Raw genomic sequence first — 55773 nt, forward strand, 5'->3', positions numbered from 1 at the left:
TCTCATTATATAGATAAACGTTATGAACAAGAGGATCCATTTTATAATCCGTGTGGGGTATGGAAGTTAGAGAGTGCTTCGGCAAAGAAATCTATCTTTCAAAAATTGGGGAGTGTGCTAAAAGGATGGAAAAATACATAAAAGAACAGAGGAGTATATGTGATAAATATAAAGCGGAGTATGTAGAATCTCCGAATGACTTGAAATTAGGAATAGCGCAAAATGTGAAAGATGGTATCGCTCCGATTAATGGGTTACGAATGCCTATAGAAAACGGAACGACAGGTTGGTACATTTGGGCTGGTGAAGAAATGGGGACAGAAGAAGATTTCTTTCTTCCTTTACACGTTCAACATATTGATGAATGGGCACCTGAAATAAAGAAGTATTTAGGGTTACCACCTGGTTGGAGATTTTTAATTGCTGGAGATTACGAGGACGTGTGGTATGATCCGAATTTGTTTGATGAAGATTTAGAAGAGGATGCAGATGAATGGGAAGAAAATATGCTACAAGAGTATGGATGGTACATGCATAGCATATTAGCAGAAGATATTGATGGCATCCATGCTAATTATCATACACATGGTCTAAGAGATAACTTTAATCATCAAGATTTACAAATAGCATTAAATATGGATCCTGAAGTCGCGCATAGTGTTTTTTGTACCATAATAGAAGAAATAAAGAGCGGAAAAAAGTTTGAACAAGGGATTGAGTATACGAATATTATTGAAGGATATCCCATTATTATGAAGTCTTTCGTAGAGATGGATCGAGAAGTTTTGAGGGTTTTATTACCTGATGAAAGAGGGATTCTTCCTACGGGGCCAGAGTGTGATGAATGTTATAAGACTCAATTGGATGATATTGAGGAGAGTTGATAAAAAAGAGCTTGAAACTATTCAAGCTCTTTTTTTATGACTATTTATGTCCTAAAATATGCTCAATCTCATGCAAACTTAATTTACTTGCCTTAGCAATCGTTTCAAGTGGTATACCAAGATCATACATATTTTTAATCATTTGAATTTTCCCCTGTTGAATGCCTTTTTCAATGCCTTTTTCAATGCCTTTTTCAATACCTTTTTTAATTCCTTGTTCCATTCCTCTTTTAATTCCTTCTGTCTCTGCATGGGCGAATTTTGCTGCTTCATCCATTAAAACTTTCTCCCTTGCGTCATAGGCTTGTCGGAAAGAAGAATCCTGACTCATACGTTCCCATTTATTTATTGCTTTTTGTAAAATAGGGTCTTGGTTCATAGCAATATCCTCCAATAGTTTAGTTAAGTGCTCATCCTCATTTGCTGAAAGCAATAAAAGCCAACGAACAAATGGATCTTTCCACGGATTTACTTTTTCTTCATGCCATTGTTCAGTTAACTTTGGAATTTCTATAATGTGGATTTCTATGTCTTCACTCAGGATTTTTTTTTGTTGTGTATTCCATAATACGCTCGTTGTATGGAAGGCTGGGTGTTCCGAAAACATTGCGAAGTTTAGTAAGTTTATGGTGATGGTTTTGTGAAGTGCACTGTAGGGCATCCCTTTTTGTAGTTGAGATGTGTATAGCCTTCCCCAATAATATAAACTGCGTTTAACCATATCGTGATTATTATTGAGTTGTATTTCTACATTAACTTTTGTTCCTGTGTCTAATGTCGCTGAAATGTCTAAAATAGATAACTTATCCTCTTCATATTCTCTGTGTAAATGTGGATCTTCTAGTTGTAGAGAAGCAATGGGCGACTCTAAAGACTCTTGTAACATAGCATTTAAAAATGCAATTAGAATATCTTCGCTACCATTCGTACCAAACAATTGTTTAAATGCAAAATCAATGCGTAAATTAACTAACTGTTGGTTGAACAAAGTTTGTCCTCTCCCTTATATGAAGGTACTTCTTTCCTTCATTGTACATAAAAAGAACTAGAGTATGCAAACAAGCCATTCTTCTATTTTTTAGTAGTTTTATTAGAATGTCACAGGTAAGTATGGTTATGTTATACTCTAGTGAAATTAAAAAAATATTTTTGTTTATATCGGGGTGAAGATGATACATATGCAAAAAGATATTTTAAAACTATTAGATAAAAAGCAAAGTAACTATGAATTTCCTGCCTTTGATAATGAATATATGGATATTTCGCAAGTGAAATTCTCTCTTTTCTTTAAAGATACTAAGGATTGGTTAATGGTGTTTCAACTTGTTGGTGTAGGTTCATTAGGTGTATGTAATGATATTCAAGTATATGGAGATAGAATTACTCATTCAATGGGTGATGATTGCATTTTACAATTAAATGATGGCAATTATGAGTTATTTAATGATGAAGGTGAATTTATGCCGAATATTTATAACGGCAGTTTAAAAATTCGTGAGCAGCATTTTGAATATGAATTTACAGAAGAGGATTATATAAATAATGGAATAGAAGTACAAACGACAGAGCATTATCCAACATACTTTATGCGTATGCTTGCTACTAATGAAGAAGTTAGAACATTATTATGGTGGAGTAAAGAAGAGATTTTAGAAGAGTTCGGTTTAGAAGGTAATTGGGAACTAGCGTATGAAACGGAAGAATGGAAACATGTTGAAGACGAAAAAGTAAGTGAAAATGAATTCTTCCAATCAGTAGCCGCTGCAATAGAGAAGAAAGATCCACGTATTATTGTGAAGAAGGATTCTAACACGCATTGGAGAAATTGGGTAGCGTTTGATTGTGACTGAAAAGGATAGGAGAAAGAATAATAAATGAAAAGAAGAAGAAAATCCGGAGAAAAAGTACAAATGCATCGTTTTGCACTACCTCTATGCTACGGAAGTGAAGCACCATATTATTATTACGAGGTAGCGCCCCATGAAAGAGAGGAACGCTTCCATTTAACATCAGAACTTTGCGTAATGGACGATGAGCATTACTTTATTAGAGGTTGTTTAGAGATTCCTATCATTGACTACCACGAAAACTTCATATGGACTGTTTGGGTATCACTTAGTAAAGAAAGTTATGATGAAGTATTAGAAAAGTGGGATGAGAGAGGCCGAGAAAATAGTGATCCTTATTTTGGGTGGTTATCTGTAGAAATGCCAGTTTATCCAGAAACATTAAATTTAAAAACAAATGTACATATAAGAGAAGTTGGAACGGCACCGTATGTTGAATTAGAGCCAACCGAGCATCCTTTAGCAATCGAACAAAGAAATGGAATTACTTTAGAGAGAGTTAAAGAAATACAAGAAATGATTCAAAGACATAGCTAGATTAGAAGAGAAAAAACGAGTGCTAGCACTCGTTTTTTTCTTTACACAACCGCAGGATTATAAATCATCGTAAAGTGTCCTGGTAATAATTCAATGTGACAAGGTGTATGAAGCGAACTTTCTCCATCTGTATCTACTTCTTTTTCTTCTTTCGTTTCAATATGAATGGATTTTGCTTTTACGTGGAAGATGTCATTTTCATTTGAATCCTCGAATAGTTTCTTTCCGATGTAATCTTTAAATGCTTGAATACCTGTTGATTTGACTACGAAAATATCAAGTGTTCCGTCATCACATTTTACGTTCGGAATAAAGGATGGAATACCACCAAGATATTCACCATTTCCAACCATGACAAGGACAGCTTCGTCTTCATATACTTGTCCGTCATAAGTAATTTTTACTGGGAATGTTTCAGCATTTTTTACAGTTCGAATTGTGCTTAAATAGTAACCGATTTTACCAAGCTTTGCTTTTTCATCTGCATCGATATTGTTTGATACTTCAGATACGAGACCAATCCCCCAGAAGTTTAAGAAATGTTGTCCATTTGCTTTTGCAACGTCAACTGGTTTTATATGTTCTTCTGTAATAAGTTTTGCCGCTTCTGCAATGTTTTGCGGAACGCCAAGTGTGCGAGAGAAGTCGTTGCAAGTTCCGCCTGGAATGATTGCAAGTGTAGGTCTAGTTTCAAGAGGTGCTAAGCCATTTGTGCATTCAAATACAGTGCCGTCACCACCAAAGACGATAATTAAATCTACTTTACTAGCAAACTCTTGGCAATATTTTGTTGCATCACCTTGTTTTTTCGTATGAAGGATATGTAGATCAGGAAAAGCTGCGGCAAGAGGTGGTACGATTTTCGTTAAATTTGTATGTAAGTCACCTTGACCAGCTTTCGGATTTACGATGAGGAGTACTTTTTCAAATTTTGTCTTTGTCATTTTTTTCTCTCCCTTTGTCTTTTACGAATTGTGATAGAAAATAAACTTCCACCAGTAATTGATGAAAGTTTATTTTATTATATTATTCCGTTACAACTGAAGCGATAAATGGTAAGTTACGATATTTTTCCGCACAGTCGATACCGTATCCAACGATAAATTCGTCTGGAATTTGGAAGCCAACATATTCAGCTTTTAAGTCCACTTTACGACGCTCAGGTTTATCAAGTAGCGTACAGAATTTTAACGCTTTTGGTTTATGCATAAAGAAGTGATCTTTTAAGAAGTGAAGTGTTAAACCAGAATCGATAATGTCTTCTACGACAATTACGTTTTTGCCAGTAATGTTTACGTCGATATCTTTTAATAGTTTTACTTTTCCAGTTGTTTCTGTTTGATTTCCATAGCTAGATGCAGAAATAAAGTCGATTGTTACATCGTTTTTAATGTGACGAATTAAATCAGCAGCGAATACGAAAGATCCTTTTAGTACAGCGATGACTACGATTTCTTCTCCTTCAAAGTCACGTTCGATTTGAAGTGCTAGTTCTTTTACTTTTTCTTGTAATTGTTCTTCAGAAATTAAAGTGTCTTTTATTTCAATATTCATTGTAATCCTCCTACAGTGTAAAACTTATGAACATTTCGACTGTAAAGGATAGAATAGAAAAAGTCAAAGGAGATAGTAATTTTTTACAAAGATAACGACAAAATCATCTGATGATATGATATACTAAGTATATTAAGAAAACGCTTCCATAAAGGGTGAATATGATGAAGAAGAAACAGTACACAAGTGTAACATTTATAAAAGCATTACTTTTAACAATTGTTCTTGGCCTGTTGGCTTACGTAATTGATGTACCTGCGATTCGTATTTCATTAATTGGAATGACTTTAGTGTTAGGAGCAATTTCGCACGGTATGATGTCGCAGCTAAAAGAAGCTGGACTTGATGATATGAGAGATCATATAGATAAAAAGTAAGAAACCTTCATTATATAGAGTGAAGGTTTTTTTGTTTCTTACAAAAATGTAAGGTAGTTGTAAGGCAAATCGATAGTTGCATAATAGCATTTTGGATAAACTATAGGTGTAAGGTAAAAGGCAAGCATATTTTAGGTAAATTAAGTTTTAGGCACTCTATATGTGAAAAAGGAGTAGGAGGGCATGGAGAAACGTTGGACGACCTTTTCTTTTTTAGCGACTAGTAACACCGTAATGCTAGATGGAAAAATGGATTTTTTGCACTTGTTTGATCGTGAAGATGATCATTCTTCTTCTAAATTTACAATGAAATGGAATAAATGGAGCGAGAGTTGTAGGTTTGAAGAAGAGGCCCCTAACGAAGAGCAAAAGATTATTTTAACAAACCCTATTAAAGCGTGGGTTGTTCAACGTCGTAAGTGTAACGTCAAAAATCACTTCAAGAAAACTGAGCCGAGACAATTAGTTATCGCTCCAGCCCGTTCTACTTCCAAATCACGCGAAAGTAACATGTAAATAATTGAGACACACACCCGAAAAAAACATCGTATATATTGCGATGTTTTTTTCTTTTTCTACAATGAAATCTTTAAATGAAATATATTTCATCTGCATCTTATATTTATATCTCTTGCTTATTCTAGTAATACATCCGGTGCGAGTTGATGAGAATAAAATATAAGGAGAGAATGAAAATGAAAAAGAGACTATTACCAATTTGTGCAATGGCACTTTTAGCAGTAGGATATTCTTCAGTAGCGAGTGCAGATACTGGAACAGTAACAAAGGAAGAAGCACAAGTGCAACAAGATAAAGCTAAAAAAGAAGAAGCAATAAAAGCTGAGAAAAAAAGTGAAGAAGAGAAAAAGAGAATAGCGCAAGAACAGTTAAAAAAAGATATGGCAAAAAAAGAAGCAGCGATAAAAGCCGAGCAAAAGAATGAAGTAGCTAAAAAAGAAGTAGCAAAGCCAGTTGTACAAGGTGAAAAATTACCAAATACAGCATCAAATAATGTAGCAATGATGGGATTAAGTGCATGTCTTGTAGCGGTAGGTACATTATTTGGTTTGAATCGTCGCAATAAGATTAAAGCGTAAATAAAATATTTTCCTATAAAGAATGGGATAATTTCATATATTAAAAATGGTAGGTTACTCCTACCATTTTTGGCATGGAGGAATGAAGAATGAAGTTACTCAATTATATCGGTATCATATTGATGGCTATAGGGCTATTCATGGGATCCTATTATGCTGTGGAATGGTATAAAGGAAGAAGCTCTGCCGGGCAATTAACTGCAGAAGAAATAAAGAGTCTTAAAAATATACAAGATACTCAACTTTCTCGTGAAACACCTGTAACTTCTCAAGTGCCTTCTTCTCAAACAGAACATAAAGAAGGAGAAAAGGTAGCGATGTTAAACATACCAAAAATAAAGAAGAAGTTTTCTATATATTGGGGAGCGGATGATACGACTTTGAAAAAAGGAGTGGGTATGTTCGTTAGTGATTTAACGACAACTCCATCTGGAGGGGGACATACTGTACTAAGTGGACATCGAGATACTGTATTTACAGATTTAGGAGAGTTGAAAGAAAAGGATACCCTTGTCTTAGAGTATGATAATAAAACGTACACATATGAAATTCAAAAGACATGGATTACTCATGCGGATGATCGTACTGTTATTATAAAAAAAGAAGAACCGATATTAACACTGACAACTTGTTACCCATTTAATTATATAGGGAATGCACCAGATAGATATATTATCGAGGCGAAGTTAACTGGCAGTTATTCAAAGTGAAATTATAGTTTCTGAAAGCGGGAGGGGGATATATAAATTATGTCAAAAAATATTTTAATTGTTGAAGATGAAGACATATTACGTGAAATATTAAAAGATTATTTTTTAAGTGAGCAATATGTAGTGTTTGAAGCGAGGGACGGGAAAGAGGCTTTAGTTGTATTTGAAGAAGAAGAGGTTGATTTAGTTATTTTAGATATTATGTTGCCAGAACTCGATGGATGGTCTGTTTGCCGAAGAATTCGAAAGACGTCCGAGGTGCCTATTATTATGCTGACGGCGCGCGTAGATGAAGACGATACGTTACTCGGTTTTGAACTTGGGGCAGATGACTATGTGACGAAGCCGTATAGTCCGCCAATTTTATTAGCAAGAGCGAAAAGGTTATTAGAAAGCAGAAAAGTGACAAAGCAACTTTTAGAGAATGAAGATGATACATTATCAATCCACGGTATTCACGTTCATTTTCCGTCTCGCACTGTTACGGTAGATAGAACCGATATTAATTTAACGCATACAGAATTTGAAATATTAGCGTATTTCATGAAAAATCAAGGAATTGTTTTAACGCGAGAGCAACTCATTTCAAGAATTTGGGGATATGAATTTGCTGGCGATGATCGAACGGTGAATAGCCATATTCGTAATTTAAGAAATAAATTAGGAGAGAAAGCAAAGTATATTACAACTGTAGTACGAACTGGTTATAAATTTGAGGGGAATATATGAGAAAAGGGATTGTTCTAAAATTATTTACTCTTACAACAGCATTATGCATGTTAATTTTAGCGACGATATTTATTGGACAAACGATATTTTTTAAACAATATTATGCGAATCGAAAAGTGGAAGATATTAAAGTGAATTTAAATTCCTTTGAGAAGAACTATTTAAATCATGCAGGAAATGCAGAAGAAATTCAGAAACTAGAGCAAGACTTTTTAAGAGAAAATAATACGTGGATTACGACATTAGATAAGAACGGGAATTTAAAACATGCAGATGATTTTTATTTTGAGGTAACGATAGATCGTAGGCAACAAAAGAGCTTTGGACAACAAATATTTAAAATTCCTTTAGGCAATCTCGTCAATATAGAGGAGATTGATAATAAATTATCGGAGCATTTTTTAGGGCAAGAAATTTATTTTTCTGGAGTGAGAAAAGAAGATAGTTTTATTCCATTCTCTTTTTCTTTATCTAAGCAGAATTTAAGCGGATCTAATAAACCGTTAGAAAAAGCATTTAATGAGAAAATGAGTAAATTAAATGAGGAGAAAAAGAAAGCAGCTGTGGAACAAGTTGGTAAGGAAAAGAAGCCGGCTGTTCGGGAGCAAGCTGCTCAAGAACCAGATGTTTACATAGGAGGGCGTGTTACGAAAGTACAGTTTCCAGATGTAAAAGGCCCCGTAAATCCAATTTATAAAAACACTTTATTTTTGGATAGTATAAAAGAATTTCAAACGGATGTGTTACTAAAAGAGAGTAATCAAATAGAGTATTCAACAAAGACAATGGACTACGAAAAGAATGATATAAAATATAAATTATTAATGAAACCAATAAAAGAAAAAGACGGATCGGTAACATATATTTATGCGATGGCTTCTTTACAGCCGGTAGATGAAGCTGTACAAATGGTGCAAGATTATTATATCTATATCATTGCATTTGTAGTCGTTCTTATTTTTTTAGCTTCGTTCTATTACTCAAAACAAATTGCAAAGCCATTATTGAAAATAAATGATACAACAAAGAAAATAGCGCATTTAGACTTCACAGAAAAAATACCGATTACTTCGAAAGATGAAATTGGAGATTTATCGAAAAATATTAATGTGCTATCAAATAAACTCCATTCGCATATTGGACAGTTAGAAGAAGATATTGAAAAGGAAAGAAAGTTAGAAAAGACGCGAAAAGAATTCATTTCTGGTGTTTCACATGAATTAAAAACACCGCTAAGTATTATGAAAAGCTGTATTTCTATTTTAAAAGACGGGGTAGCTGAACATAAAAAAGAGTATTATTTTCAGGCAATGGAGAGAGAAGTAGACAAAATGGATACGTTAATTTTGGATATGCTTGAGTTAGCTAAATTTGAATCTGGTACATATAAAATGAAAAAAGATTCGTTTTATATTGATACAGTAATTGAAGGTATATGTGAACATCTATCTGTGGAAATAGAGAAAAAAGAACTTCATATTCATAAAAATATAAGTTCATTTGAAGTGATTGCAAATCAAGGCCGGATTGAACAAGTCATCGTGAACTTCATTACGAATGCTATACGATATACACCAAATAAAGAGGATATTATTATTTCTACAATAGATGAGAAGAATCGTATAAAAGTGTGCATTGAAAATAAAGGTACTCATATTGAAGAAGAGCAATTAGATAAAATTTGGGATCGTTTTTATCGCGTGGATACAGCTCGTCAGCGTTCACAAGGTGGGACGGGGCTTGGGCTTGCTATTTCAAAGAATATTTTAGAACTACATGATGCTGAATATGGGGTAGAAAATACAGAAGATGGTGTATTATTTTATTTCTATTTACCGAAAAAAGCGTAGACAATATGATCTATGCTTTTTTAATTTATTTTCATATTATCTTTACCTAATCTTTATTTTTAATCAGTATAATTTGTTTAGAAAATGAGGTTATGTAAGGAGTCGATGAACCGTGCATAGCAATTGGCTAAGTATAATGGTATTTATTTTCTTTTGCGCATTTATTGTATTTTTAATTGATATTACGATATGAAAAAAGAGCGCTCATTAAGCGCCCTTTTTTTGTGTATTCATTTGATAAGCACTGATGCTCTTGAATAAGCGTGGTGAAGTAATAAATAAAAATATAAGTAAAACGGTACATAAAATAAAAGAACCAAGCATTGTACTTCCATTTACGATTAATGAATATAACACAGCTGATTGACCTTTCGGCGCATATTGTCCCCAGAAAATAATGCCGGCAATAAAGTGGCAGAAATAGCGAGCAAAGCTACCGATAAATGTAGCAAGGATAATATAAGCAAGGACTTTCTTACCCTGATTTTGTTTTGATGAAGGTTTGTCTTTACGGTTACCTAAATTTGATTGTTCTAAGCTATTTTCATTGGATGTTAAAAGTGCTTTTTGAATTGGACGATAGAATAAGCCAGCAAATCCGATAAAAGCAAAGGCAATGAAGTACTCAATGAATGCTTGAACAGGTGTTAAAATATAAGCATCTCCCACGACAATTTGTAATAGTCCCCAAACTAAACCGCCTAAGAAAGCTGATTTAAAGCCCCAGCGGTAAGCAATAATAAAAATAGGAATCATAGCGAATGAGATAGAACCGCCTGTTGGAAGTTTAAGTGATAATGGTAAAATATCGATAATCATGGCGAAGGCTGCAAGAATAGCAGATTCGATCATCGCTTGTAAATTGGTGTTACGCATGTTGTCTCCCCCTAAATCCAAGTTGTACAAAAAAGAATAGATATCATAGGAGGATACGAAATACGTAAATAAAAATGAGGTATGTATTTCGGACGTTTGCACAATCCCTGCGTTAGCATTAACTAACAGGTTCGAAGGGTCGGAACGAAGTGTTCCCTCTCAGCGGCATGGCTCCCCCAGCGATAACGAAATTCTTTATTTGTTATTGTTTATTGTAAGCGAAATGGATGAGAATGGCAAACGAATACAGTATGACAATAATTGAAATAGAATTGTAGCGAAATGTTAATAAATATGAAGCAAAAGGGTATAGTACAAGAGAAATTGGGTGTGGTATAATTTTTTTGAAAATAATTATCATTCTCTTCTGAGGGGGAAGGTTATGAGCTTAGTAGATATTAAAATTGGAGAGAAAGTGTTAGTAAAAAGTATTCAGTCTTTAGATCAGCTATTAAAGCGTAGACTAGCTGCTTTCGGTCTTGCTGAAGGAAGCGAACTTCGCCTGAAACAGAAAGCGATGTTCAAAGGTCCTTGTACATTGGAGTGTCGTGGACAGTTAATTAGTATTCGTCATTGTGACGCGAAAATGATAAAGGTGGAATTAGCGTGAATAAGGTAGCTTTGCTAGGGAATCCGAATACAGGGAAGACATCATTATTTAATGCACTTACTGGTTCTTATGAATACGTAGGAAACTGGAGCGGTGTAACAGTAGAAAAAAAGGTTGGTAAATTAAAAGATAGACAAGGAACATTAATTGATTTACCAGGTGTTTATGATTTAAATCCAGTTTCACGTGATGAAGGTGTTGTAACAAACTTTCTATTAACAGAAGAATTTAATCATATGTTAAATATCGTAGATTCCTCGCAGTTTGAAAGAAATATGCATTTAACGTTGCAGTTACTTGAATTTGGTAAGCCAGTCTCAATTGGTTTAAACATGGTTGATGTGGCGAAGCAAAGAGGAATTGTCATTGATGTAAAACGATTATCAGAGCTATTAGGTGTAACAGTCGTTCCTGTTGTTGCAAGAAGTGGAAAAGGCTGTGAAGAACTGCTTACGACTCTTAAAGAAAATGACAAAAAAGAGAAAAAGCCATTCCTTATTTCATATGGTGTACAAATGGATGAAGGAATTGGAGAAGTAATTGCTCTTTTAGAGACAGCGAATTACGAGCATCCGAGATGGTTAGCACTTCAATTTTTAAGCAATAACGAAGTAGTAGAAAAAGAAATGAAAGCATTACCAATTTATAAGGAACTCATAGCCATTCGATCTCGCTTAGAAGGAAGACTTGATTGTACGTTAGAAGAGCACATTTACAAAACTCGTGAAGCGTATATTGAAAAGTTAAAAACAAATGTTATGAAGCATGAGAAAGAAGGAAAAATTCCTTTTTCAGAAAAAATTGATAGATTAATTACACATAAAATTTTAGGACTTCCAATCTTTTTAGCAGTTATGTTTTTTATTTTTCAGGTTACGTTTACGTGGATTGGTACACCTTTATCGGATATGTTAGATGAGTTTTTTGGTGGCCAGCTTACGGATTGGGTGACGGCTGGACTTACAAGTATTGGAGCTTCTGATTTTATTCAAGCACTCGTTACAGAAGGTATTATTGCCGGTGTTGGTGCTGTATTAGTATTCGTTCCACAAATCTTTGCACTATTCTTTTTCATTTCATTATTAGAAGACTCAGGATATATGGCGCGAATTGCAGTTGTTATGGATAGAATTATGGAGTTCTTCGGTTTAAACGGAAAAGCGTTCATTCCGATGATCATCGGTTTTGGATGTAATGTTCCAGGTATTATGGCAGCGAGAACGATTGAACAAGAAAAAGAACGTTTACTTACAGTTCTTGTAACACCATTTATGTCTTGTTCGGCACGTTTACCTGTATACGCATTATTTGCGGGAGTATTCTTCCCTCATAGTCAGGCAACTGTTGTGTTTTCTTTATATGTTGCAGGTATTGTTCTTGCGTTATTAGTTACAAAGATTATGTCTCTTACCATTTTAAAAGCTGAAAAATCTATTTTCGTCATTGAATTACCGCCTTACCGCGTGCCACAAGCGAAAACGTTATGGCTAAGTACGTGGGAGAAAGGGAAAGGATTTGTTCGTAAAGCAGGTACATTCATCTTCGGTGGTTCTGTTGTCATTTGGCTATTAAATTATGCAGGTCCATCAGGATTTGGTGTTGATATGGGAGACAGTTTCTTAGCAATGATTGGTGGATTTATCGCACCACTATTTGCACCGCTCGGCTTTGGAACGTGGCAAGCTGCAGCATCCCTTTTAACAGGATTTTTAGCAAAAGAAGTTGTCGTTTCTACAATGGCAATTATTTATGCAGTTAAAGAAGAGGTGCTTGGAAACGTAATGGGAGCACATTATACAGCATTATCAGCATATGCATTTATGTTCTTTATTTTATTATATGTTCCGTGTTTAGCGACAGTAGCCGTTATTAAACGTGAAACAGGATCAGCGAAATGGACGATTTTCTCAGTCGTTTATCCACTCGTAGTTGCTTATGTATTAACGCTCATTATATATCAAGTTGGATCCTTACTCGGATTCTAGAAGGAGATGTATTACGATGATGGTCAATATTATAATTGGAGCTATCATTTTTGGTTATGCAGCATACACGTTAGTTCATTTTGTAAAGAGAAGTAAAAAAGGAAAATGCGCGGCATGTTCTTTAAATAAGTCATGTCAGTCACAAACTTGTAGTCCGGATATGGAGCAAGTTGCTCATAAATAGAAGAAAGCTTTGCGAATGTCGCAAAGCTTTTTTTATTACTTCTTAATTTTTACAAGTTGTGATGATTCTACACCATTTTTTCCAGGGAATTCTTTACTTGGATCTTTATCGAATTTTAATACCCCAACAGATTTTTCATCGCCTTTTACATTTCCGTATGTTGCATCATCAACAACCGCGAACATGTCGGCATATGCACGGCCACTACCGATAATTGTGTTGCCTTCATATTTTAATTTTGCCCCATCAAGTGTAGCATTTTCTACTTTCTCTTTTGCAAATAATACACCTTGTTCTGTTGTTACAGCCGGTAATTTATCAAGTGGTTTCGTATCGTCTTTTTCATCAACTTTACTAAGTAACTCTTTCTTCACGAGTTCTTCACCAGTTTTCTTATCCATGACAAGAACTTTTTTACCTTCTAATGTTGTCATTTTCATTTTATAGAAGTCTTTTTCTTTCACTTCTTTTTTGTTTTTATCTGCAATTTGTGTTACTTGATCTTCTGTTCCGTACAGTACAAAGCCGTTCGCTTTTTCTCCTAATAAAGAACAACCTGATAATGCTCCGAATGAAATTGCTGCTGCTAATCCGATTCCTACTAATTTTTTCATGATGATTTCTCCTTTTATCTGTTTTATAGTAAATACATTTTTGTATTAGTTCTGAAATGATGAGAAGCTTGTTTGCTGCTTCTTGTATTAGTGTATAAGAAATATGGAAACGTAACTATCGAGTTAGCTTACAGTAACATTACACTTATGTAATTTAGTGAAAGTGCGCAAAAGTAAGTTAATTTCAAAGAGAAATAATGAGAATATATTAGAAATGCAATATTGTATCTAGAATGTCATATTATATTGGATGTATTTTGGAAATAACATGTAAGGACATCTTCATTTTGTTATAATAAGCACGTAGGCTGTAAAAATGACTATTCTTTACTGTTAAGGGAGATTTTTATTTTTCCCAGTAGTGAATTTAAAATATGAGGTATATCATAGGAGGAATTTGAATGTCTGTATTTAAACGATTACGAGATTTAACAATGTCAAATGTGTATTCATTAATTGAAAAAGCGGAAGATCCAGTTAAGATGACGGATCAATATTTACGTGATATGCAAGCGGATGTACAAGAAGCAGAGAAAAGTGTAGCGGCTCAAATCGCGCTTGAGAAGAAATTCAAAATATTATTTGAAGAGCAAGAAGCACTTGTGAAAAAACGTGAAGAGCAAGCTCATATGGCTGTTCAAGCTAATAACTTAGATCTTGCGCGTCGTGCTCTTGAAGAAAAACAAAATGCAGAGCAAAAGATGAATGAGTATAAAGCAAGCTATGAGCAAAACAAAGCTGCTGCTGACAATCTTCGCCTGAAGCTAGAAGAAATGCGTAAGCAATTAACAGAGCTGAAAAATAAACGTGAAACACTTGTAGCACGTGTAAATGCGGCGAAAGCACAAAAAAATATTAATCAGGCGATGTCTGGATTTGATTCAAACTCAGCGAAAGCTGGCTTAAGCCGTATGGAAGAGAAAGCTCTTCAATTAGAGGCTGAAGCGGAAGCAAGTGGTGAAGTTTATAAGAAAGAAAAATCATTAGATGATGAATTCGCAAGCTTAAACAAAAATTCTGCTGTTGACGATGAATTAGCTCGTATTATGAAGCAGTATGAGAAATAATATAGAATAAAGACAAATGAACCGACATGTCTAAACAAATTCATGTCGGTTTTCTATTACTTTTTAGAGGAGGTTTTGCAATGACATGGATGAATGTAGTTGCCATGCTTGTATGGACTGGAGCGAGTGCAGTACTTTTATTTGCAATTATGTGGGTTGATTCAATTTTTACAAAATACAATGACTTAAAAGAAATAAAAAATGGAAATACAGCTGTAACAACTCGTTTTATTATGAAATTATTTGCACAAGGGTACATTTTATCCCAATCAATAACGAAAGCAAATGATTTATGGCAAGCACTTCTTGCATCAGCAGTTTCTTTCGTTATTTTATTAGTGGTAGAAATGTTTATCGAATTCGTATTAAAGAAAATGTCTGGTCTTGATTTAGAAGAAGGTACGAAAGAAGGTAGCGTTGCACATGCGATGTTAGCCGGATCATTACATATTGTTGGTGCACTAATTTTAGGTGCTTGTTTATAAAGAGAAAAGGAGGGGTAGATCATGAGTTTATTTAAACGAATTAAAAATATAATGAAAAGCCCAGAGCCACCGAAGCCGGAAAAGAGTCTTTTAACGTTAGCTCCTGGCGATATGATTGAAGTTTCATTAGTTATGTATGAATTAATTGGGAAAACGAGTATGCATTCGCGTAAGGAAATTGTTTTGACATTGCAAGATGGAAAAGATATTCGTTATTTAAAAATTGAAGACCGAGAAAATACGTATTACAAATTATATACTCCAATTGATGGTCGCTTAGATTCAATTGATGAAATTCCGACGACAATTGAAATGGATGATACCGAGTATCATATGGAAGAACAATATAACGGACGTGTTGTTGTGATGGGAAAAACTCCATTCTCAGCTTCAGAAGAACAGTATATATGGGAATTCCAATCAGATAATCGAAAATTATTGCGTATTGAATGGCAAAATGGTCGCACAATGATGTATGAGGGAGAAGCAATCATTCCTGCTGATGTACAAATTATAAGAGCAACGTAAGGGGGCGTAATCATGTCAAACCGATTGTTTACCATGATTAAATCGTTTGTGATCCCTATACTTGCTATCGTTATATTACTTGTTGTTGCTGGTTATGCCTTATCAGGTTGTCAAGGCGGGCAGACAAAGTCGATTCAAGACCGTTATCCACTTGAATCTGTTGCCAAGGAAGGTAAACAAGAATCTTACGTGTATAGGGCCGCCAATCGGTCAGTTCCTGAAGTCGCAAAGGAACTCATTAATGAAAGAGAACCGCAGCAAGCATCTAAAGAAGACGAAAATCAAATGTTCCTCGTTTATTCTGATAAGATTTATAACCTGCAAAAGGATAAAGAGAAACCATCTGATACGTTAATTGAAATAAGTAATAAAGAATTTGTCCGTCAAAATTACCAACCGTCCTTCTTGCAAGGATATATTATGGGTAGCATATTAAACGATATATTTGGTTCACGAAAATCATCATACGGTGATTATCGAGGATATAACGATAGACAAAATCATAAACCAGTTATTCCAGAGAGACCACCTACAAAAGAAGAAAAGAAAACCCCACCTCCAATTACGAAGGAAGGGAAAGGGTCTATCATTAAGCGAGGCGATAATGTAGATTCGAAACCATCAGTAGGTGATAAGGGAAGTATTACTGAAAAAGGAAGTAATACGACGCCCCCACCTTCTACTGGAAGCAAGGGTAAAATTACAAAAACACCAGGCGGTTCAAGCGGATCAGATGTGAAGCCAAAATCATCTATTAAAACGCCGCCAAGGAATACATCTCCTCCGAAAACGAGGGTCGGTGGTTCAGGAAAGATTACGAAGAGAAGATAGTGTAGAGACCGAAAAGTGTAAATTGCTTTTTGGTCTTTTTTCTTGTTATAAGAACTAATTCCTTTCAGTTGGTGCGATTTAGGCATAAGGGGGGAGAGTAAAAATATATCAGCGATTATTAGAATATATCGACCACAACTCAAAATATATCAGCGATTATTGAAATATATCGACTTACCGACAAAAACTGACAACGATAGCAACTTAATAATAAAAAGAGGGGGTGCCAAAATTTTGGCACCCCCTCTTTTACATAACAATTAATGAATATCACGTTTCTTGAAATTACCGCCTTTTACTTCTGCTACGTCATAAACTGTAATAAAGGCGTGTGGATCGATTTCATTAATAAGTTCTTTCATTTTACTTTCTTCTAAACGGTTAATTACGCAAGAAATTTCTTTGAATTTCTCTCTTGAATAACCACCGTATACTTCGTTATATGTTGCACTTCGGCCTAAACGGTCGCGAATTGTTTCTACCATTAATTCAGGCTCTTTTGTAATGATTTTAAATGCTTTTGAACCACTTAAACCAACTTCAACGATATGAATCACTTTCGAAGCGATAAAGTAAGCAATTGCCGAAAGGATAGCTCCTTGAAGGCCGAATACTGTTGATACGAAAATAAATACGAACATGTTTAAGAATAAAATAAGGTCACTCGTTCCAAATGGTAACTTACGAGAAAGCAATACAGCTAGCATATCGATTCCATCTAATGCTCCGCCGTTACGTAATGCTAGTCCCATACCAAAACCGATGATAATACCACCAACAACTGTAACTAATAATGTATCGCCTTCAATAATAGCTGGTATTCCGTGCATGACAACGGTACCTATTGCTAATGAAGCAATCCCGATAATAGAATAAATAGCGAAGCTTTTACCAATTTGCTTATATCCTAACCAAACGAAAGGAATGTTAATGACTGCGATTAGAGCTCCTAATGGCAATCCAAATAATCTTGAACTAACGATACTTAAACCAGTTACACCACCGTCTGATACGTTATTTGGAATTAATACCGCTTCTAATCCGTACGCTGTGATAAATGCCCCAATAATAATCATCAAAGCTTTTGAAGCAATTTTTAGCTTATTGGGCTTGTTTTTGATAATTTTCTCCATATAATTTCCTCGTTTCAAACTAGTTTCTTATTTGTTACCTCATTCACACCTAAATTTCATTTTAACATTTAATTTGAAAAAATTCTCCTTTAATGGATGTATGCAGGGAATATTATCACCATATTATGTTTAAAATATTTTTGAAATAAGTATAAGAAATCCCATCCTTTCAAAGGATGGGATGCTATTAAGAAAATATAAAACTAAGTACTGATATGAATAAAGCGAAACCTAAAATAGTTCCACATATTTTCATATGACGCTTACGTCCCATTACGACAATCGCAACATATTCACGAATCATTGCGTTAGGCCAGTAATAAAATGCAGTTTTTGACCCGATTCCTTGGCTATTAAGACCGGCTTGTCTTGCATATATACCAGCACGGAAAAGGTGGAAATTATTCGTTGTAAAAATACTTTTATATTTACCTTCTGGTTTTAAAGAATCCATAATTTCTTTAGAGAACAGCATATTTTGATATGTGTTTACAGAGCGATTTTCCTGGACTGTATGTTCAAGAGGAATTCCTTTTTCAACAGCATAATTTTGCATTGCTTCTGCTTCTGGAAGGCCTTCATCTGGACCTTGACCACCAGAGAAAATAATTGTTGGTGGTGTATTTACAGCTGCTTGTTTCCAATAGAAGTCGATAGCTTTATTAATGCGGCTTGCAAGTAATGGTGGTACTTTATCATTAATTAAGCCGCTACCAAGAACGATAATAAAATCTTGATTACGTCTCGGTCTGTTAAATTGGTATAAAAAATAAGCGCTTAAGAAGTTAGATAAGTGTATAAAGAAATAGAAGCTTATAAGAGAAATAGCTGCGAAAATAGGCTCTAAATGCGATGAGACCAAACTTGCTGGATTTATGATAGGGAGTAACATAAAGAATAACATCCCTAAAGCAGCAAGGAGTGTTAAACAGTTAGTGAACCGTCTTCCTTCTCGCTTCATTAAAATTCTAGCATTAAGAAATAGCCCAAACATTAAAGCAACAATACCGAAAGGAAGCATAATAAGAAGTGCTAAAATAGGTAAAATTATAATATAGCGTAGGACATCACTACTTGAATTCACAGATATAATTACACAAAAAAGAAGGAAAAAACAGACAAAGGAATTAAATAAAAAGCCGTTTATTATTTTCCGCGGATCTTTTAAATATGAGATAAGAAAAATAATAAACAATATAAGAGGAATAATTCCAAAATACAGCATAAATATAGTACACCTCAACTTGTATAAGAATTTGACATACCTTTTATATTACATGATTTTATAAGTGAAAATGAAAGAAAAAGGATTTTGAATTTTCTCAATAAAATATATAGATACGTATGTTACAATATATTCAAAGCGATATATTAAAAGTAAAATGGTTGAAAAAGCACTCAGTAGAGTGCTTTTTCTTTTTGTATGCAATTGTGCATATTATATTTTTTTTCAAGTGAAGAGGATTACAATATAAGTTGTAGACAGACTTTATAAAGCAGAATTTAATACAAACATTTCCCTCTACTTTTTGTATCTAACAATCGTATAACAATAAAAAATTCTGTTTTATAGTGTCTGTTTTTGAAAGGTGCCTTTTTTGAAGGCACCTTTTTTTTATAAGTATAGATAGTTTTCACTGTTAGCATAGTGTAAACTATCTATACTAAACATTAGCAATCTTCCGTATAAATATTATCAATTTACTATATATTCCAGTGATGTTAACCTACATATGAAAGGCTTTCTTTTTCAAAATATTACCCCTAATAAAATTTTGAAGAAGTCAACTGTCTCCAAACTTGTCTTTATGCTTAAAGAAAAAGCACTCAAATTGAGTGCTTTTTCTTATTGAAACATGCTATTTTTCTAGGCGATTTTCATAAAATAAAAGTAAAGAAATGAAAGTGGGTGACAAAATGCCGGCAGTTGTGGAAGGTGTTATTATTGAAAATTGCAATGGAACAATTAATGTAGGTGACAAATATAACGTACAGCCGATTGAAAAGACGAAAGCTTATAATGGATCGGGATCATCAAATACAGGAATGAAAGTACAGACATTTAGTGGGATTAGTACAGCTGATGTATGGGATAATGATGCGAATGATCAGGGAATACAGTTTACTTTATAGTGTGATATGCAAAGTTGCATAAAATGATGAACTTCTCCTGTGCTACAATCTAGCTGTGAGCTGTTAATGATTCTTCTGTAGTATAGTTGTTAGATTAGAAATATAACATCTTATCGAAAATCATACGTATAAAAAAGACACTTCATTTGAAGTGTCTTTTTTTACCTTAGTGATACCCTTTAGCAGAGTCTTTATGAATTTTATTTTTAAATATACTGTAGCTCCAAAGCTGATATCCAATAACGATTGGTACCATGACCATTGCAACGAAGAACATAATTTTTAAGTTTAATTGACTACCAGCTGCGTTGTATAACGTTGTACTGTATGCATCGTTAATACGAGATGGTAACATTCTTGGGAACATACCTGCAAAGCCAGTTGTCATAAACATTGCGATTGTTAGGCAAACGAATGTGAATGCAAGGCCGATTTTATGTTTGTACACCATAATAAGTGCGAGTACACTCATTAGCATTGCAAGTACTGGAAGAATGAATAGTACCGGATATTCCGTAAAGTTTTGGAATAAGTTTGTCCTATTAGCAGTTGCTACATAGAAGATAGCTAAAATGATAGCAGCTGCCATTGAAAACGGTCTTGCGATTTTATAAGCACGATCAGATACTTCACCAGTTGTTTTAATCATGACCCAAAGGGCACCGGATACGACAAATATAGCAGTGAAGAAAAGACCTCCTAATACACCATAATGGTTTAATAAGCTAAGTAAATTTCCTTCATAGCCATTTTTTCCGATTTGTAGTCCATAATACAAGTTAGCGAATGTAACACCGAATAAGAAGGCGATTAGGAAACTGCCAATTGCAAATGCCCATTTACAAGTTTTTTGCCAAATTGGTGAATCATCTTTATGCATGAATTCCAGTCCAGCGGCACGAGCAAATAGTGCAAGTAATACTAAGAATAACGGTGTATATAAATAACTAAACATATTAGCATACGTGACTGGGAAGGCAGCAAATGTTGCGCCACCAGCTGTAATTAACCATACTTCATTACCGCCCCAGAACGGGCCAATTGCTTCTTGTAATTGATTTCGTTCTTGTCGATCTTTCGTAACGAAGGGAAAAATCATTCCGTTACCAAGTGCATACCCGTCAAGAATGAAGTAAACTGTCCAAATCACGCCCCATAAACCGAACCAGATGATTGCAAGCATATCATGAGACATGAGCCACACCTCCCTCAGTAGCAGGTTCTTCTAATGCGGCAGGTCCTTTTTTCGCAAACTTCAGCATTAAATATACGTCTGCGATTAAAAGTAAAGTGTAGAACAAAATTAAACTAATTAATGAGAACCAAATTTGCGGAACGGATATAGGTGATACAGATTCTGCTGTACGCATTAGTTTATATACTGTCCATGGCTGGCGACCTACTTCAGCGACGATCCATCCTGCGTTAATCGCGATATAAGGAAGTAAGACAGACCATATTGTAATTTTTAAATAACGTTTTGAGTTTTCTAGTTTTCCTTTTCGGTTTAAATAGAAGCCATACCAAGTTAATGCCATAAAGAACATACCGAGTGCAACCATTAAGCGGAAGCTATAATACACGAGGTTAACATTTGGACGTTCATCTTTCGGAATATCTTTTAAACCAACGATTTCGCCATCAAATGAGTTTGTATAGAAGAAGCTTCCGAGCTTTGGAATCGTAAGGAATTCAAAGTTCTTTTCATTTTTCACATCAGGAATTTGAACAATTGAGAAGCCTTGTCCTTTTCCAGTTTCCCAAACTGCTTCCATCGCAGCTCCTTTTGCGGGTTGATATTTAGCTGCTGATACACCAGATTGATGTCCCATAAACGGTGTAATTGTTGCGGCGAATAAGCCTAACATTAAGCCAAACTTAAATGATTTTTTGAAGAATTCAACTTCATTTTTACGTAATAAGTGATAGGCACTAATTGCCATAACGAAGAAAGCACCAACAATATAGCAACCAACTACAGTATGGAAGAACATATTCCAAGCGTATGGATTCGTAACGAGTGCCCAGAAATCATTTAATTCAGCGCGGCCGTTACGTACTACGTAGCCAACAGGATTTTGCATAAAGCCGTTTGCTGTAATAATCCAAAGGGCGGAAATATTTGTTCCAAGTGCAACCATCCACATACAGAAGGCACGAAACTTTGGTGAAATTTTGTCTTTACCGAATAACCATATTCCCATGAAAGTAGATTCTAAGAAGAAGGCAACAAGTGCTTCGATTGCGAGAGGTGATCCGAAAATATCTCCCATATATTTGGAGTACTCAGACCAGTTTGTTCCAAATTGGAATTCCATCGTAATCCCGGTTATAATCCCCATTACGAAATTAATTGTAAATAATTTACCCCAGAAATTTGCCATTTTGCGATATGTTGGATTCAATGTGCGGGCGTATTGAGTTTCCATACATGCTACTAAAATGACAAGTCCGATTGTCAAAGGTACAAATAAAAAGTGATAAAAAATAGTAATTGCAAATTGAAAACGACTCAGTAACAGAACGTCGGACATAATAAACATTCACTCCTTTTTTACATTATCTACAATCAGTTTATAGTGAAAATACGTTTAAAGTATGTGAAACTTGTTACAAAGCTGTGTGTATATTTTGAAAGAATTATGTCGATTATCTGAAAATATCTTATTTTTACTATAAAACGATATCCTTTTTGAGTTTTTCATATTTTGGTACACTATTTATGTAGTGTAAACGAGAGAAAAGAGGGTTCTTTACTATGAAGTCATTAGAAGAGATTTTGCAGTACAATGAGAATTTTGTTGAAGAGAAAAAGTATGAAGAGTTTGTAGCGGGGAAATTTCCAAACAAAAAGATGGTAATTATTTCTTGTATGGATACACGACTTGTTGAACTATTACCGAAAGCGATGAATATGCGTAACGGCGATGTGAAAATTATTAAAGTAGCAGGCGCTGTTATTTCACATCCATTTGGAAGTATTATGCGTAGTATTTTAGTTGCTGTATACGAACTTGGTGCTGATGAAGTATGTGTAGTTGGTCATCATGATTGTGGTATGGCAAAAATTCAAGCAAGCAGTACAATTGAGAAAATGAAAGAACGCGGTATAACAGAAGAGAAATTAGATATGCTTCGTTATTCTGGAATCGATTTAGAACAATTCTTGCGCGGTTTCTCTAGTGTGGAAGAAAGTGTAGAACATAGCGTATCAGTACTTCGCAACCACCCATTACTTCCGGAAGAAGTACCTGTTCACGGTCTTGTTATCGATCCTGATACAGGAAAATTAGATTTAGTTGTGAATGGTTACGACAATTAAGAATTTACTTTGTCATCCTTTTTATCTGGGACAGGATCAAATCCTCCTGGGTGAAAAGGGTGACATTTTAATATACGCTTACAAGTAAGCCAAAAGCCTTTGAATGCACCATGTTTTTGAAACGCCTCTAATCCGTAATGAGAACAAGTCGGATAAAAACGGCATGTTGGTGGTGTCATCGGAGAAATGAATTTTTGATAAAAGCGTATAATCCCAATAAAAATCTGTTTCATAACGGTCTCCTTTTCAGCATATTCTTAAAGTATTATAGCACGACTGTACATAATACTTTACTAATGTGCATTTCCGTTATATCATATTGGATATAACGGAATTAAATTAAAAGCGGGAGAGATGTTGTATGCCATCAGTAGAAAGCTTTGAATTAGATCATACGATTGTAAAGGCACCATATGTAAGACATTGCGGAGTTCACAATGTAGGTAGTGACGGTATTGTAAATAAATTCGATATTCGTTTCTGCCAACCGAATAAACAAGCAATGAAACCAGATGTTATTCATACGTTAGAACATTTATTAGCATTTAATTTACGTAAATATATTGATCGTTATCCGCACTTTGATATTATCGATATTTCACCGATGGGCTGCCAAACAGGATATTATCTTGTAGTAAGCGGAACACCGACAGTACGAGAAATCATTGATTTATTAGAACTAACATTAAAAGATGCGGTTCAAATTACAGAAATTCCAGCTGCAAATGAAACACAATGTGGTCAAGCGAAGCTTCACGACTTAGAAGGAGCACAACGCTTAATGAACTTCTGGTTAAGCCAAGATAAAGATGAACTTGAGAAAGTGTTTGGATAAAAAGGAAAACTGCCTGTGAAAGGGCAGTTTTTTTATTGTACTAAGAGCGAACATACTCTTCTTTTTTATGAAAATATATTAGATACTCCAACATATAAAACAAAGGCAGAACCGAGAAAATAAACAAATGCTTTTGCTTTTTCCCGTTTCTTCATTTCATCAATTCCAAAAAGGATAAACATAATACTTAAAAGGATAAACACGTAAGGTAAAAGAATAGTGAAGTTTGCAAAGAAGCTAAATAGGGCGAGAGAAAGAGCGATAGTGGCGATTATAATTTGAATGTTTTTTAACATGGAATCCCCCTTAAGTAGAAAGAAATAGTTACTGAGAGAAAATAATTATAAATGCTAAATTGGTCAAAATTTCATTCTACATATAGCGAAAGTAGTTTGATATTAAAAAGAAGAATATGAGACTGGAAACGAAAAATACGGGATACTCATTGATTTTCGTCCGGATTTCAATTCATTAATTCCTAGAAGAATAAAGAAACAACTGAGAATAAATTGTACGTATGGGAGAAGTGAAAAATTATCGGTAACATCGATATAAGTGCTTAGAATGAGTAAGAGAAGCATGAGAAATGCTAAAAAACTCCGTAATATAGTTAGAGTTAGCATTGTATAGCCTCCTTTAGACCATTTATCGGAATATTTCTGTGAAACCAATAAATAAAGCAGCGGCTCCTGCTAGTAGAGCGAGCACACTACCTCCTGTTTGCCTTTTTAATATTTCCTCTAAACTTATGGTGAGGGCCATAACTCCTAAAGAGATAAACATATACGGCATTATTTCTCTATTACTAGTAAAAAATCCATAGATTGCTATACATAAAGCAATAAGTGATAAAGTAATCCGTACTCCTTTTAGCATGCATGTATCTCCTTTTATTTGATATAGCTAATGATGAGAACAATCCAAATGAAAGCACCGGCAATAATACAAATAAGTCCAGTTGCTGATTCCCTTTTCTTTATTTGTTCAAATGCGATGAGAAACATTAAAGCCCCTAATAGAAATTGTGAAAGAGGTAAAGAATTATTTTGACCTGTATATAATCCAATTGCCGACATAACAATCACAGTGAGTGCTACTATGATGCGAAGTATACGAAGCATATTAGGAATTCTCCTTATTCTTTTTTGTATAAGGATTGTCTTCTAGTTTATCGACGGAATGTTTATAAGCATAGCCTTTATTAATTGTCATGACGGAGAGTACGAGGATGATTAGGACGATGATAATACCGATAATTAATATTTTGAACATAAAATCCCTCCTTTTCTTTATTTTACATAATTTTGTAATTGATGAAAACAATAGAAAATAAAAGGATGAAAGAAGGGTGTTACATGGAGACGAAAAAAACATATTATATATCAATAGGAAACGGTCAAATTTCACAAGTGAAGACGGCGGATACGTATAATTTTGAGATTTCCGCAAATGATGAGGAAATTACAGAATTAAGAGAGCACTTTGATCAAGCATATGTAGAAGATTTAGGGTCATTTGTACGCTCCCACGTTCCATTTGTTGAGTATCATCACGATTCAAATAATGACCGATATGATGAACAACTACAAAAAGCATATAAAATGATTTACGATTTAGGAAATCATGAGACGAAAGAATTAGTCGCACAAATGGGAATAATCAATGGATTGTAATTGGATAATATTATGCAGAAAAGCGAGAATATGCTACAATTTGTGGTAGGAAAAACTTGTAACCATCAATAGGGGAGTAATGGCATGTACAAATTTAAAGATTATTACCACAACACTGTACAATTATCGTTTGAACGTTATCCATTTTCTCCTGAGCCAAAGCATGTTTGGGTTGTATGCCGGTACGGGGATCAATGGTTATTAACGCATCATTTACGTCGCGGTCTTGAATTTCCAGGTGGTAAAGTAGAACTAGGGGAAACACCGGAAGAAGCGGCAGTTCGAGAGGTTCATGAAGAAACCGGCGGCATAGTTTCTGATTTAACTTACTTAGGACAATACAAAGTATCTGGAAAAGACAAAATAATCATTAAAAACATTTATTTTGCAACAATTAGTGCGGTAGAAGAACATACGCATTACGAAGAAACGAAAGGGTCTGTTTTATTAAAAGACATTCCTGACAACATTAAAACGAATAGAAAATTTAGCTTTATAATGCGCGATGACGTATTAGCGCGTACGATGAAACATATAGAAGAAATCGGCTGTTTTACGAAGTAAAGTAGCCGGTTTCTTTTTTTGTATGTAAGAATAAATGTAAATATATCTTTATATTATTTTGGGTATATTATACAATTTTGTAAAGATATATTTACATTTTAGGAGGGGGAAGATGGATAAAAGAAAAGAAACGACTGTTACTGTTTCGATGGTTAAATTAAACTTTTCTTTATTTTTTATAATAATTGCTTTGTCGTTTGGAATTGGTTATTTGCATATATTTCTTTCAGGTGGGGTTCAAGTTGAAGTTACATTATTAACGATGTTTCTTTTTATTATCGCAATGATTGTTCTCGTTTGTATTCATGAAGCGATACATTTAATTGGCTTTCGCTATATCGGAGGTGTTCCGTGGAGTGAACTAAAATGGGGCGTTAATTGGAAATTAGGTGTTGCATATGCTCATTCTAAACAGGCGGTTACAGTAAAGCAAATGAAGAAAGTGTTAATGCTTCCGTTTTTACCAACTGGAATTTTGCCAATTGTATTGGGATTAGCTATGAATCTGGAGCCACTCTCATTTTTAGGAATTCTACTAACAGCAGGGTGTATCGGCGACATTGCCTTATATCAAAAAGTTTCAAAGTTTCCAGATGATGCGCTAGTAAAAGATCATCCGAGTAAACCACAGTTTACAGTATATGAATAATAAAGAAAGAGGAGGCGTTTTTGAATAACTGCCTCCTCTTCCTTTATTATCACTTTTTGTCGGTAAATCGATATATTGTGAAAATCATTGATATAATTTAATTACTGTTATTGTGTTTTTATCTCCACCTCTAAAAACGAAAGCACCTCCAACAAATCATCTACGATACGTGAATGCTTAAAATCACCCCAAAACGAATCTTTTTTCCAAACACCAAGAATCCCTACTTGTTCAGAACCAAGCACATCGTTTTCTGGATGATCTCCAACATAAAGACATTCTTCTGCCTTCACATCTAGTCTTTGCAAAGCACGTTCGAAAATTTCAGGATGAGGTTTTTTAATTCCTTCAGCTTCTGAAACGAGAATGGTGTTTGTATACGTATGTATATGTAGTGCTCGAAGGTTGCTCATCTGAAATTCAGTAAAACCGTTTGTGATAATACCAATTTTAATGTTTCGCTGTTTTAACTGTTGAAGTAGTTCATGCGTGTTTTTGAAAGGAATACAATGATGTTGGAAGTTTGTAATATAGTCGTGTAGTAGTTGCTCTTGCGTTAAAGTAGTAATGTTGTATTCGGAAAGGAGAGTAGCATATACTTTATCCTTCCACGTATAGCCATTATTATCGAGTTCAAGAAATCGAGAACAATACTCTGATTTCTCTATACTCATCAAATGTGAGGAGAAGCGATTATATTGCTCACAAATAAATTGTTCTAAAGATTGGCGTCGATCTAATAGTGTTCCATCTAAGTCGAATAAGATTGCACGAATCATGAGAAGCCTCCTTGCAGTTTTTATAATTAATTATCGCATATTCGCAAAAAAATGATTATGATATTTTGTAGAATGGAATAATGGGGGATTGTATGAAGAAACTGTATGGCAAGTTAGTGTGTTGTATTATAGCAAGCGGTTTAGTTGCAGGATGCGATAGTGCTATCGAGGTTACGAAAGAAAAAGAAATTTGTAAAACAGAAGAAGAGTGTACGCAAATAGGAGATAAAACATTACAAAAAGTATATAAAAAGATAGAGGGACTTTCAGAACTTGAAAAAGTAGAAGATTATGACATAGAAGAGTATGAAAGTGTGAATATGAAAGAGGCGGAACAGAAAAAAGAAGAGGATGACAATTATTTCTTTTTAGCTTCTTATTATATCGATGGTGATGAAATTGTAGATCCTTATTTTGAGAAATTGGATCGTAAGAGATTGAATAAAGTTTTTGCAGATGACGAAGTAGCAAAAGATGATTTGTTAAGTCAGCGACAAGATAGAGAGTATCATGAAACCTTATGGGACATGTATCGCACTCTCGTCCCAGTGAAATATCGTGAGAATATAACAGGATTTGGTCTAATAACGGATGGTTATGATGGCGTTGTTGCCCATGTCATGCCAAGTATAGATGACCCGAGAGATTGGGTGCTTAGTTTAGACGTGCTTGATTCTGGGGTGAATATAGATGAAGTGATGAAAACATTAATTCATGAAACGGCTCACGTATTAACGATTGGACATAAACAAGTACCAGTGGATAGGAAATATTTAGAGGCGTTTGATGAAGAGAAAGACATTTCATCATATCGAAATAAATGTAAAACGGTGTTCGTGAAAAATGGATGTGTGAGAAAAAGTTCGTATATTAACCAATTTTATAATGAATTTTGGAAACCAATTGAGCAAGAGTGGACAGAAAAGAAAGTAGAAGAAAGTGAAGAGGCACAAATTGAATTTTATAAAGAAAAGCATGATGATTTTGTATCGCTATATGGAACAACAAATGTAACGGAAGATATCGCAGATACATTTACAGCGTTCATTTTACAAGATTCAAAAAAAGTGAAAGAAGGAACAGAGTTAAAATATAAGAAAATTGCTTTCTTCTATCAGTTCCCTGAGCTTGTAAAAATGAGAGCGGAAGTGCTGTCAGGATTATATGATGTTTCGAAAACGATAGAACAACAAAGTGGAGACTAATGTGAGTTATGCTTTCGATATAGTTTCGTTAAAGAAAAGCGTGAAGAATTTTTAATTCTTTGCGTTTTTTCTTATGTTGATAAAATTGAAAATTATGTATTTTTATCAAAAAGAAGAAGGAACTGGAGGCACAAAAGAGAATTAGTATAAAAATGTCACAATTTAGACACAATTATAATGCGCGTGTTGTAGGGACTATAAGTTTACTCTCGAGGAGGTAATGAAACGTATGAAAACGATTCTTGCTGTTGCTGGTCTCATTTGGGTAATGTCTCACGGTTTTCCGATTTTTGAAGGGGAGCAAATTCGTAGTGCTTTGAATGAAAAGTTTAATGATTATCATGTGATAGATCGAAAAGATAATGTCGTTACAGTACGTGTGAAAGACTGTTTCCATACAGTTACGGTTGCGGATGGAAACATTACAAATGAAACGAAAATGTGTGATAAAAGGTAAAAGAAAGAAGCTGACTATAGCGCACTGTTTTGAGTCAGCTTCTTTTTCTTTTTCCAATTAGAATTTTTTCAAATGCCTCAACAAATACATACATAAGAGTTGCAAGAACACATGTGAGTAGTACGCTAAGTAAGACGAGTGTGAAGTTAAAGACTTGGAATCCGTAGCTAATTAAGTAGCCAAGTCCTTGTTTGGAAACGAGAAGTTCTCCGAAAATAACACCAACCCAGGATAAACCAACATTTACTTTTAACGTTGAGATAATTGCTGGAAAGGATGCAGGGAGAACGACTTGCTTATAACATTGCCATTTATTTGCGCCAAATGTATCCATCACTTTTATATAGTTAGAATCGACTTCTTGAAATGCACTGTAAATAACGAGAATGGTAATGATGATGGAAATGATTACTCCCATTGCGATAGAAGATGAAATGTTTGGACCGAAAATAACGATGATGATTGGACCGAGTGCAACTTTTGGCATTGCATTTAGGACGACGAGGTAAGGATCAAGTACGCGGGCTAGAAGTGGCATCCACCAAAGAAACGTGGCAATAATAGCACCGAGTACCGTTCCGAGAATGAAGCCTACTCCGGTTTCCAGCAATGTCGTCCATATGTGGACCCAAAGTGAACCGTCGATCCATTTCGTTAAGAAGAGATCCCAAATACTCGAAGGAGAACTAAAGAGTAAAGGATCGATCCATTCTTTTTTGCTAGCTATTTCCCATAGTGCAAAGAAAAGAATAAGTAGTAAAAGCTGTAGTGAGCGAGCAATCCAAGCACGCCTGCGTTCTTTCTTTCGAAATTGTTCATGTAGTTGTTTTATATTATCCAAGTCGTTCCAGCTCCTTCCATATATCTTGAAAGAGGGCTGGGAAATCGTAGTGATGGCGTGCTTCTAACGGTGATAAAGAACGGATACTTTCCGGGACGATAAAGGTTTTTGCGATTTTTCCAGGATTTGCTTGCAGTAAATAAATACGATCACTCATCGCAATCGCCTCTTCAATATCGTGAGTAACAAGTAGTGATGTTTTCTTATATTTATTTAGTAAGTTGAAAACGAGTTCTTCTAGTTTTAATTTCGTTTGATAATCGAGTGCGGAGAATGGTTCATCTAGTAATAAAATTTTCGGATCAGTTGCTAACGTTCGAACGAGAGCAGCACGTTGACGCATACCGCCGGATAGTTCACGAGGATATTGTCCTTCTACCCCATGTAGACCGACTTGCTTTAAAAGGTTTAAAGTATGTTCTTTCATTTGTTCATCATAAATCCTTCGAATATGAAGTCCAAGCATAATATTTTCTTCAATCGTTTTCCACGGGAATAAGTAATCTTGCTGCAACATATATCCCATAGATGATGTTTTCGTTGTAATTGGTTCACCATCTAAAAAGACAATACCATCAATTGGATCAAGTAATCCAGCAATGATTGAGAGGAGCGTTGTTTTACCGCAACCACTTGGGCCGAGTATAGAAATAAATTCGCCTTCTTCCACTTGTAAGCTCATATCTTCAAGAATAAGTTTGGCATTCTCTTTTGCAAAAAAGCAGTGAGAAACGTTACGTATTTGTAAAAAACTCATACACTTCGCCTCTATTTCTTAATAACGCTTTCGGCAATTTTTGTATTGACGAGCGCTTCATGTGGGACTTCTTTTTGTAATTCACCAGCGTCTTTCATAATCGTTTGGAGCTGTTTCCATTCTTCCGCATCTAGTAGTGGATTTGTCGCATAAGAATGTTGCTTTTTATACCGTTCAATTACTTTTAATGTAATGTCTTTTGAAGTGTCCTTAAATAGCGGGGAAACAGCATCAGCAATCTCTTCTGGACTATGTGTATCAACCCATTGCTGTGCTTTATAGAGCGCACGTGTGAACTTTTCAGCAGCAGCTTTATCTTTCTTTAAGAAACTTTCTTTTGCCATGAATGTTGTATAAGGAACAGTACCAGATTCATTTCCGAATGAAGCGACGATATAACCTTTACCTTCTTTTTCGAATATGCTTGCAGTCGGTTCAAAGAGCTGGACAAACTCTCCAGTACCAGATGCGAAGGCATTTGCAATATTAGCAAATTCGATATTTTGAATTAAGTTCGTATCTTTACGAGGATCAATGCCATTTTTCTTTAAAACGTATTCCCCAACCATTTGCGGCATGCCGCCTTTACGCTGTCCTAAAAATGTAACACCTTTTACGTCATTCCAATTAAAAGAGTCTAGTTTTTTACGTGAAACTAAAAATGTCCCATCTGTTTGTGTAAGCTGTGCAAAGTTAATGACAGGGTCTTTCGCTCCTTGTTGATGAACGTAAATAGACGTTTCAGAACCGACGAGAGCAATATCAATTCCGCCAGATAATAGGGCGGTCATCGTTTTATCGCCACCAGCTGTTGTTTGTAGGTCAATATTTAGTCCTTCATCTTTAAAAAATCCTTTTTCAATCCCAACATATAATGGGGCATAGAAGAGAGAATGGGTAACTTCGCCGACGCGAATGTTTTGAGTTTGTTCTTTCGTACTTTCTTTTTTACTACTACAAGCAGCAAAAGTAAAAACAGCTAGTAACATGATGCAAAAAATCGCGATTAATTTTTTCACTATATAACACCTCCTAGAAGTCACTCTACAAGCATGATATGTAGGTAATCGCCCATATGTGAGTGTAGATAGCAGGAATTTTTTTGGAGGTAAAGAAGTACAAATATAAGGGGTGATAAAATGGAGTACGAATACGATGATAGCGTACATTTACATCTTGATTATTTCGGGACAGAATGTGATATGGAATCGATTGCTTATAAGAGAAAGAATGAAGACGTATGGGATGTGTATTTTAATTTTGGAGTATACGGTATTCAGAAAGACGATGTAGAGTTAGGGAGATTTATGGACGAATATGCTGGTCATTACGTTTTTTCTGTACATGCTCGCGATCTTAGCTGGGAATTTGGAAGTGCCCAGTTTGAAGAGTGGGTTTTGAAAAATCGGATAGTAGAAAAAACGCTACAAAAATAGGAGGAATTTTGTGATTGGATTTCTCATCTTATTATTTATTTTTGTGGCCGGATTTTTTATTATGCAAATGCTTATTTACCAATTTGCAAAGAAAAACATCCATAAATATACAAAAATAAAATGGTTTCATATGTGGCTACATATGAATATGAAAAAATGCCCGAGATTAGATTTTTTTGATTTTGTAGTTACAGTACTCGTATGTATCGTATGGAAAATATGGCTGCTTCCTTTTATATAATACACATGCTAATCATCTTCTCTTTTCGTTATAGTAATAGTTGTAAAAAACTTGCATTTATACATAAAACAGTGAGTGGTGTTGTGAAAGATATTTTGACAAATACAGAAACACATACATACGGAATTAAAGTGTAATTACAGAATGGACAAATTGGCCGTGTGTAAAGTGTGGGGAATAAGAAAGAGGTCGTCCAACGGTGGACGACCTCTTTCTTATTATGCTTGGTTAGTGCGGAAGAATGGAAGTTTCTGCACAATGTGAATTAATCCGTATGCAAGAATTAAGCACATAAGAGGATTAATGAAAAATCCATAGCGATTAATTGCTAAGAATAAGTTTGAGAAGATAATGTAAATAATAGAACTTGCTACTAGCATCATAACGCGTTTATGTTTAAATGAATTTAGCATGAAGCAGAAGCTGCTCAAGAATGTACCGATGATAAACACTCTATGACATAGTTGCATAAAGTTGTGAATACGGTATTGGTCTACAGCAGGAGCTGTTTTGAATAATTCAATTGTTTTACCGACAGTGAACCAAGAGAACCAATAAGTGAAGTCCGTCTTAAATCCGTTCTTGATTAATTCTTTTGCGTATGCACCTTTGTCATCTAAGCCTTTAGCTCTCATTTCATTTACTATATTTTCATATCCAATTTTATTAAATGGATCTGCACCGGCAATTAGTGGATCTGCACCTTGGGTTGAGAATAAAATAAATTGGTTGAGTGCTAAGTAGTTACGAACAACCCATGCGCCAATAATAAAGAAAGGTCCGATAAACCATAACAATCCGATTCGAATGGAGTCTTTAAATCCATATGTAAATAACACAACAAGAACAGGAATGAGCATCATTGGAGCTGGATTTGGACGGAACATAAGTAAAATTGAAACGACAATTCCAAACCATATATGGAATTTCACTTTATTGTATTTCCATGCGAGAACAAATACATATACACATAACGCCAATAAGAATATGGATGGAACTTCTGTTAGCAATGTACGGAAGTATGTATAGTTACTTGGATAAATAGCATATAAAATACTTGCAACAATTCCATAAATGTTTTTTTCGAACAATTCTTTTCCTATTAAGAATACTAATAGCACTGTGCAAAGGTTCATGATCATGTTAATAACAGTTGCTACGTAATAGTAAGGAATTGATGTAATATCAGAAATAATCATAGCGCCAGCTAATAGTAATGGCTGACCTGGTGTAATATATGCATTTTTTCCTGGAACTTCACTAGGTTCTAAATACACATAACCAAATACACCATGTTTTAATAGTTGTTCAGCTGTTAACGAATAGTTAAAGGCATCATTTGCACCATATGTTACTTTGACTAACTCTCCATCTAATCCCGGCTGTTTTACTAAACAAAAAACGTGAAACAGGAAAGAAAGCGCCAAAATTACATATACCGCTTTAGGCAAACTCTTAAACTTAGTAAGCAAAAATGAGCAACTCCTTTTTTATTAATTCTTTCGTATTTTTATGTGAAATCTTTAATAGTATTAAGGATTTCCAAAACATAGTTATTATATCATAAAGTGGAATGCTGAAATTAAGTTTTTCAAGAATGAGTAATTTGTATGCCACAATTTAACTGTTGATTAAGGGAATATTAAGACAATACATTTATGATAGAAACAAGTATGCAGACGAAATATGTAATATATGTTATTTTAATAGAAATAGTTCTTTCGATGCGGGGGAAATTAAGACATAGAAACGAGGGAATGAATTGAAGTATGGTTCTACACTTTTTCATCTTCCAAAAAGAAATATATTAATTTCTAGCATTATAAGTAGTATGGTGACTTTATTAGTAATAACTATGCTGTTTATGATTTTAAAGGTTTTCAATTTAGACATGATGAAAGATCATTTAAATCAAAAGCTTGTTTTAAGTGTTATGATGATTTTCGTATGGGGCATAACGTTTTATATTACGCATTTCAATAAAAAAGAGATGTCTATACTTAGAGCATCCCTACGAGTGCATTTTATATTATTTTTGCTAGCTCATACAGTAGCGTTATTTTATATTGTCATGCAAGTTAATATGAGTTTCATAGAGGCAATGAATTGGATTTACTTTTATAATATGCAGTTTATATTAAGTTTTGTAGTAATTTATGCAATATATATTCTTGTATATAATTTAATAGGTAAGGTTTTTCTAAGTATGGTTTTAACGAGCTGTACGTTAGTCATTTTATGTATTGTGAATTATTTGAAGCTTATTTTCAGAGGTGATCCGTTATATCCTTCTGATTTTACACAAATTACGCATATGCAATCTGTTATACCGATGGTGATGGACTATTTTAGTTGGAGTTATATTTTTGTCATTATCTTAAGTATCGTAGCTTGTATTGTAGCAGGGATATATATGAGAAGGTATATTCAAAATGTAAAGATTCATCTAGGAATAAGAGCCTTATTAGTAGTAGGATCTATTTTTGTTCTATATGCGTACGGTAATTTTGCGAATACATTTATGAATAAAGTATTTCAAAAATCAGGTGTAGATTTTGTTTTGTGGAATCAAAATGAGAACTATGCTTCAAATGGTTTTGTACTTGGGTTTATTAGCAATTTAGATACAACAGTTATGGAAAAACCAAAAAATTATTCTAAAGAAAATATGCTTCAAATAGCAAACGATATAAAAAAACAATATAGTGGAAATATAGGGAGCCAAAAGAAAAAAGAGAAACCGAATATTATTTTTGTAATGAGTGAATCGTTTTGGGATCCGACGAAAGTAACTAACCTTTCTTTTAGTGAAGATCCTGTACCAAATTTACATCATTATATAGAAAACTTTCCTGGTGGACAAACTATTTCTCCTACATTTGGGGGAAATACGGCGAACGTTGAATTTGAGGCATTAACAAGTTATTCAATGAGTTTGTTAAAGCCAGGTTCTATACCATATCAGCAGGTTATTACAAATAAGAAAGAAATTCCATCAATCCCTACGGCGTTGAAAAAAGAAGGTTATTATACAAGTGCAATTCATTCATTTGGTCGCACATTCTTTAAACGTGATGATGTATATAAGGTGTTAGGGTTTGATAAGTTTAATGCAGAGGACACGATGGAAAATGTGGATATTGATGGAGATTATATTAGTGATTTAGCGATGAGTAAAGAGATAATTGCTGAGTTAGAGAAACAAAAACAACCTACATTTATTCATGCAGTTACGATGCAAAATCATTTTCCATTTACAGAGGGCCGATTTGGTGAAAACCTAATCGAAATTAGCGGTCTAGAAAATGAAGACTCAAAGGGAGAATTAGAGACGTATACAGAAGGATTAAGACGTTCAGATGAGGCTCTTCAATATTTAATAGAGCAACTAGATAATTTTGATAGACCTACATTATTAGTATTCTTTGGAGATCATCTTCCATCATTAGGAACAAATAAATCTTTTTATAAAGAAAATGGGTATATAACGAATGAAAAAACACCGAATGAACGTTTAGCCATGGCGCAAACACCGCTATTAATGTATGCAAACTTTGATATGCCAAATGATAATTTAGGTTTAGTAAGCCCAATTCATTTTTCTAATCTTATTTTTGATTATGCAGGATTAAATAAATCCTTATTTTATCAATTTTTATCGGAATTTTACAAGGAAATACCAGTGCTTAGAGATGAATTAAAAGTTGATAAAAATGGAGAAGTAATCAATGATTTAACAAAGAAACAAAAAGAAATGTTAGAGCAATATAAAATGCTCCAATATGATTTACTCGTTGGAAATCAATATAGTAAAGATATCCTCTTTAAATAAAAGAAACAAAAAGAACTTGTATAACGATACAAGTTCTTTTTTCATAGTATTTAACGGGGTAACCAGACAAGCTGGGTTTAGGGAGTATTACCTGTACATTTAGTATATATGAAAATGTAATCGTTTTATTTGTGTATTTGTGAGAAATATGTGAATTTTATGTTTTGTGAAAAATCGATTATATTAACTTTCGTTCTTGTATTGCAGTTGTTATGCATGTAAAAATTTTATCAGTTCTTTATTTAATTCATCCGCTTGATCGATTGGTGAACCATGACCACTATTTGTAAGAGCATGTAACTGAGAATTTTTAATTCGTTGTTGCGTAAGCTCAGCACTTTTGTAAGGAATTAGTTGGTCGTGAACGCCGTGGAAGATTTTTGTTGGGACGTTAATTTTATTTAAATCTTTCGTTACATCTTCATTTGCAGCTGCTTGTAAAATTTTTATAAGGGCATAAGAAGCGGACTGCATACCGAGATAAGAAAACCATTCAAGGGTTGCAGCCCCTAAGTTTCTATTAAAAAAGGATAAAGATACATCATTTAAAAATTTTGGTAAATTAGCATACATTTGATTAATGAGAGCATCTGCTTGTTCTTTCGGTACACCGTAAGGGGACTCTTGATTTTTAACGAAAGAGGGGGAGACAGCGTCAATTAATGCGAGCTTAGAAATGCGGCGCCCATTATAGCGAGACATATAGCGAATAGAAAGAGCACCACCAACTGAGAAACCGACTAATGTAGCGTTCTCTACTTGAAGTGCTTCCAGAACAATTGCGATATCATCGGCTAATCGATCATACGTGTAACCAGTCCATGGCTTATCAGATTGTCCATTCCCTCGTATATCCATGGCGATACAGCGAAAGCCATGCTCAGGTAAAACATTGAGTTGATATTGGTACATTTGATGATTTAAAGGCCATCCGTGAACGAAGAAAACAGTCTTACTACCTGGACCAGGATTAACGTCTTGCACAAAAATATGCACATCTTTCTCGACAGTAACAAACATAAATTTCCCCCTGTTTTATGAATATGCTCTATCCCAAAAGCGTTGTTTTGTCATAGCTTTAATAAATTCATTTGCTAGCCTCGTAGGGTCTTGTTCTATTAGAACACCAGGCTTTCCTTCGATATTTAAAGATTGAATAATAGAAGAGCCGTTTTGGAAGGAGCCAATCGGCTTAAAGTGATTATATGATTCTACGACAAATGAACTTGCTTTGTTAAGAAAATGATCATCCATCTCTCCGCCGATAAGAAGTAATCCATCATAAAGGAGTGGTGAGCCTGTTAAGAAAGTATCATTTACTTCCCACTGTCCATTTGGCGTTCCCTGCACTACCTAATCGTTCTGAAACGATCACTGGCAGTTCAAGAGTTTTCATCGTTTGAAATTTTAATACCTGTATTTGTTGTCATCTCCTTTCCTTCATTTTCACGCATGAAAGATTGGAGTTGTTCGGTCTTTTTATTTTTTTTGCCATCCATAAAAAACACCTCCCATAATATACGTATTATTGTTTATGTTTTTTATGCTTGTATATAGCATGAAGATATTGCATAGTTGGCATGATTTTCCTCAAATGTTCGATTTATCTTTGTTTGTCTATGAAAATCATTTATTATAATAAATGGTATTCTTCGAGATATTATTTTGAAGGGGTGTTGAAGTGAAAGAAAGTTTTCTATCATATAAAGAAGAAGAAAGAAATGCAAAAATCCTTTTATGGGTGTTATATGTCATTGTTATTGTATATCAAATTTTCTATGCAATCGTATTAGAAGATAAATCAATAATGGATAAGGGATACAATATAATATGGCAAGTTATTTGCGGAGTAGCAATACTGTGCGTGAATATATATTTAATGAAAAAAGAGAAGGCAAACCTTGTTAAATATGCATGGATATTTGCATACATAGGGATAGAACTCGCTAATATATTTTCGTATGTTTTTTATAATAAGGCGGCGTTTGATGCGACAAATATAATAGAAATTATTCTCATTTTCTTTGTACCTATATTTTTAAATAAAAAATTCTATGTGTTTTTACTTTCCTCTATTGTAGGAAAATATTTAATTTATTTATTTGTATTAGAGGAAGTAAAAGCATTTATGTTCCTTATTATGTATACACTTATGTTAATAGCTGTATATATCATTTTAAACCGATTTTTACAATATCTTTCAGCTGTAAAGGAAAGTATTGCGATTGCTAGTGAATCACAGAAATTAGCAGTAATCGGAAAAATGGCAGCGACGGTTGGACATGAAATTAAAAATCCACTCGCTTCATTAAAAGGATTTACGCAATTACAACGAGAGAAGCATGAAGAGGATCCTATTTATAAACGTATGATTTTTGAAATAGAAAATATGAATAATATGATAAGTGAGTTAATGGAAGTTGCTACATGCAAACCTTCTATTTATAAGAAACATGATGTAGGAAAAATTGTATTACAAGTAATAACAAGTCTTCGCGAAAAAGTGAATGAATTAAACGTGCAGTTTATTTCTAATGTGGAAGAAAAAACAATAGAAATTGAATGTGATGAACGAAAAATAAGAGGAGTCTTTTTATATACGATAAAAAATGCTTTAGAGGCAATGGGACAAGGTGGCATATTACATTTACAATTAGAAAATAAAGGGAAAGAATATGTAATGATCAGTGTGATCGATAATGGTCATGGTATTAAGCAAGAAAACTTATCCCGTGTTACAGAGGCCTTTTATACAACGAAACAAGATAAAATTGGTCTGGGACTGACGGTAGCGAATCGAATTGTCGCCGAGCACCTTGGTGAGTTGCATATTTCAAGTGAAAAAGATACTGGAACGAGAATAGACATCATTCTCCCAAGGAAGTGTGGAAATACTGAAATCCAAGTGGAAGAAAAGCTAGGAGTTACCATATGAATAAAGGCTATATATTTAAAAATGAAGAAATAAAGGCGCTAAAAGCATTTTTAAGTTTATTTTTTATTATATTTTTCGTATATGATCTTGCCTATGAATTTATTGTACCGTTAATCGGTGGAGAGCAAGAAGGTGTAGGAGAGTTTGAAGATGGTTTAGGTTTATGGCTTTACTTTTTGATGGTGGTATTGTTTTGCATTGGAATATACTTTATGAAATGGAAGAATGCTTTTGCGGTAAAGTATATTATTCTAATTGGCTATAATGTATTAGATTGTATCCATAACATTATGATTTATTATGGTAGCGATGCAGAATTTGACGGTGGAAATATAGTAGAAGGATTTTTTATTTTGTTTGCACCAATCTTTGTGAATAAAAGATATTTCTGGTTAGTTCCAGCGATACTTATCGGAAAGTATGCTCTTACAGGAATCATTATTCAATCTTCTCTCGTTTTAATCCCAATGGCATTATATAGCGTATTTACTATCATATGTTGGATTATATTTTTAAGGGTTCAGTCTTACGTTCGTACGCTTGAGATGATGGACAAAGAAATAAAACAGACAGAAAAACTAGCAGCTGTTGGAAAGATGGCAACGGTTATTGGTTATAAGATTAGAAGACCTTTAGCAAACTTAAAAAAACTTGTGAATAAACAAGCAGACAAGCATCCAGAGGATAAAATTTATAGTGATATTATGAAACAAGAAGTAGATCGGATTTATATAATTGCTACAGAACTTAGTGGATTTGAGAAATCTAAATCACTAGAATCAGAAACTCATAACATAAAAGAAATTATCTCTTATGTTATTCGAGTTATGGAAAAGCCTGCTTTAAAACAAGGAGTCCACATACAAGGTATTTACAGTAAAGACTTACCATCAATTACATGTGATGAAAAACGATTAAAACAGGTCTTTTTTAATTTAATCAAAAATGCAATTGAAGCAATGTCAGTTGGCGGAACAATTACGATTAAAGTTACTGTAAAAGATGGAATCATCGTTCAAGTGAAAGATGAGGGATGCGGCATTCCGAAAGATAAAATTCCAAAGTTAAATGAAGCCTTTTATACAACGAAAGAAACAGGAACTGGTCTAGGTTTAGTAGTTACAGAAAAAATTATTAAAGACCACAACGGTAAAATGAGTTTTGAAAGTGAAGTTGGGGTTGGAACGACGGTTGAAGTTATGTTACCACTGCATTAACTACAAAAAACATCACTTATTTGGAAGTGATGTTTTTGTGTTCTTCTTAGGTAGACGTTCTAAAAAAGAGGACGATAACGAAAAATAATATATTGATAGTGTAAAAAGAAAATAATGGATGTTTTACTATGAAAAATATATAATGGCTTTGTCTGTTATTTGTTGTAGTTCATTTATATTTCTATTTGTTGACCCGAATCTCGGGTCTTTTTTTTATGAAATGAATTGCTATATGTCAGTGATTAGAAAAATAGAATATATATTCATGCTGTAATACTGGTAGCACCAGTAAACTCGGTGCTACCAGTAGGTTCGTTTTCCGGCACAACGAAAGCATTTACGTTGGTACAGGTGGTGCTTTCACATTTCTCTATTTTTCTGTGGTCGATTGTATTGTGTATATAAATTTAAAAAATGATAGCGTTAGAGCCACCATTTCTCCTGCGGAAGCAAAATAACATCCACATCAAAATTCTCTTTAAACCAATCATACATCAATGTCTCTTTCACTAAATATTCAGAGGCAGAGTGTGACACACCAATTAGAGACATATTCGTTTCTTTTACATAATCCATAATGAGCGAGTATTTATGTCTGCCGTAATCATTATCGATATGGCAATGGATTTCTCCTGTAATATATGCGTCAGCACCTTTTTCTTCTGCTTCCTTCATTAAAGATACGACATCGCCACATCCAGCGATAATTGCGATTTTTTTGATGGAATCATGTCGTTTACCTTCGAAGTCTGTGTAAGGAATCTGGAAGAGTTGTTTTAGATGTTTTTGGAGTGCTTCTGTTGATGTTTCATCTATTTCACAAATAAGGCCAACTGGTTCTTGTTCTGGACCTCCATATGCAAAGTCGTCCACTACAGTAGCGTTTAATGCTTTTGCAATTGAAATACTCGTTCCATGTGTTTTATGAAAATCCATTGGTACGTGACATGTATATATAGAAAGTTGTTTTTCTTTTATTCCTTGCAAATATTTTTCAGGAATTGGTAAGAAACCGCGGCCTGATCTTCCAAGCGGATCACCGCACTCCATTACAAGGGGATGATGCATAAAGAGTAAATCACCGGGTGTGGATTGTGAAATGAATGTTTCAAGAACGTCATCTGTAGGGAATACAGCTAAAAATACTTTGTTTACATTTTCAGATCCGTGCATCATAAGGCCGTTAAATAAATCTACAAAATTTGCTTCGAAAAATTGTTGCCAAGGAAATTTGATAGGATCATATACGGCTGGGATAAATCGACTAAAGGCACTATCTTTTCCGTATTTTTCAATTTGGAATAAGTGATCGAGTGATTGCTCTATTTTTTTTAAGGCTGGCATGTTTGATAATCCTCCTTAAGATGATTCTTGCTTTATGAGTTGTTTGTATTCTTCGTAGCAAAATAAGAAGCGGATAGGAAACAAATAAAACCTAGAATCCAGCTAATAAAAGGAGAATAGGGAAGTACATGCTGTAATAGCATTCCGCTAGAAATGAAGAAACTACTAAATACACCTAATAACATGGGATATCGTTGTAGTTTGAACACAGATAGTAAACATCCTTTCTCCTGCATGAACTACTCATAAAAGCTCGATTGCTGAAACTTTATCACATACATTGTATATTAGTCTTAATTTTCTGTATATAACTTTTAAGAAAAATGGTGATACAATATATGAATGATAAGAGAAGAGAGGATGAAGATTAACATATGTACGTTACTGTAACAGAAGCAGCATATAAAAAGATTATGGATACGATTCCAAGTGAAGCGAAATATATAAAGTTATTTTATGATAATGAAGGTTGCGGTTGTGTTATGAGCGGAATCATCGATTTAGTAGCTGTAGCAGAGAAAGATGAGCGCGATGTGGATATTGAATCAAGCACAATGAATTTTATCGCTGATCGTACAAAGCTTGTATTTATGGACGATAAGTTAACGGTTGATTGGCATGAAGGTGGAGGAACTTTTCAGTTGAAGAGCCCAAGCCAGTTTTATAATCCAAATATGAAATTACACGTTCGAGTATAGTAAAGGTGAGTCCAAAATGTATTTTGGACTCACTTTTTTTATTTTATAAGTCGCTATTATTGTCGATAAGTCGATATATTGAAAAAATCGCTGATATAAATGGAGTTGCGCCGATATAATTTCATTTACCAAAACGTTTCATATAATAAAAAGATTTTTTCACATAATGAAATGTACATGTGATTGAATTTTCTGTATAATCTTCTTTGCGGAGGGGATACGCATGAGAAGATGGGGAATTGAGTTATTAATTTTAAGTGTTGTTATTATTTGGGGGATTAACTATACAATTGCGAAGTATGGACTTTTAGAATTTACAGCAATTGAGTTTACTGCACTTCGTATGATGGCGGCGGCACCGCTTCTGTTACTCCTTACCTTTTGTATTGAAAAGTCGGTTTATATGGAGCGAACGGATATACCTAGATTAATTATCGTTAGCGTTGTAGGTATTGTACTGTATCAAACGTTATTTATGGAAACTGTCAAATATACATCCGCTACAAATGCCTCTTTACTCATTTCTATTTCACCTATTTTTACAACTGCATTTGCGATTTTCTTGAAACAAGAAAAGTTTTCTTCTCGAAAGTTAATCGGTTCTATGACTGCCTTTGTTGGTGCAGCCTTAGTTTTAGTAGCGGGACATTCACTTACTAGTTCTTTTTATGGCAATGGAATTGGACTTATTACATCAATATGCTGGGGGCTTTATCCTGTTTTAGCAGGACCATTAATTAAAAAATATTCAGCATTACGTGTTACTGCATGGTCTGCATTAGTGGGTGCGATTCCGCTATTATTGTTAAGTGGTCCACATGTGTTTGTCATGCCATTTCACATTACTCACGGAATGACACTATTTGCTTTACTATATTCTATTTTCTTTGTAACAGTATTTGGTCTAGTAATGTGGTATGTTGGTGTTCAAAAAATTGGGGCGTCACATACGATGGTATATATGTATATAACGCCGCTTGTAGCGGTTCTATTTGCAGCTGTCTGGGCAAATGAATATGTATCGTTTCAACAAATCATCGGTGGAATTATCATTTTTGTCGGTCTATGGTTTGTGAAATCGGAGAAAGTAAAAGTTCATTCTATTGCAGAGGAACCTATATCAAAATAGGAAAACAGATCACCTATGATCTGCTTTCCTATTTTTTTATTTTTGGTAAGAAGATGAGAAACAAGATAGCAGTAATAAGTGGAATTAAGTTTAAAAATGGAATACGGAAGAGTGTAATAAGAATAATACCTGGAAGAAGAACACCGAGGACAGCGTAAAAAATGCTATGATTTTTCGTGTACCAATACAATGAAAGTCCAATAAGTGCAGGGATAATGAGGTGAATGAGAGCCATTAAAAAATAAATCATTAGACGCCCCCTTTATTTGTGTGCTTATTACATCATATCCGTATGTTCATAGATTGATATCATTTTTTTCATAAATGGACGAAAAAAGTTTGAAAAACCGTCACAAAATATGAGAATATGATGTTTGAAATCTTGTATAATATTATTTTCTAAAAACATTTAAACAACATAAACATACTGTTTATGTTGTTTTTAATTTGAATGAAATGAATGTAAGGAATATGAATTTGAAAGAAATTTTTTGTTGGATAGATAAGAACGAATGAAGAGAGGTACAGCATGATTAGTATGTCACTAAGATCATTTAAAATCCAATCGTATTATATACTAGGTATTCTTTTACTAGGCTGGATGATAACACCGTTTTCAGCACACTTTTTAGGCGCTGGAATTGGGCTTATTGTAAGTATGTATTGCGTTTGGCTTTTAGGCAGAAGAATTGAGAAGCTTGGAGATAGTATTGTAAAGAAGACGAAAGCACCGACACTCGGTATGTTTAACCGTTTTGCAGCTGCCATTTTGGGTGCTATTATTATGTACGAAATTGAGCACCACATGGTTATGTGGGCGTTTGCAGTAGGGATTATGGGTGGGTATTTCTTAATCGTTGTGAATTTAGGTTATTATAGTATGAAAGATGAAAAGGAACTAACAAAAAGATAAAAAGCCTCTTTTTAGATGGAATAGAGGATCTAGCGAGGGATAGAAGCGTTTAAATCCTTTTTTAGCTCCATACGTTGTGAAACTAGAGGGATGTAATTTATATGTTCGAATCCGTAAGTTGTATGTGTAAAAATGAATTTACCCTAGAATAAGGGATCCAGCGATGAATAGTACAACAGGGAGCGAAACGTTGCATAAAATACAGGTTTTTGCTTCCAATAAGTTAACATGAAATTACGTATTAGTATGACTTTTAGGTTCTTTAAAAAAGTTGGATATAATACAAAAAACTATTCCGGTAATTAGAATAATATATTTTATTGTTTCACTTGTATGCTCAAATAAATTAACGTTAAGCATTATAAGTCCCCAAAGCATTTGAATCGCTCCATAACTGAATAAAATTTTTCCTGTACGAGAAAAATTTTTCATAGGTCTCACTCCTTCCTATATATGTAAATTATATCATGAAAAACTAAAAACAAATAAATATAAAGTGAAATTTCTGCGAATTAATAAACTAAGTTACAGATGAAGAGAGTAGCGTTTCACTTTATATAAGATATAGAAAGAAGCTTACGTGAAAACGTAAGCTTCTTTTTTATGTAAGTGTGTGTAACCGTTAAGCCGCATTGGGTTTTGTCGGTGAGTACGCGAAACTTTACGGTTACACGACACTTATTCATATGAGTAAAGGGTTATTCCAACAGAAAGTTTTAATTTAAGCGATTGGACCGCCTAAGTTAATAATGTCTTCAGATACGCTGTCGAACTTTTTGAAGTTAGCTTTGAATTCATTTGCAAGTTCGATTGCTTTTGCTTTGTAAGCAGCTTTATCAGCCCAAGTTTGTTCAGGCATTAACACTTCGTCAGGTACACCTGGTACGTGAAGTGGAACTTCAAGACCGAAGATATCATGTTTAGCTGTTTCAGTTTTTGCAAGTTCACCGTTTAATGCAGCTTGAATCATTGCACGAGTGTAACCTAAGTTCATACGTTTACCAACGCCGTATTCGCCACCAGTCCAGCCAGTGTTTACTAAGAATACTTTCGCATCGTGTTTCTCGATTTTTTCACCAAGCATTTCAGCGTAGCGAGATGCATCAAGTGGTAAGAATGGTGAACCGAAGCAAGTTGAGAATGTAGCTTGCGGAGAAGTAACGCCGCGCTCTGTTCCTGCTAGTTTACTAGTGTAACCACTTAAGAAATGATACATAGCTTGCTCTTTTGATAACTTACTGATTGGAGGCAATACGCCAGATGCATCAGCAGTTAAGAAAATAATTGTATTTGGGTGTCCAGCAACACTTGGCAGTACGATATTGTCGATCGCATGCATAGGGTATGCAGCACGAGTATTTTCTGTTAAAGTAGTATCGTTGTAGTCGGCGATACGTGTTTGGTCATTAATGATAACGTTTTCTAAAACAGATCCAAATGTGATTGCATCGAAAATTTGTGGTTCTTTCTCGTGTGAAAGGTTTACACATTTCGCGTAGCAACCGCCTTCAATATTGAATACACCGTTATCAGACCAACCGTGCTCATCATCACCGATTAATTTACGGTTTGGATCAGCAGATAATGTTGTTTTACCTGTTCCAGATAAACCGAAGAATAGTGCTACGTCGCCTTCTTCACCTACGTTTGCAGAGCAATGCATAGAAAGAATATCTTGTTCAGGTAGTAAGAAGTTCATAATAGAGAAGATTGATTTTTTCATTTCTCCAGCGTATTCTGTACCACCAATTAGTACAATACGTTTTTCGAATGAAACCATAATGAATGCTTCAGAGTTTGTACCGTCAACAGCTGGATCAGCTTTGAAGTTCGGTGCAGAAACAATTGTGAACCCTGACTCATGAGTTGTTAATTCTTCTTCAGTTGGACGAATGAATAATTGATGTACAAATAAATTGTGCCATGCATATTCATTAATAACTTGAATTGGTAGGCGGTAATTGCGGTCAGCGCCTGCAAATCCTTTGAAGACGAATAACTCTTCTTTTTCTTTTAAGTATTCTAAAACTTTAGTATATAATTTATTAAAATGTTCTTCAGAAATCGGTTGGTTTACAGCTCCCCAAGCAATTTTGTCAGCAACCGATGCTTCTTTCACAATAAATTTATCTTTAGGAGAACGTCCTGTATATTTTCCTGTTGAAGCAGAAACGGCACCAGTAGAAGTTAATTTCCCTTCATTTCGCATTAATACTTTTTCCACTAATTGCGGAACACTTAGTTGAATCTGTGCATTGCTTCCGTTCAATAATTCGTGTAAACCAATTTGGACATTCACAGTACTCATATTTATATACCATCCTTTTCATTTAATGAAATATTTCTCGTAATCCCCAACAAGAGTATAACACAATTATATAAATAATGTATACTATTTATTTCTTTTTGTTTGTGTGAATGCATTATTTCACTATTAATATTTCATTTCAGGCGTATTGAGAAAAACTTTCAGGAAAATGTGAATATTAATTGACAAATGAATATCATTTCTTTAGTATAGGTTGGGACGGATACTCTCTTATCCCGAGCTGGCGGAGGGACAGGCCCGATGAAGCCCAGCAACCTCACTTGTAGTGGTAAATACAGGTGAATAGGTGCTAAAACCTGTGCGAGGCTACAGGTCTCGAACGATAAGAGCGAAGGGCAAAAAGCAGTATGCAAGTAGCAAATTAAACCTTTCCTCTATGTAAAGTAGGAAAGGTTTTTCTGTATGCTTGTGTGGGAGAATAAATGTATGTCGCAGTTTGTGGCAAATTAAGGATGAGTTCCGTACAATATATACAATTACTGTAGGGAGGTTTACCACATGACAAAAAAACGTCATCTGTTCACATCTGAGTCTGTAACTGAAGGACATCCAGATAAAATTTGTGACCAAATTTCTGATTCAATTTTAGATGCGATCTTATCAAAAGACGCAAATGCACGTGTAGCTTGTGAAACAACTGTAACAACTGGTTTAGTATTGGTAGCGGGGGAAATTACGACTTCTACTTACGTAGATATTCCAAAAATCGTTCGTGAAACAATTCAAGGCATTGGTTACACACGCGCAAAATACGGATTCGATGCAGAAACTTGTGCAGTTTTAACATCTATCGATGAGCAATCTGCTGACATCGCTATGGGTGTTGACCAAGCGCTAGAAGCACGCGAAGGTCAAATGACTGACGCTGAGATTGAGGCAATTGGTGCAGGAGACCAAGGTTTAATGTTTGGTTTCGCATGTAATGAAACACAAGAGTTAATGCCACTTCCAATCTCGCTTGCTCACAAATTAGCTCGCCGTTTAACTGAAGTACGTAAAAATGATACATTATCATACCTACGTCCGGATGGAAAAACGCAAGTTACAGTTGAGTATGATGAAAATGGTAAACCAGTACGTGTTGATACTATCGTAATTTCTACACAACATCACCCAGATGTTACATGGGAAGAAATCGATCGCGACTTAAAAGAGCACGTAATTAAAGCTGTAGTACCAGCAGAATTAATCGATGGAGAAACGAAATTCTTCATTAACCCAACTGGCCGCTTCGTAATTGGTGGACCACAAGGTGATGCTGGTTTAACAGGACGTAAAATCATCGTTGATACTTACGGTGGATACGCTCGCCATGGTGGTGGTGCATTCTCTGGTAAAGATGCAACGAAAGTTGACCGTTCTGCAGCATATGCAGCTCGTTATGTTGCGAAAAACATCGTAGCAGCTGGTCTTGCTGAAAAAGCAGAAGTACAACTTGCATACGCAATTGGTGTAGCACAACCAGTATCAATTTCAGTTGATACATTCGGCACTGGTAAAGTATCTGAAGACGTATTAGTAGAACTAGTTCGTAACAACTTCGATCTTCGCCCAGCTGGTATTATTAAAATGCTAGACTTACGTCGCCCAATTTACAAACAAACAGCAGCTTACGGCCACTTTGGACGTACTGATGTAGATCTATCATGGGAACGTACAGACAAAGCAGCAGCTTTAAAAGAGCAAGCTGGTCTATAATATATGAAAAAAAGCTTTGCGCGGTGAGCGCAAAGCTTTTTTTATTTATAATTACGTTGGAATAAAGCGAAGAGTTCAATGTCATGCCAATTGCCATTGCGGAATATAGCTTCTTTACAAGTTCCTTCATGTTGAAAACCGAGTGATTTATATAATTTAATTGCTCTATCGTTAAAAGAAAATACTCGTAAAGAAAGGCGATGTAAATTTAATTCTAAAAATGCATAATCCAATAATAAGGTGAAAGCTTCCTTCCCATAACCTTGCCCCCAGTAACCCTTGTTACCAATATCAATAATACATTCAGCGTTTCGGTTATATGAATCAATATGAATTAAAGAAGTAATACCAATTGAAAGATGCGTAGATTTTTCTTCAATGATATAGCTCTTAGAGTCCGAAGAATGAATAAATTGCTGGCAAAGTTTTTCTGTGTCTTGAAGGGAATATTTATCAAGAGTGAGAGTGGTTGAACTCATAACGTCTATATCATTATGCCATTTATAATATGTTAGAATATCATCTTCGGAAAACTTTCGTAACTGGATACGGTTTGATTCAAACAATGTAAGTCCTCCTTTTGTATTTCCTTTTCACATGATTTACAAAGGATTGATTTCTTCTGGAACATATGTAATCAACCTTTCATTTGACGTGCTTTACCTGCGCAAAATGCACTGCTTAGTAAAAATAGCGTTGCGAATATAATACTTACTAATGTAGCGTATGGAATTGCGCCTTTTAGAGAAAAACCGACAGTGATGGAAGCGACGAATAAGAGGATAAATGTTGTTGTTAATTTTTTATAAAGTTCCATACTATGTAGACCTCCAATTTATTTTTTAGTACAAGTTTTAAAATTGAATTCTATTATGTAGAAAATATAAAGAGTAGCTAAAGATGTGTAGTCTAGGAGTATAAGAAAGGGCACTTTCCTTTTTGTGGGTTAGTATACTTATATTGTATCATGGCGCATGATTGGCTTCATACATAATTGTGTAAAGGTATGTATGATAAAATGAAGAAAAGTCTTTAAGAAAGGAAAGATAAAAAATGAGTGTAACTGAACATAAAAAACAAGCTCCAAAAGAAGTGCGTTGCAAGATCGTGACGATTTCCGATACACGTACGGAAGAAACAGATAAGAGCGGACAACTATTACATGAATTGTTAAAAGAAGCGGGCCATACAGTGACCTCTTATGAAATTGTAAAAGATGATAAAGAAAGTATTCAGCAAGCAGTGTTAGCTGGTTATCATAAGGAAGATGTAGATGTTGTATTAACAAATGGCGGTACTGGTATTACGAAGCGCGATGTAACAATTGAAGCAGTGTCAGCTCTATTAGATAAAGAGATTGTCGGGTTTGGTGAACTGTTCCGCATGATTAGTTATTTAGAAGATATCGGAAGCAGTGCAATGTTAAGTAGAGCGATTGGTGGTACAATTGGGCGCAAAGTAGTTTTCTCGATGCCAGGATCGAGCGGGGCGGTTCGCCTTGCGATGAATAAATTAATTTTACCGGAATTAGGCCATATTACATTTGAGCTACATCGCCAATGAGTAGGTGGGCTGGAATTGTATTAGCAGGTGGTATGTCGAGTAGATTCGGTGAGCCGAAAGCGTTAGCGAGCTGGCAAGGTAGTACTTTTATTGAGCATATTTTGAAAGTGATGACAAGTGCGCTCCAAGAAGTTGTAGTCATTAGCCATACTGATATAAAAGAGCGAGTAGAGCAATTCGTACAAGTACCTGTTATAGAAGATATCCCGCACTATAAAGGGAATGGACCGCTGGCCGGCATTGTATCAGGAATGGAATACATAGAAGCAGATTGGTATGCTATTATGCCTTGCGATGCGCCAAATGTTTCGCATGAATGGTTTACCATTTTACTGGAGCAAACGAACAATGAATATGATGCGGTTGTACCTATTGTTAACGGAAGAAAACAACCGCTACTTGCAGCGTATCATAACCGCGTGAAAGAAAAGATTTATGTTTTACTTCAGGAAGAAAAAAGAAGTATGGGCCAGCTTTTATCACAATGTAATGTGAAATATGTTTCTGGAGAAGATGTACAAGCGAATGCGGATTGGTTTATAAATGTAAATACGAAAGAAGAATATGTGCAGGCTCAAAAAGACCTTTCAAATGAATGAAAGGTTTTTTGATATACAGAATTGGGGAACAATTGCTGTATAAAGGTATGTGAGTAAGTTGATTTTAAGGGGAATTCTTAAAATCATTATACAGTTTACTGTATAACCATATATTAATTTTTATGGGTTTTTATTACAAGTATGTTTAGTTATGTTTATTTTTGATATAATTAATATAGAAATAAAACAATGCTTAACCTTATGTATCATTTATTAAACTAAAATTTATGACCATGTAATAAACTCCCTTCGTTTTTTTGAAGGGAGTTTTTCTATTTAAGCAAGCAACTCTGATGCGTTATGCTGAAGGACTTCTTCATATTGGTTAAGCAAGCCACGAAAGATCTCATCCCAGCTCTTTGATTTCGCAAAAGATGAAGCTGCTATTCCCATCTGCTCAAGTCTTTCTTCATTTTGTAATAAAAAATAAATGGATGATAGAAATGCGTCCTCATTTTTAGGCGGACAAAGAACTCCCGTTTTTCCATCTGTAATAATATTTTTAACCCCGCCACTATTTGCACCAATAACAGGTGTACCGCATGCGAGTGATTCAAGTACGACATTTCCGAATGTTTCAGTAGCTGATGGAAATACCATTATGTTAGAACAAGCATATGCTTCAGCTAAATCCCCGCCTTGTAAATAGCCAGTAAAAGTGATATTTGTTTTCGGAACAGCTTCACGTAAACTTGTTGCTAGAGGGCCGTCTCCTGCGATGAGCCAATGAATATCGTTTCGAGTATGTGCTGTTTTAACGATAAGGTGTTGCAGCGTATCAATATCTTTTTCAGGAGCAATTCGTCCAACGTAGGAAAGGACGTACTTCGCTGTAATATTATATTTTTTTCGGAATAGGTCTGTATTGTAAGCTGGATGAAAGAGTGTGCAATCTACACCACGTCCCCATATAGAGAGGGTCTGAAAGCCTTTATTTTTTAATTGATGTAATGTTTCAAAGGAAGGTACAAAATTTTTTTGCATATGACTATGAAACCATTTTAAATAGTTCCAAAGCATATTGGAGAGGAATTCGATTTTGTAATAACGTAAATAGGCATCGAAATCAGTATGATAAGAACCGACAACTGGGATGTTTAACTTTTTTGCATAATACAATCCACAAAGTCCCATGTTGAAAGGTGTGGCAATGTGAATAATGTCAGGTTTAAAGGAAAGTAGTTCCCGTTTAATACGCGGAGTAGGAAAAGAAAAACGACATTCTGGATATAATATTGTTAACGGGATACTTCTCATCTTATTCACATTCGCTACAAAATTATCTTCAGCTGTATGCTGAGGGGCGAAAACAGAATAGGCGATCTGTTCTTTCTGAAAATATCGTGTTAATCGCTCTAACGTTTTCGCAACCCCGTTAACTTGTGGCGTAAAAGTATCGGTAAAAATGGCGACTCTCATCATATCACTCCTTTATGTGAAAAGTGGGATGAATTGATAAAAAGAGATGATGCCAGAGCAAGTGCCAAGGCACATACCGACGAATACATCTGACGGATAGTGAAGTCCTAAATAAATACGTGAAATACCGACGCATAATGCTAACGGTAATAGGAAAGCAAGTAAGCTTGGGTTATAGCAAATAAATGGAATGAAGACAGAGAAAACGGCTGTTGTATGACCAGACGGGAAAGAGTGGTCTTTTAATGGATGGACTGGATATTTTGCATCCTGAATTGTTAAATAAGGACGTTTTCGTGGATACCATCTTTTTAATATTTGTACAGGAATATGGCTAATTGCTAAAGAAATAGCAGCTGCAATTGCTGCTTGGTGTAAAGTACCTTTTGCAAAAATTAAAAAGAAAAGTGTGAGTGCGATGGAGAAAGTCGCGCCACCGATATGAGTAATATTGCTGAAAAAGATATTTAATGTTTTTTGATCAAAGTAGCGATTAATTCCTTTGAAAATGTAACATTCTATTTTATATAATCCACTGACCTTCATGAAAATTCTCCTCCCTCGTTTACATATATATGGAGATATTAGCTTTTATTTTAATAAGATTTTGTTGAGGGAGTAATAATGTTTTGTAAAGAAAAAGTTAGTTTTTATATAAAAAAAGCTGCCAATCTTATGGCAGCGGAAATTTACTTCTGTAATGATTTATAATATTGACCTTTTTCAACGTATTGCGTGCGAATACGATCCATATCTTTACGGTCTTCTTCTGTTAATTCACGAATGACTTTCGCGGGACGACCGAAAGCTAACGTGTTTGGTGGAATTTTCTTTCCTTGTGAAACGAGGCTTCCAGCGCCGATAAAAGCTCCTTCGCCAATTTCAGCACCATCTAATATAATGGATCCCATTCCAATTAAAGCATCTTTTTTAATATGACAGCTATGTAAAATAACTTGATGCCCAACTGTAACATCATCTTCTAAAATAAGAGGATACTGAGGGCTTTGGTGGAGTGTACATTGATCTTGTACATTTACTCGGTCTCCAATGATTGTTGGTGACACATCACCACGGATGACTGTATTAAACCAAATACTTGATTCCTCGCCAACGGAAACATCGCCTGTAATCGTAACATAGTCAGCGATAAAAGAACTACTCGCAATTTTCGGTTTTTTTTCTTTGTAAGGATATATCATGTAAAGTCTTCCTTTCCTAGAGACTAGTTTTAGTGTATCAAATTATGAGAAAGAGTGAAATGGAGGAGAGCCGTATGTGGAATTATGAAGCGGAGGAAGCAAAGGCTGTCATTGTTATTGTGCACGGCGCAATGGAATATCACGGACGTTACGAAGCCGTTGCGGAAATGTGGAATCATATCGGCTACCACGTCGTGATGGGGGATCTTCCGTCACATGGAACGACTTCAAGAAATAGAGGACATATTGACTCATTTGATGAATACATAGAGGAAGTTAAACTATGGGTGAAAGAAGCAAGAAAGTATAGGTTACCTATTTTTCTATTCGGTCATAGTATGGGTGGTCTTATTGTCATTCGTATGATGCAAGAAACGAAGAGAGAAGATGTAGAGGGTATTATTTTGAGTTCGCCTTGTTTAGGGGTAGTGACTGGACCCTCTGCTCCGCTTCAATTTGCTTCAAAAATATTAAATGTTGTGGCTCCAAAATTGCAATTTGCAACGAATCTTACGGTGGAAATGTCAACACGTAACCACGAAGTGAGAGATGCAATGGAGAATGATTCTTTGTTCTTGCGCAAAGTATCAGTACGTTGGTATAGTGAATTGATTAAGTCTATCGAAATTGCTCATAAAAAAATAGATGATTTTCCAGATGTTCCGCTCTTGCTAATGCAAGCTTGTGAGGATAAACTTGTAGATAAAACACGTGTCCGCACTTGGTTTGATAATGTTAAAATAAGTGATAAGGCTTTTAAAGAATGGCCGAATTGTTATCACGAGTTATTAAATGAGTATGAGCGTGATGAAATTTTGAGTTATATTCAGTCATTTACTGAAATGCATGTCAATAATATAGTAAAAACAAACAAATAAATCATTATTTGTACATTTAATAGAGGAGATGAAGGAAGAAGTGAACGTACCGAGTAATCCCATAACGCTCATGGCGAAAGTATACCGTGATGTGTTTCCGGTTGTACACCATGAGCTAGCGATGTGGAAAGAGCGTGCCTACCATATTCCGAATGATGAGCTTCATAGTCAGGCAATCGCAAGTATTGAGCATAAAAAGTTTCATTGTGAGGGCGGTGGCATTTTAGCGCTATTAGCAAATGAACACCGAGAAGAATGTATTCGTTTTATCGTAGCGTATCAAACGATCAGCGACTATTTAGATAATTTATGTGATCGCAGTACATCACTTGATCCAAATGATTTTGCCGCACTGCATGAATCGATGTTAATGGCATTATCACCTGAAGTAGAAGGCGGCGGTAATTATTATCGTTATCGTGATGATCAAGATGATGGTGGTTATTTAGATGAACTTGTTGAAACATGCCAAGATGTTTTAAAGAAAACGAAGCACTATGACAAAATTGCTCCTGTTCTTCATGAACTTGCTTGTTATTATTGTGATTTGCAAATTCATAAACACGTGAAGTTAGAAGAAAGAGAGCCGCGCCTGAAAACTTGGTTTGAAGCACATAAAGAAAACTTACCTGAGATGAGTTGGTTTGAATTTTCAGCATGTGCCGGTTCTACACTTGGAATTTTCTGTCTTGTAGCATATGCATTTCATGATGAATTACATGATGAAGATATTGCGAAAATTAGACAAGGGTACTTCCCTTACGTACAAGGACTTCATATCTTACTTGATTATTTCATTGATCAAGAAGAAGACCGCGCCGGCGGGGATTTGAATTTCTGTAGTTATTATGAAAACGAGCAAGCAATATTAGATCGTATGAAACACTTTGTAGAAGAAGCAGAGAAGAGCATTGGTGATTTGCCTCATGCGAAGTTTCATCGCCTTATAAGCCGAGGATTACTTGGTATTTATTTATCAGATCAAAAAGTATCAGCACAAAAGAATATGCACAAAATGGCACGGCGCATTGTAAAGTACGGAGGCCTCACTTCACGATTCTTCTATTGGAACGGGAAGATGTACCGAAAGAAAACAGCGCAGTGATGAAGAAAACCATGGTATTATCCCCTATAGGTAGACAGTAAAAAAAGAGTCCATCTGATATGATGGACTCAATACTGTTTTATCTGGAGGGGATTTTTTTATGGCAAGAAAAGGACAATCAT

The 55773-nt window shown here is 34.8% G+C and carries 67 protein-coding genes, 3 pseudogenes and 2 riboswitches (1 of these 72 cut by a window edge); of the genes and pseudogenes, 39 read left to right on the forward strand and 31 right to left on the reverse strand.

The genetic code is table 11. The features are described 5' to 3' along the window. Both MR136_RS23045 and MR136_RS23050 read left to right on the forward strand, forming a co-directional pair. A pseudogene (locus MR136_RS23045) lies at positions 1-141 on the forward strand (DUF4261 domain-containing protein) (it extends 639 nt beyond the left edge of the window). Next, positions 126-884, forward strand: coding sequence for a DUF4262 domain-containing protein (locus MR136_RS23050; protein ID WP_088338503.1), 759 nt, complete (start codon positions 126-128; stop codon positions 882-884). Before MR136_RS23045 ends, MR136_RS23050 begins: the two are co-directional and overlap by 16 nt. A gap of 40 nt (positions 885-924) precedes the next feature. Here the strand turns inward: MR136_RS23050 and MR136_RS23055 are convergent, their stop codons facing one another. Next, a complete protein-coding gene (locus tag MR136_RS23055; RefSeq protein ID WP_063220433.1) occupies positions 925-1872 on the reverse strand; it encodes an Rpn family recombination-promoting nuclease/putative transposase in 948 nt (315 codons plus the stop codon). A 190-nt stretch (positions 1873-2062) separates the two neighbouring features. Between MR136_RS23055 and MR136_RS23060 the strand changes: the two genes are divergently transcribed. Further along, positions 2063-2734: a DUF7003 family protein gene (locus MR136_RS23060; protein ID WP_001168101.1), complete on the forward strand. Its 672-nt coding sequence runs from the start codon at positions 2063-2065 to the stop codon at positions 2732-2734. Between the two features lie 24 nt (positions 2735-2758). After that, positions 2759-3268 carry a DUF2199 domain-containing protein gene (locus tag MR136_RS23065; protein WP_000830214.1) on the forward strand — a complete coding sequence of 170 codons (510 nt, stop codon included), beginning with the start codon at positions 2759-2761 and terminating at the stop codon, positions 3266-3268. A gap of 41 nt (positions 3269-3309) precedes the next feature. Here the strand turns inward: MR136_RS23065 and MR136_RS23070 are convergent, their stop codons facing one another. Then, complete coding sequence (locus tag MR136_RS23070; protein ID WP_000167893.1) at positions 3310-4212, reverse strand: diacylglycerol/lipid kinase family protein; 903 nt, start codon at positions 4210-4212, stop codon at positions 3310-3312. An 82-nt stretch (positions 4213-4294) separates the two neighbouring features. Then, positions 4295-4822, reverse strand: coding sequence for a hypoxanthine phosphoribosyltransferase (gene hpt, locus MR136_RS23075; RefSeq protein ID WP_001019304.1), 528 nt, complete (start codon positions 4820-4822; stop codon positions 4295-4297). A 161-nt stretch (positions 4823-4983) separates the two neighbouring features. Between hpt and MR136_RS23080 the strand changes: the two genes are divergently transcribed. From MR136_RS23080 to MR136_RS23105, 6 genes are all read left to right on the forward strand, one after another. Continuing rightward, positions 4984-5199, forward strand: a complete 216-nt coding sequence (locus MR136_RS23080) for a hypothetical protein (RefSeq protein ID WP_002001286.1) — start codon at positions 4984-4986, stop codon at positions 5197-5199. Between the two features lie 183 nt (positions 5200-5382). Further along, positions 5383-5715, forward strand: a complete 333-nt coding sequence (locus MR136_RS23085) for a hypothetical protein (RefSeq protein WP_000415613.1) — start codon at positions 5383-5385, stop codon at positions 5713-5715. 179 nt (positions 5716-5894) lie between these two features. Next, a complete protein-coding gene (locus tag MR136_RS23090) occupies positions 5895-6296 on the forward strand; it encodes an LPXTG cell wall anchor domain-containing protein (protein WP_242259628.1) in 402 nt (133 codons plus the stop codon). An 89-nt stretch (positions 6297-6385) separates the two neighbouring features. Further along, positions 6386-7006: a class D sortase gene (locus MR136_RS23095; protein ID WP_000771595.1), complete on the forward strand. Its 621-nt coding sequence runs from the start codon at positions 6386-6388 to the stop codon at positions 7004-7006. 39 nt (positions 7007-7045) lie between these two features. After that, positions 7046-7735, forward strand: coding sequence for a response regulator transcription factor (locus tag MR136_RS23100; RefSeq protein WP_000041856.1), 690 nt, complete (start codon positions 7046-7048; stop codon positions 7733-7735). Then, positions 7732-9585: a sensor histidine kinase gene (locus MR136_RS23105; protein ID WP_242259629.1), complete on the forward strand. Its 1854-nt coding sequence runs from the start codon at positions 7732-7734 to the stop codon at positions 9583-9585. The genes MR136_RS23100 and MR136_RS23105 overlap by 4 nt, the downstream gene beginning before the upstream one ends. Positions 9586-9792: 207 nt before the next feature. On the opposite strand, the gene thiT is transcribed toward MR136_RS23105, so the two are convergent. Further along, positions 9793-10461 (reverse strand): energy-coupled thiamine transporter ThiT, encoded by a 669-nt coding sequence (gene thiT / locus MR136_RS23110; protein WP_001246588.1) that lies wholly within the window; start codon positions 10459-10461, stop codon positions 9793-9795. A gap of 86 nt (positions 10462-10547) precedes the next feature. Beyond that, positions 10548-10649, reverse strand: a riboswitch (TPP riboswitch). 194 nt (positions 10650-10843) lie between these two features. Between thiT and MR136_RS23115 the strand changes: the two genes are divergently transcribed. Genes MR136_RS23115 through MR136_RS23125 form a run of 3 tightly spaced genes read left to right on the forward strand, consistent with a single transcriptional unit; the run spans position 10844 to position 13240 of the window. Next, positions 10844-11071, forward strand: a complete 228-nt coding sequence (locus MR136_RS23115) for a FeoA family protein (protein WP_000060512.1) — start codon at positions 10844-10846, stop codon at positions 11069-11071. After that, complete coding sequence (gene feoB, locus MR136_RS23120; RefSeq protein ID WP_242259630.1) at positions 11068-13056, forward strand: ferrous iron transport protein B; 1989 nt, start codon at positions 11068-11070, stop codon at positions 13054-13056. The genes MR136_RS23115 and feoB overlap by 4 nt, the downstream gene beginning before the upstream one ends. Positions 13057-13072: 16 nt before the next feature. Next, entirely contained in the window at positions 13073-13240 is a 168-nt protein-coding gene (locus tag MR136_RS23125) for a FeoB-associated Cys-rich membrane protein (RefSeq protein ID WP_017674402.1), read from the forward strand. A 35-nt stretch (positions 13241-13275) separates the two neighbouring features. Here the strand turns inward: MR136_RS23125 and MR136_RS23130 are convergent, their stop codons facing one another. Beyond that, positions 13276-13854 carry a lipoprotein BA_5634 family protein gene (locus MR136_RS23130; protein ID WP_000737481.1) on the reverse strand — a complete coding sequence of 193 codons (579 nt, stop codon included), beginning with the start codon at positions 13852-13854 and terminating at the stop codon, positions 13276-13278. A 401-nt stretch (positions 13855-14255) separates the two neighbouring features. On the opposite strand from MR136_RS23130, the gene MR136_RS23135 reads away from it, so the two are divergent. The 4 genes from MR136_RS23135 to MR136_RS23150 all read left to right on the forward strand — a co-directional run bounded on the left by MR136_RS23135 (position 14256) and on the right by MR136_RS23150 (position 16765). Beyond that, complete coding sequence (locus MR136_RS23135) at positions 14256-14921, forward strand: PspA/IM30 family protein (RefSeq protein WP_000110281.1); 666 nt, start codon at positions 14256-14258, stop codon at positions 14919-14921. An 80-nt stretch (positions 14922-15001) separates the two neighbouring features. Further along, positions 15002-15406 carry a DUF350 domain-containing protein gene (locus tag MR136_RS23140; protein WP_000220087.1) on the forward strand — a complete coding sequence of 135 codons (405 nt, stop codon included), beginning with the start codon at positions 15002-15004 and terminating at the stop codon, positions 15404-15406. Between the two features lie 21 nt (positions 15407-15427). Beyond that, a complete protein-coding gene (locus tag MR136_RS23145; protein WP_000051745.1) occupies positions 15428-15934 on the forward strand; it encodes a DUF4178 domain-containing protein in 507 nt (168 codons plus the stop codon). Positions 15935-15946: 12 nt separating this feature from the next. Next, entirely contained in the window at positions 15947-16765 is an 819-nt protein-coding gene (locus MR136_RS23150; protein ID WP_000071199.1) for a DUF4247 domain-containing protein, read from the forward strand. A 260-nt stretch (positions 16766-17025) separates the two neighbouring features. Here the strand turns inward: MR136_RS23150 and MR136_RS23155 are convergent, their stop codons facing one another. Both MR136_RS23155 and MR136_RS23160 read right to left on the reverse strand, forming a co-directional pair. After that, positions 17026-17898 (reverse strand): YitT family protein, encoded by an 873-nt coding sequence (locus MR136_RS23155; RefSeq protein ID WP_000411240.1) that lies wholly within the window; start codon positions 17896-17898, stop codon positions 17026-17028. A gap of 187 nt (positions 17899-18085) precedes the next feature. Continuing rightward, positions 18086-19123 carry a YdcF family protein gene (locus tag MR136_RS23160; protein WP_000965218.1) on the reverse strand — a complete coding sequence of 346 codons (1038 nt, stop codon included), beginning with the start codon at positions 19121-19123 and terminating at the stop codon, positions 18086-18088. 674 nt (positions 19124-19797) lie between these two features. Between MR136_RS23160 and MR136_RS23165 the strand changes: the two genes are divergently transcribed. Next, entirely contained in the window at positions 19798-20031 is a 234-nt protein-coding gene (locus tag MR136_RS23165; RefSeq protein WP_002001299.1) for a spore germination protein, read from the forward strand. Between the two features lie 166 nt (positions 20032-20197). On the opposite strand, the gene cydB is transcribed toward MR136_RS23165, so the two are convergent. Both cydB and cydA read right to left on the reverse strand, forming a co-directional pair. After that, positions 20198-21226 carry a cytochrome d ubiquinol oxidase subunit II gene (gene cydB, locus MR136_RS23170; RefSeq protein ID WP_017674401.1) on the reverse strand — a complete coding sequence of 343 codons (1029 nt, stop codon included), beginning with the start codon at positions 21224-21226 and terminating at the stop codon, positions 20198-20200. Then, complete coding sequence (gene cydA, locus MR136_RS23175) at positions 21216-22565, reverse strand: cytochrome ubiquinol oxidase subunit I (protein WP_001286188.1); 1350 nt, start codon at positions 22563-22565, stop codon at positions 21216-21218. Before cydA ends, cydB begins: the two co-directional genes overlap by 11 nt. 224 nt (positions 22566-22789) lie before the next feature. On the opposite strand from cydA, the gene MR136_RS23180 reads away from it, so the two are divergent. Continuing rightward, positions 22790-23353, forward strand: coding sequence for a beta-class carbonic anhydrase (locus tag MR136_RS23180; protein ID WP_017674400.1), 564 nt, complete (start codon positions 22790-22792; stop codon positions 23351-23353). Here the strand turns inward: MR136_RS23180 and yidD are convergent. Further along, positions 23350-23586, reverse strand: coding sequence for a membrane protein insertion efficiency factor YidD (gene yidD / locus MR136_RS23185; RefSeq protein ID WP_000809330.1), 237 nt, complete (start codon positions 23584-23586; stop codon positions 23350-23352). The genes MR136_RS23180 and yidD overlap by 4 nt on opposite strands. 128 nt (positions 23587-23714) lie before the next feature. Here yidD and luxS point away from each other — a divergent pair, with 128 nt between their 5' ends. Then, positions 23715-24188: an S-ribosylhomocysteine lyase LuxS gene (luxS, locus tag MR136_RS23190; RefSeq protein WP_001141371.1), complete on the forward strand. Its 474-nt coding sequence runs from the start codon at positions 23715-23717 to the stop codon at positions 24186-24188. Positions 24189-24253: 65 nt separating this feature from the next. Here luxS and MR136_RS23195 read toward each other — a convergent pair whose 3' ends face one another. The 4 genes from MR136_RS23195 to ytzI all read right to left on the reverse strand — a co-directional run bounded on the left by MR136_RS23195 (position 24254) and on the right by ytzI (position 25460). After that, positions 24254-24484: a YczI family protein gene (locus MR136_RS23195; RefSeq protein ID WP_000916668.1), complete on the reverse strand. Its 231-nt coding sequence runs from the start codon at positions 24482-24484 to the stop codon at positions 24254-24256. A 349-nt stretch (positions 24485-24833) separates the two neighbouring features. Beyond that, positions 24834-25064, reverse strand: a complete 231-nt coding sequence (locus MR136_RS23200) for a DUF3953 domain-containing protein (RefSeq protein ID WP_000912054.1) — start codon at positions 25062-25064, stop codon at positions 24834-24836. A gap of 14 nt (positions 25065-25078) precedes the next feature. Beyond that, the gene (locus MR136_RS23205) at positions 25079-25309 is read right to left on the reverse strand and encodes a DUF3953 domain-containing protein (RefSeq protein ID WP_017674399.1); all 231 of its coding nucleotides are present in this window, start codon (positions 25307-25309) and stop codon (positions 25079-25081) included. A 1-nt stretch (position 25310) separates the two neighbouring features. After that, positions 25311-25460: a YtzI protein gene (gene ytzI, locus MR136_RS23210; RefSeq protein WP_000472794.1), complete on the reverse strand. Its 150-nt coding sequence runs from the start codon at positions 25458-25460 to the stop codon at positions 25311-25313. A gap of 83 nt (positions 25461-25543) precedes the next feature. Between ytzI and MR136_RS23215 the strand changes: the two genes are divergently transcribed. From MR136_RS23215 to MR136_RS23225, 3 genes are all read left to right on the forward strand, one after another. After that, positions 25544-25861 carry a hypothetical protein gene (locus tag MR136_RS23215; protein ID WP_000448409.1) on the forward strand — a complete coding sequence of 106 codons (318 nt, stop codon included), beginning with the start codon at positions 25544-25546 and terminating at the stop codon, positions 25859-25861. Positions 25862-25945: 84 nt separating this feature from the next. Then, positions 25946-26425, forward strand: coding sequence for an antimutator 8-oxo-(dGTP/GTP)ase (gene mutTA / locus MR136_RS23220; RefSeq protein WP_000276385.1), 480 nt, complete (start codon positions 25946-25948; stop codon positions 26423-26425). A 112-nt stretch (positions 26426-26537) separates the two neighbouring features. Further along, positions 26538-27074, forward strand: coding sequence for a DUF3267 domain-containing protein (locus MR136_RS23225; RefSeq protein ID WP_000361287.1), 537 nt, complete (start codon positions 26538-26540; stop codon positions 27072-27074). Between the two features lie 107 nt (positions 27075-27181). On the opposite strand, the gene MR136_RS23230 is transcribed toward MR136_RS23225, so the two are convergent. Next, a complete protein-coding gene (locus tag MR136_RS23230) occupies positions 27182-27853 on the reverse strand; it encodes an HAD family hydrolase (RefSeq protein ID WP_088024712.1) in 672 nt (223 codons plus the stop codon). Between the two features lie 92 nt (positions 27854-27945). On the opposite strand from MR136_RS23230, the gene MR136_RS23235 reads away from it, so the two are divergent. Together MR136_RS23235 and MR136_RS23240 are read left to right on the forward strand one after the other, a co-directional pair. After that, the gene (locus MR136_RS23235) at positions 27946-29058 is read left to right on the forward strand and encodes a hypothetical protein (protein ID WP_061457802.1); all 1113 of its coding nucleotides are present in this window, start codon (positions 27946-27948) and stop codon (positions 29056-29058) included. Positions 29059-29287: 229 nt separating this feature from the next. Beyond that, entirely contained in the window at positions 29288-29515 is a 228-nt protein-coding gene (locus MR136_RS23240) for a hypothetical protein (protein ID WP_000849112.1), read from the forward strand. 34 nt (positions 29516-29549) lie between these two features. Here the strand turns inward: MR136_RS23240 and MR136_RS23245 are convergent, their stop codons facing one another. The 3 genes from MR136_RS23245 to MR136_RS23255 are packed head-to-tail and all read right to left on the reverse strand — an operon-like array spanning position 29550 to position 32132. Further along, a complete protein-coding gene (locus tag MR136_RS23245; protein WP_000368771.1) occupies positions 29550-30356 on the reverse strand; it encodes an ABC transporter permease in 807 nt (268 codons plus the stop codon). Beyond that, positions 30349-31113, reverse strand: coding sequence for an ABC transporter ATP-binding protein (locus MR136_RS23250; protein ID WP_000009035.1), 765 nt, complete (start codon positions 31111-31113; stop codon positions 30349-30351). Before MR136_RS23250 ends, MR136_RS23245 begins: the two co-directional genes overlap by 8 nt. Before the next feature lie 11 nt (positions 31114-31124). After that, complete coding sequence (locus tag MR136_RS23255; protein ID WP_242259631.1) at positions 31125-32132, reverse strand: ABC transporter substrate-binding protein; 1008 nt, start codon at positions 32130-32132, stop codon at positions 31125-31127. Between the two features lie 120 nt (positions 32133-32252). Here MR136_RS23255 and MR136_RS23260 point away from each other — a divergent pair, with 120 nt between their 5' ends. The 3 genes and pseudogenes from MR136_RS23260 to MR136_RS23270 form a co-directional block, all read left to right on the forward strand. Then, positions 32253-32549 (forward strand): DUF3986 family protein, encoded by a 297-nt coding sequence (locus tag MR136_RS23260; protein WP_000455579.1) that lies wholly within the window; start codon positions 32253-32255, stop codon positions 32547-32549. Between the two features lie 10 nt (positions 32550-32559). After that, the gene (locus MR136_RS23265; protein WP_242259632.1) at positions 32560-32790 is read left to right on the forward strand and encodes a hypothetical protein; all 231 of its coding nucleotides are present in this window, start codon (positions 32560-32562) and stop codon (positions 32788-32790) included. Positions 32791-32855: 65 nt separating this feature from the next. Then, positions 32856-32927 (forward strand): annotated as a pseudogene (locus MR136_RS23270) (DUF2196 domain-containing protein); the annotation flags it as partial. Between the two features lie 81 nt (positions 32928-33008). Here MR136_RS23270 and MR136_RS23275 read toward each other — a convergent pair. After that, the gene (locus MR136_RS23275) at positions 33009-34262 is read right to left on the reverse strand and encodes a glycosyltransferase family 39 protein (RefSeq protein WP_017674396.1); all 1254 of its coding nucleotides are present in this window, start codon (positions 34260-34262) and stop codon (positions 33009-33011) included. A 290-nt stretch (positions 34263-34552) separates the two neighbouring features. Here MR136_RS23275 and MR136_RS23280 point away from each other — a divergent pair, with 290 nt between their 5' ends. Next, the gene (locus tag MR136_RS23280; protein WP_000873634.1) at positions 34553-36622 is read left to right on the forward strand and encodes an LTA synthase family protein; all 2070 of its coding nucleotides are present in this window, start codon (positions 34553-34555) and stop codon (positions 36620-36622) included. A 210-nt stretch (positions 36623-36832) separates the two neighbouring features. On the opposite strand, the gene MR136_RS23285 is transcribed toward MR136_RS23280, so the two are convergent. The 3 genes and pseudogenes from MR136_RS23285 to MR136_RS23295 all read right to left on the reverse strand — a co-directional run bounded on the left by MR136_RS23285 (position 36833) and on the right by MR136_RS23295 (position 38121). After that, a complete protein-coding gene (locus MR136_RS23285) occupies positions 36833-37642 on the reverse strand; it encodes an alpha/beta fold hydrolase (protein ID WP_000498278.1) in 810 nt (269 codons plus the stop codon). 15 nt (positions 37643-37657) lie between these two features. Then, a pseudogene (locus MR136_RS23290) lies at positions 37658-38000 on the reverse strand (catalase); the annotation flags it as partial. Positions 38001-38004: 4 nt separating this feature from the next. Then, on the reverse strand, positions 38005-38121 hold the full coding sequence (locus tag MR136_RS23295) for a hypothetical protein (RefSeq protein WP_002182974.1): 117 nt from the start codon (positions 38119-38121) through the stop codon (positions 38005-38007). Positions 38122-38303: 182 nt separating this feature from the next. Here MR136_RS23295 and MR136_RS23300 point away from each other — a divergent pair, with 182 nt between their 5' ends. After that, positions 38304-39557 (forward strand): ATP-binding protein, encoded by a 1254-nt coding sequence (locus tag MR136_RS23300; RefSeq protein ID WP_242259633.1) that lies wholly within the window; start codon positions 38304-38306, stop codon positions 39555-39557. After that, the gene (locus tag MR136_RS23305) at positions 39554-40774 is read left to right on the forward strand and encodes an ATP-binding protein (RefSeq protein ID WP_061457797.1); all 1221 of its coding nucleotides are present in this window, start codon (positions 39554-39556) and stop codon (positions 40772-40774) included. Before MR136_RS23300 ends, MR136_RS23305 begins: the two co-directional genes overlap by 4 nt. Before the next feature lie 423 nt (positions 40775-41197). Here the strand turns inward: MR136_RS23305 and MR136_RS23310 are convergent, their stop codons facing one another. After that, positions 41198-42118: a Nif3-like dinuclear metal center hexameric protein gene (locus MR136_RS23310; protein WP_061457796.1), complete on the reverse strand. Its 921-nt coding sequence runs from the start codon at positions 42116-42118 to the stop codon at positions 41198-41200. A gap of 374 nt (positions 42119-42492) precedes the next feature. On the opposite strand from MR136_RS23310, the gene MR136_RS23315 reads away from it, so the two are divergent. Together MR136_RS23315 and MR136_RS23320 are read left to right on the forward strand one after the other, a co-directional pair. After that, positions 42493-42816, forward strand: a complete 324-nt coding sequence (locus tag MR136_RS23315; RefSeq protein ID WP_000289570.1) for an iron-sulfur cluster biosynthesis family protein — start codon at positions 42493-42495, stop codon at positions 42814-42816. A gap of 223 nt (positions 42817-43039) precedes the next feature. Next, complete coding sequence (locus tag MR136_RS23320) at positions 43040-43945, forward strand: DMT family transporter (protein ID WP_001255410.1); 906 nt, start codon at positions 43040-43042, stop codon at positions 43943-43945. 28 nt (positions 43946-43973) lie between these two features. On the opposite strand, the gene MR136_RS23325 is transcribed toward MR136_RS23320, so the two are convergent. Further along, a complete protein-coding gene (locus MR136_RS23325) occupies positions 43974-44195 on the reverse strand; it encodes a hypothetical protein (protein WP_000639042.1) in 222 nt (73 codons plus the stop codon). Positions 44196-44474: 279 nt separating this feature from the next. On the opposite strand from MR136_RS23325, the gene MR136_RS23330 reads away from it, so the two are divergent. Then, positions 44475-44858, forward strand: a complete 384-nt coding sequence (locus MR136_RS23330; RefSeq protein ID WP_017674393.1) for an ATP synthase subunit I — start codon at positions 44475-44477, stop codon at positions 44856-44858. Between the two features lie 234 nt (positions 44859-45092). On the opposite strand, the gene MR136_RS23335 is transcribed toward MR136_RS23330, so the two are convergent. Next, positions 45093-45290 carry a hypothetical protein gene (locus MR136_RS23335; protein ID WP_061457795.1) on the reverse strand — a complete coding sequence of 66 codons (198 nt, stop codon included), beginning with the start codon at positions 45288-45290 and terminating at the stop codon, positions 45093-45095. A gap of 289 nt (positions 45291-45579) precedes the next feature. Then, complete coding sequence (gene pckA / locus MR136_RS23340) at positions 45580-47166, reverse strand: phosphoenolpyruvate carboxykinase (ATP) (protein WP_000108815.1); 1587 nt, start codon at positions 47164-47166, stop codon at positions 45580-45582. 228 nt (positions 47167-47394) lie between these two features. After that, positions 47395-47516, forward strand: a riboswitch (SAM riboswitch). Between the two features lie 169 nt (positions 47517-47685). On the opposite strand from pckA, the gene metK reads away from it, so the two are divergent. Continuing rightward, positions 47686-48885, forward strand: a complete 1200-nt coding sequence (gene metK / locus MR136_RS23345) for a methionine adenosyltransferase (RefSeq protein WP_000163125.1) — start codon at positions 47686-47688, stop codon at positions 48883-48885. 41 nt (positions 48886-48926) lie between these two features. On the opposite strand, the gene MR136_RS23350 is transcribed toward metK, so the two are convergent. Both MR136_RS23350 and MR136_RS23355 read right to left on the reverse strand, forming a co-directional pair. Beyond that, positions 48927-49451, reverse strand: a complete 525-nt coding sequence (locus MR136_RS23350) for a GNAT family N-acetyltransferase (protein WP_017656642.1) — start codon at positions 49449-49451, stop codon at positions 48927-48929. Between the two features lie 71 nt (positions 49452-49522). Beyond that, the gene (locus MR136_RS23355) at positions 49523-49702 is read right to left on the reverse strand and encodes a hypothetical protein (RefSeq protein WP_000424805.1); all 180 of its coding nucleotides are present in this window, start codon (positions 49700-49702) and stop codon (positions 49523-49525) included. Between the two features lie 236 nt (positions 49703-49938). On the opposite strand from MR136_RS23355, the gene MR136_RS23360 reads away from it, so the two are divergent. Together MR136_RS23360 and MR136_RS23365 are read left to right on the forward strand one after the other, a co-directional pair. Further along, entirely contained in the window at positions 49939-50448 is a 510-nt protein-coding gene (locus MR136_RS23360; protein ID WP_000117130.1) for a MogA/MoaB family molybdenum cofactor biosynthesis protein, read from the forward strand. Next, positions 50445-51047, forward strand: coding sequence for a molybdenum cofactor guanylyltransferase (locus MR136_RS23365; RefSeq protein WP_242259634.1), 603 nt, complete (start codon positions 50445-50447; stop codon positions 51045-51047). Before MR136_RS23360 ends, MR136_RS23365 begins: the two co-directional genes overlap by 4 nt. Positions 51048-51323: 276 nt before the next feature. On the opposite strand, the gene MR136_RS23370 is transcribed toward MR136_RS23365, so the two are convergent. The 3 genes from MR136_RS23370 to MR136_RS23380 all read right to left on the reverse strand — a co-directional run bounded on the left by MR136_RS23370 (position 51324) and on the right by MR136_RS23380 (position 53668). Next, positions 51324-52466, reverse strand: a complete 1143-nt coding sequence (locus tag MR136_RS23370) for a glycosyltransferase family 4 protein (protein ID WP_001261643.1) — start codon at positions 52464-52466, stop codon at positions 51324-51326. A 12-nt stretch (positions 52467-52478) separates the two neighbouring features. Further along, complete coding sequence (locus MR136_RS23375; RefSeq protein ID WP_000868578.1) at positions 52479-53012, reverse strand: phosphatase PAP2 family protein; 534 nt, start codon at positions 53010-53012, stop codon at positions 52479-52481. Positions 53013-53155: 143 nt separating this feature from the next. Further along, complete coding sequence (locus MR136_RS23380) at positions 53156-53668, reverse strand: gamma carbonic anhydrase (RefSeq protein WP_000640191.1); 513 nt, start codon at positions 53666-53668, stop codon at positions 53156-53158. A gap of 74 nt (positions 53669-53742) precedes the next feature. Here MR136_RS23380 and MR136_RS23385 point away from each other — a divergent pair, with 74 nt between their 5' ends. Together MR136_RS23385 and MR136_RS23390 are read left to right on the forward strand one after the other, a co-directional pair. Continuing rightward, a complete protein-coding gene (locus MR136_RS23385) occupies positions 53743-54546 on the forward strand; it encodes an alpha/beta hydrolase (RefSeq protein ID WP_000267421.1) in 804 nt (267 codons plus the stop codon). A gap of 40 nt (positions 54547-54586) precedes the next feature. Further along, complete coding sequence (locus MR136_RS23390) at positions 54587-55651, forward strand: tetraprenyl-beta-curcumene synthase family protein (RefSeq protein ID WP_242259635.1); 1065 nt, start codon at positions 54587-54589, stop codon at positions 55649-55651. Positions 55652-55773: the final 122 nt, after the last annotated feature.

The organism is Bacillus cereus group sp. BfR-BA-01311 (assembly GCF_022664295.1).
GTDB classification, from domain to species: Bacteria; Bacillota; Bacilli; order Bacillales; family Bacillaceae_G; genus Bacillus_A; species Bacillus_A cereus.

Excerpts from the sequence above, each read along its gene's own strand:
- MR136_RS23195 (WP_000916668.1), bottom strand. The coding sequence starts at position 24,484 with ATGTTAAAAAACATTCAAATTATAATCGCCACTATCGCTCTTTCTCTC.
- MR136_RS23145 (WP_000051745.1), top strand. The coding sequence starts at position 15,428 with ATGAGTTTATTTAAACGAATTAAAAATATAATGAAAAGCCCAGAGCCA.
- MR136_RS23215 (WP_000448409.1), top strand. The coding sequence starts at position 25,544 with ATGGAGACGAAAAAAACATATTATATATCAATAGGAAACGGTCAAATT.
- metK (WP_000163125.1), top strand. The coding sequence starts at position 47,686 with ATGACAAAAAAACGTCATCTGTTCACATCTGAGTCTGTAACTGAAGGA.
- MR136_RS23320 (WP_001255410.1), top strand. The coding sequence starts at position 43,040 with ATGAGAAGATGGGGAATTGAGTTATTAATTTTAAGTGTTGTTATTATT.
- MR136_RS23315 (WP_000289570.1), top strand. The coding sequence starts at position 42,493 with ATGTACGTTACTGTAACAGAAGCAGCATATAAAAAGATTATGGATACG.
- MR136_RS23365 (WP_242259634.1), top strand. The coding sequence starts at position 50,445 with ATGAGTAGGTGGGCTGGAATTGTATTAGCAGGTGGTATGTCGAGTAGA.
- MR136_RS23380 (WP_000640191.1), bottom strand. The coding sequence starts at position 53,668 with ATGATATATCCTTACAAAGAAAAAAAACCGAAAATTGCGAGTAGTTCT.
- MR136_RS23050 (WP_088338503.1), top strand. The coding sequence starts at position 126 with ATGGAAAAATACATAAAAGAACAGAGGAGTATATGTGATAAATATAAA.
- MR136_RS23115 (WP_000060512.1), top strand. The coding sequence starts at position 10,844 with ATGAGCTTAGTAGATATTAAAATTGGAGAGAAAGTGTTAGTAAAAAGT.
- MR136_RS23155 (WP_000411240.1), bottom strand. The coding sequence starts at position 17,898 with ATGGAGAAAATTATCAAAAACAAGCCCAATAAGCTAAAAATTGCTTCA.
- MR136_RS23205 (WP_017674399.1), bottom strand. The coding sequence starts at position 25,309 with ATGCTTCGTATACTTCGCATCATAGTAGCACTCACTGTGATTGTTATG.
- MR136_RS23230 (WP_088024712.1), bottom strand. The coding sequence starts at position 27,853 with ATGATTCGTGCAATCTTATTCGACTTAGATGGAACACTATTAGATCGA.
- MR136_RS23165 (WP_002001299.1), top strand. The coding sequence starts at position 19,798 with ATGAAAGTGGGTGACAAAATGCCGGCAGTTGTGGAAGGTGTTATTATT.
- MR136_RS23105 (WP_242259629.1), top strand. The coding sequence starts at position 7,732 with ATGAGAAAAGGGATTGTTCTAAAATTATTTACTCTTACAACAGCATTA.
- thiT (WP_001246588.1), bottom strand. The coding sequence starts at position 10,461 with ATGCGTAACACCAATTTACAAGCGATGATCGAATCTGCTATTCTTGCA.
- MR136_RS23285 (WP_000498278.1), bottom strand. The coding sequence starts at position 37,642 with ATGTTTGTTACTGTCGAGAAAGATGTGCATATTTTTGTGCAAGACGTT.
- MR136_RS23070 (WP_000167893.1), bottom strand. The coding sequence starts at position 4,212 with ATGACAAAGACAAAATTTGAAAAAGTACTCCTCATCGTAAATCCGAAA.
- MR136_RS23150 (WP_000071199.1), top strand. The coding sequence starts at position 15,947 with ATGTCAAACCGATTGTTTACCATGATTAAATCGTTTGTGATCCCTATA.
- MR136_RS23385 (WP_000267421.1), top strand. The coding sequence starts at position 53,743 with ATGTGGAATTATGAAGCGGAGGAAGCAAAGGCTGTCATTGTTATTGTG.
- MR136_RS23085 (WP_000415613.1), top strand. The coding sequence starts at position 5,383 with ATGGAGAAACGTTGGACGACCTTTTCTTTTTTAGCGACTAGTAACACC.
- MR136_RS23065 (WP_000830214.1), top strand. The coding sequence starts at position 2,759 with ATGAAAAGAAGAAGAAAATCCGGAGAAAAAGTACAAATGCATCGTTTT.
- MR136_RS23260 (WP_000455579.1), top strand. The coding sequence starts at position 32,253 with ATGGAGTACGAATACGATGATAGCGTACATTTACATCTTGATTATTTC.
- luxS (WP_001141371.1), top strand. The coding sequence starts at position 23,715 with ATGCCATCAGTAGAAAGCTTTGAATTAGATCATACGATTGTAAAGGCA.
- MR136_RS23225 (WP_000361287.1), top strand. The coding sequence starts at position 26,538 with ATGGATAAAAGAAAAGAAACGACTGTTACTGTTTCGATGGTTAAATTA.
- MR136_RS23360 (WP_000117130.1), top strand. The coding sequence starts at position 49,939 with ATGAGTGTAACTGAACATAAAAAACAAGCTCCAAAAGAAGTGCGTTGC.
- MR136_RS23305 (WP_061457797.1), top strand. The coding sequence starts at position 39,554 with ATGAATAAAGGCTATATATTTAAAAATGAAGAAATAAAGGCGCTAAAA.
- MR136_RS23295 (WP_002182974.1), bottom strand. The coding sequence starts at position 38,121 with ATGGATGGCAAAAAAAATAAAAAGACCGAACAACTCCAATCTTTCATG.
- MR136_RS23375 (WP_000868578.1), bottom strand. The coding sequence starts at position 53,012 with ATGAAGGTCAGTGGATTATATAAAATAGAATGTTACATTTTCAAAGGA.
- MR136_RS23235 (WP_061457802.1), top strand. The coding sequence starts at position 27,946 with ATGAAGAAACTGTATGGCAAGTTAGTGTGTTGTATTATAGCAAGCGGT.
- mutTA (WP_000276385.1), top strand. The coding sequence starts at position 25,946 with ATGTACAAATTTAAAGATTATTACCACAACACTGTACAATTATCGTTT.
- MR136_RS23370 (WP_001261643.1), bottom strand. The coding sequence starts at position 52,466 with ATGAGAGTCGCCATTTTTACCGATACTTTTACGCCACAAGTTAACGGG.
- MR136_RS23310 (WP_061457796.1), bottom strand. The coding sequence starts at position 42,118 with ATGCCAGCCTTAAAAAAAATAGAGCAATCACTCGATCACTTATTCCAA.
- MR136_RS23330 (WP_017674393.1), top strand. The coding sequence starts at position 44,475 with ATGATTAGTATGTCACTAAGATCATTTAAAATCCAATCGTATTATATA.
- MR136_RS23090 (WP_242259628.1), top strand. The coding sequence starts at position 5,895 with ATGAAAAAGAGACTATTACCAATTTGTGCAATGGCACTTTTAGCAGTA.
- MR136_RS23325 (WP_000639042.1), bottom strand. The coding sequence starts at position 44,195 with ATGATTTATTTTTTAATGGCTCTCATTCACCTCATTATCCCTGCACTT.
- MR136_RS23140 (WP_000220087.1), top strand. The coding sequence starts at position 15,002 with ATGACATGGATGAATGTAGTTGCCATGCTTGTATGGACTGGAGCGAGT.
- MR136_RS23100 (WP_000041856.1), top strand. The coding sequence starts at position 7,046 with ATGTCAAAAAATATTTTAATTGTTGAAGATGAAGACATATTACGTGAA.
- cydB (WP_017674401.1), bottom strand. The coding sequence starts at position 21,226 with ATGTCTCATGATATGCTTGCAATCATCTGGTTCGGTTTATGGGGCGTG.
- MR136_RS23080 (WP_002001286.1), top strand. The coding sequence starts at position 4,984 with ATGATGAAGAAGAAACAGTACACAAGTGTAACATTTATAAAAGCATTA.
- MR136_RS23095 (WP_000771595.1), top strand. The coding sequence starts at position 6,386 with ATGAAGTTACTCAATTATATCGGTATCATATTGATGGCTATAGGGCTA.
- MR136_RS23200 (WP_000912054.1), bottom strand. The coding sequence starts at position 25,064 with ATGCTAAAAGGAGTACGGATTACTTTATCACTTATTGCTTTATGTATA.
- MR136_RS23355 (WP_000424805.1), bottom strand. The coding sequence starts at position 49,702 with ATGGAACTTTATAAAAAATTAACAACAACATTTATCCTCTTATTCGTC.
- MR136_RS23180 (WP_017674400.1), top strand. The coding sequence starts at position 22,790 with ATGAAGTCATTAGAAGAGATTTTGCAGTACAATGAGAATTTTGTTGAA.
- MR136_RS23335 (WP_061457795.1), bottom strand. The coding sequence starts at position 45,290 with ATGAAAAATTTTTCTCGTACAGGAAAAATTTTATTCAGTTATGGAGCG.
- cydA (WP_001286188.1), bottom strand. The coding sequence starts at position 22,565 with ATGTCCGACGTTCTGTTACTGAGTCGTTTTCAATTTGCAATTACTATT.
- MR136_RS23240 (WP_000849112.1), top strand. The coding sequence starts at position 29,288 with ATGAAAACGATTCTTGCTGTTGCTGGTCTCATTTGGGTAATGTCTCAC.
- MR136_RS23125 (WP_017674402.1), top strand. The coding sequence starts at position 13,073 with ATGATGGTCAATATTATAATTGGAGCTATCATTTTTGGTTATGCAGCA.
- pckA (WP_000108815.1), bottom strand. The coding sequence starts at position 47,166 with ATGAGTACTGTGAATGTCCAAATTGGTTTACACGAATTATTGAACGGA.
- MR136_RS23135 (WP_000110281.1), top strand. The coding sequence starts at position 14,256 with ATGTCTGTATTTAAACGATTACGAGATTTAACAATGTCAAATGTGTAT.
- MR136_RS23060 (WP_001168101.1), top strand. The coding sequence starts at position 2,063 with ATGCAAAAAGATATTTTAAAACTATTAGATAAAAAGCAAAGTAACTAT.
- MR136_RS23130 (WP_000737481.1), bottom strand. The coding sequence starts at position 13,854 with ATGAAAAAATTAGTAGGAATCGGATTAGCAGCAGCAATTTCATTCGGA.
- MR136_RS23160 (WP_000965218.1), bottom strand. The coding sequence starts at position 19,123 with ATGCTGTATTTTGGAATTATTCCTCTTATATTGTTTATTATTTTTCTT.
- yidD (WP_000809330.1), bottom strand. The coding sequence starts at position 23,586 with ATGAAACAGATTTTTATTGGGATTATACGCTTTTATCAAAAATTCATT.
- MR136_RS23250 (WP_000009035.1), bottom strand. The coding sequence starts at position 31,113 with ATGAGTTTTTTACAAATACGTAACGTTTCTCACTGCTTTTTTGCAAAA.
- ytzI (WP_000472794.1), bottom strand. The coding sequence starts at position 25,460 with ATGTTCAAAATATTAATTATCGGTATTATCATCGTCCTAATCATCCTC.
- hpt (WP_001019304.1), bottom strand. The coding sequence starts at position 4,822 with ATGAATATTGAAATAAAAGACACTTTAATTTCTGAAGAACAATTACAA.